The following is a 55,391-nucleotide window of genomic DNA, read 5'->3' as shown; positions in this document are numbered from 1 at the left end:
TTGGATTCCGCTTTGACGAGAGTCAAGCCATAAGTAAAGGTTGCACAAAAGACAGCATGACAGACCAGACAACGATACCCCTGCACGCGCTAAAGCTGTCGTGTTCAAACTGCAGCTTGCGCGAACTCTGCCTGCCCGTCGGGCTCAATCGCGAGGAGCTTTCGCAGCTCGATGCCGTCATCAGGCAGAGCCGGCGCATCAAGCGGGGAGAATACCTGTTCCGCAGCGGGGAAGGCTTCAAATCCTTGTACGCCGTGCGTACCGGCTTCTTCAAGACTTGCGTTTCCAGCCAGGACGGCCGAGAGCAGGTTACCGGCTTCCTGATGTCGGGCGAACTGATGGGGCTGGACGGCATCTCGTCCAACATCCACGGCTGCGACGCGATCGCACTCGAAGACAGTGAAGTCTGCGAACTACCGTTCTCGCGCATGGAAACGCTCGGGCGCGATATTCCCAGCCTGCAGCACCACTTTTTCCGGCTGATGAGCCGCGAAATCGTGCGCGATCAGAACGTCATGTTGCTTCTAGGCAACATGAAGGCGGAAGAGCGCCTGGCCGCTTTCCTGCTCAACCTGTCGCAACGGCTGTCCGTGCGCGGATTTGCCGCCAACGACTTCATCCTCCGGATGAGTCGCGAGGAAATCGGCAGCTTCCTGGGGCTGAAACTGGAAACGGTCAGTCGCACCCTGTCCAAGTTCCAGCAGCACGGTTGGATCAGCGTGGATCACAAGCATATCCAGCTGATCAAGCCCGAACAGCTCAAGGAACTGATTTCGGGCTGCATCCACTCCAACGCCGTCGAATAGACGCCGACACGGCCAGCCGTGCGCCGTACAGGCGGCGCGCGGCTGGCCGCTGCTGTGCCGACACAAGACAGGACAGCGCCCGCCCCGCATCAGGCGGGCTTGTCTTCGTCCCGGTCTGCCGTGCGCAGTACCTGCTTGAAAAAGCCCCGCAAGATATCCACCTCTTCCCGCTGCACTGAGGCGCGATGAAACAGGGTGCGCATGCGCCGTATCAGTCGTTCGCCGTTTCGACCACGGTAATAGCCGATACGTTCCATGGTCTGATCGAGATGCCCGCACAGTCCTTCGACTTCCTGATGCGTGGCCAACTGGGCTTCCGCCTTCAAATGCCCGACTCCGATCCCGCCCTGACTGAAAAGTTCATAGCTCATGACCTGCACGGCCATGGCCAGGTTCAGGGAAAAATAATCCGGGTTTCCGGCGACAGTCACCAGCCGGTTGCACTGCTCGACCTCTTCGATCGACAGACCGAAGGTTTCATTGCCGAATACCAGCGCCACCTCTTCTCCCGACCGCGCACGCATGATCAGCTCGGGCACCGCTTCGCGCGGCGTGGACAGAGGGGCGGTGAGTTCGCGCCGGCGGCTGGTCAGCGCCGCCGCCAGCGTAACGCCGTCCAGCGCTTCGCCCAGCGTGGCGACCACCTGCGCGCGCTGCAACACATCGACCGCTCCCGAGGCCAGCGTATCCGCTTCAGGGCTCGGAAATTCGCGGGGTTCAACCAGGTAGAGCCGGGTCAGACCCATGGTCTTCATGGCGCGGGCAGCCGAACCGATATTGCCCGGATGACTGGGACGCGCCAGCACGACTCGCACGTTTTTAAAAAAATCAGGGACTTCGGGTTTATTCATGGGCTATTTCGCATTAAAATGGCGGGTATATTACAAAACCCTGGCGCGAGCGACCGGTGCCAACCGGCGTGGCGTCGGGTTTTTTTGTTCCTTGAAACCTGATTATTACCAGCGGATGACCGGCACATGACCGTCCATCCGTATTCTATGTAGAGGCCGTCAATGCATCCGATGCTCAATGTCGCGGTAAAAGCCGCACGTCGCGCTGCCAATATCATCCAGCGAGGCTCGCACAACCTCGATGCGCTTCGCGTAGACAAGAAAAAGCCCAACGACTTCGTCTCCGACATGGACCGCGCGTCTGAAGAGGCCATCATCGAGACCATCCTCGACGCCTACCCGAAGCATGCGATTCTAGCAGAAGAGTCCGGTGCCAAAGGCATCGGCGAATCCGAATACGAGTGGATCATCGATCCCATCGACGGCACCACCAACTTCATCCACGGCCACCCGCAATACGCGATTTCGATCGCCATGGCGCACAAGGGCCTGATCCAGCAAGCCGTCGTCTACGATCCGTCGCGCAACGATCTGTTCACCGCCTCCCGCGGCGTAGGCTCGTTCATGAACGACCGCCGCATCCGTGTAGGCAAGCGCGTGTCCCTGCTTGAATGCGTAATCGGCACCGGCTTTCCGGTCACCGACCAGTCCTATCTCGACACCTATCTCGGCATGCTCAAGGACGTCATCACGCGCACGGCCGGCGTTCGTCGCGAAGGCGCCGCCTCGCTCGACCTGTGCAACGTCGCCTGCGGACGGACTGACGGATTCTGGGAATTCAATCTCAAGCCGTGGGATATCGCCGCCGGCAGCCTGATCATCCAGGAGGCGGGCGGGATCGTGACCGACTTCCAGGGAGAGCAAGAGTGGCTCGAAAGCGGCAATATCGTCGCGGCTAGCCCGAAAGTGCTCGCCCAATTGCTGCAGATCCTGGCTCCTCACCTCGCCTGAGCACAGCGGCGGCCTGCGGGGTGCGGCGATCGCCCCCCCGCACAGCCGCCTGCTAGAACTCCAGCGGCGCAACGGCCTGCAAGGCCTTGCGCTTGAGGCGGGACAGTACATCGATACACACCTGCAGTTCCGCCTCGCTCACATCCTGCAGCAACTCGGCGCGCATGCTCTGCGCCACACTCATCAATTGCTGCGACAGCGCGTCCCCCTGCGCCGTCAGCGTCACCCTCTTGGCACGCCGGTCGACCGGATCGGCTTCGCGCTCGATCAGACCATCCTGCTGCAGGGCATCGAGGTGCCGGACCAGCGAAGCGGGTTCGATGCCAACCCTCTGCGCCAGTTCATGTTGCGACAAGGCACGCCCCGAATGCCGCAATTTGAGCAAGACCTGCCAGCGCGCCTGGGACAGGCCGAAAGGCTTGAGCCGTGCGTCCAGCGCTGCGCGCATGACTTTGGGGATACAAAAAGCCAGCTCGTTGAATTGCTCGTATTGCGGAGTCATAGTCGGAGAACAGAAATGAATCAGGTTTCGATGCTAACACGAATCGCGGCCGCTGCCGCGACCGGGGGGCGTTTCCGCGATTGTCGCGGCTCGCGGCATAAGCTACTCTAGCCCTGATGATCCCACCCCTAATCCATCCCGGCCGGCGTGCACTGTTCGCCGGCTTCTTCAAGGTCGGTATCACCGCTTTCGGCGGGGTACTTCCGCTGGTCAGGCGCATGATGGTCGACGAGAGGCGCTGGGTCGATGATCACGACTTCACCGAATTGCTCGGCCTCGGTCAGGCCCTGCCCGGACCCAACGTCATGAACATCGCGATTGCCATCGGCATGCGCTTCCAGGGCATCAGCGGTGCCATCAGCGCCGTCGCCGGGCTGATGCTGGCGCCCATGACCATTATCCTGACGCTGGCCGTGCTCTACGATCGTTTTGCCTACTCGCCCGCGCTCAAAAGCACGCTGGCCGGGCTGGCTTCGGTCGCCGCCGGCCTGATGGTGGCCATGGGCATTCGTCTCGGACTGCGCATGCGCCGTCGACACTGGCGCTATCTCGTCGCCGCGGCCACCTTCATCGCCGTGGCCGTGCTGCGTCTTCCGTTGATCGTCGTCCTGGCGGCAATGGCGCCACTGGCCGTCTTCTGCGCCTGGCGCGAGATGGGGGCCGAAGCATGAGCGGCGCCATCCTGGCCAGTCTGGCCTGGCGCTTCTCCCTGTACTCGCTGATGGCGGTGGGCGGCGTCAATGCGCTGGTTCCGGAAATCCACCGCCAAGTCGTCGAGCTCGACGGCTGGATGAGCAATGCCGAGTTCAGCAGCCTGTTCGCCATCGCCCAGGCAGCCCCCGGCCCCAATATGCTGTTCGTCACGCTGATAGGCTGGAAAGTCGCCGGTCTGCCGGGGGCGCTGGTCGCAACGACGGGAATGTGCTTGCCCTCGTCCTTGCTGACTTACGCCGTCGTCCGTCTGCGTGACCGCTACAGCCAGTCGCGCGCGCGGCTGGCGATAGAGCGCGGGCTCGCGCCGGTCACCATCGGGCTCACGCTGGGCAGCGGCTGGTTGCTCCTGAACGCGGCGAATCCCCATCTGCGCGGCTGGCTGCTGAGCGCGGCAACGGTACCGCTCGCACTCAGACGCGGCATCAACCCCCTGTACTTGCTGGCGGCCGGCGCGCTGGCGGGATGGCTGGCCGCATTCTGATTCAGCGGGACTTGAGCCCGAGCAGCCCCACGCCCATGACGATGAACAGACTGCCGCTGCCCCGGCGAAAGGCGCGCGATTGCAGCGCCGAAATGAAGCCACCGCGCGCGAGATGCCCGGCCACGGCGTAAGTCATCAGTGCGCTGAAGGACAAGCCCATGAACGTCAGCGTCAGCACGACAAACTGCGGCCATAGCGGAAGATCGTGCACGATGAACTGCGGAAACAGTGCCGTGATGAACAGAATGGCCTTCGGATTGGTCAGCGCCAACAGCAGACCTTCGCGGTATAGGCTGGCGCGACTGCGGTGCTGCGCGCTTCCGTGCCCGCAATCCGCCGCAACCGAAGCTGAAAGCCATTGCCGCACGCCAAGATAAATCAGATAGCCCGCGCCTATCAGTTTGAGCCCGAAAAACAGCACGGCCGAGGAGCGCAGCAGCGCGCCCAGGCCGATCGCACTCGCCGTAGACAGCAGCAGCAAGCCCGATACATTCCCCAGCGAGGACAGGGTGGTACGGCGCCAGCCGTACTGGGTGCTATTCTGCAAAGCCAGCATTACGGTCGGCCCCGGGGTGAATACCGCAAACAACGATGACGCGCAGAAGAGCATGAAAAGCGGTGAAGTCATGACGGCCCGAAAGTTGGCAAAAGGGAAACGAGGAGACAAGCCTACACGCAGCTCCCTTCACCCCGCAATACAGCCCTTGACGCTCAACCGGCGACAAGGCCGACCCCCATTCCCAGCATCATGACAGCCACTGCGGAATCGAGCATGCGCCAGGAGCGTTCGCGCGCAAATAGCGGTGTCAGCAAGCGCGCCCCCAGGCCCAGACCGACAAACCAGCACAGACTGGCCAGGCCGGCACCGGCCCCGAACCAGAGCGGCCCCTGTCCCGACCGCTGATTGGCGATCGACCCCAGCAGCACCACCGTATCCAGATAGACATGGGGATTGAGCCAGGTAAAACCGAGGCAGGCGAGCACGGCAGACTTCAGCGAGCCCGCCCCCTCGCCGCCGACCTCCAATCGTTCGTGCGAACAGGCACGCCTCGCCGCCAGCAGCCCGTAGACCAGCAAGAAGGCGGCTCCGCCATAGCGTGCCGCCATCTGCAGCCAGGCCGACTGCTGGACCAATACCCCCAGGCCGAGCACGCCGCTGGCAATCAGCACCATGTCCGACGCGACGCAGATCATGATTGTCGCCGCGACATGTTCGCGCCGCAAACCCTGGCGCAGAACAAAGGCATTTTGCGCCCCGATCGCGATGATGAGGGACAGTCCGGTGATGAACCCGGCCAGAAAGCTGCTCGTCGACATGAAAGACTCCAAAATGGCTTGAGTCCCCAGTCTAGTCGCACGCCCTGCTATCATGAAGTTAAACGTTCTTGGGATCAGTTAGAAATTCTTAATCATGCGAATCGATAGTGCGCAACTTGCCGCTTTTGCCGCCGTACTGCGCGAAGGCAGCTTCGAGGCGGCCTCGCGCCACCTCAACGTCACCCCCTCTGCGGTCAGCCAGCGCATCCGCCTGCTGGAAGAGCGGCTGGGGCAGGTCCTGATCAATCGCAAATCGCCATCGCAACCGACTCGCGCCGGCGAGACGCTGGCGCGGCTCGCGATGCAGGTCGAGATACTCGAGAGCGAGGCGCTGCGCGAACTCGGCGCCTCGCACCCCGATGCCGACGAGGCAGTGCGCCTGCCCATCGTCGTCAATGCCGATTCGCTCGCCTGCTGGTTTTTCTCGACGCTGGACGTGCTGCCGGCACAGCCCGCGATCCGTTTCGATATCCGGGTGGAGGATCAAGACCATTCGGCCAGCCTGCTGCGCGACGGTTCGGTCATGGCGGCGATCACGGCAGAACCGAAACCGGTGCAGGGCTGCCGCGTGGAAACACTGGGCGTGATGCGTTACTTGCCGCTGGCTTCGCCCGGCTTCATCGCGCGCCATTTCGCGGCAGCCGTCGACAGCGCCTCGCTGGCACTGGCGCCGGTGTTGATTTTTAACGACAAAGACGCCCTGCAGCAGCGCTTCATCCACAGCATCGCCCCCGGCGAGATGCCGCCGCGGCGGCACTATATTCCCTCCGCCGCCGGCTTCGCAGAGGCGGCCCGGCGCGGACTCGGCTGGGGCATGATCCCCGAGATGATGGCGCGGGAAGCGCTCGCGACCGGCGAATTGGCCGAGATCATCCCCGGTCGCTGGCTCGACATTCCCCTGTACTGGCAGCACTGGCGCATCGAATCGACGGCGCTGGCCGCGCTGACCCGAGCCGTCAGACACACGGCCGCCCTTCACTTGCGGCCGGGCTAGGCCGCGACCGGGGCGGTGTCGGCATGCATGGGCAACACCTGCGCCAATGGAACAATCTGTACTGCCAGACCGCCGCACGAGGTTTCCCGGTATTTCGGATTCATGTCCTTGCCGGTATCGAACATGGCCGCGATGACTTTGTCGAGCGAAACCCGAGGCTCGCTATTGCGCCGCAAAGCCATGCGCGACGCATTGATGGCTTTGACCGCCGCGATCGCATTGCGCTCGATACACGGGATCTGGACCTGGCCGCCGACCGGGTCGCAGGTCAGTCCAAGGTTGTGCTCCATCGCGATCTCCGCCGCGACGCAGACCTGCTCGGGACTGCCCCCCGCCAGTTCGGTCAATCCCGCTGCGGCCATCGAACAAGCCACGCCCACTTCGCCCTGACATCCGACTTCCGCCCCCGAGATAGAGGCGTTCATCTTGAACAGGCTGCCGACCACCCCCGACGCCAGGAAGAACCGCACGCAGGCATCGGTGTCGAGTGGCTGGATGAACTGGTTGTAATAGGCCAGCACTGCCGGCACGATGCCGCAAGCGCCATTGGTCGGCGCCGTCACCACCCGGCCGCCGGCCGCATTTTCTTCTGACATTGCCATTGCGTACATATTGACCCAGTCGATGACGTTCATCGGGTCGTGCGACAAACGCTCCGAATTCATCAACTGACGACGCAGGGCGGAAGCCCGGCGTGGAACATTCATCGGACCGGGCAAGGCGCCCTCCGCGCGCATGCCGCGTTCCATGCTGTTCTGCATCACCTGCCAGACACGGGCGAAGTGCGCCTCGATCACCTCGCGTTCATGCAACGCCAGTTCGTTGGCCATGACCAGGCCGGATAGGGAAAGGCTGGTTCGTCGGCAATGCGCCAGCAGATCCGCAGCCGAATGGAAGGGATAGGGCAGCTTCAGCTCGCGCACATCGCCGCTTCCGAAGTTTTCCTCATCCACGATGAAGCCGCCGCCCAGCGAGTAATAGGTCTTGCTCATGTTGAGCGACTCACCGCTCCATGCCGAGATACGCATGCCATTTTCATGCAGCGCAAGGAAGGTCTCGGGATGGAAGACCATACTGAATCCGACATCGCGCTGCCCGCCCAGCGGCAGGACTCCGCGGGCTTCGAACTTCGCCACGCGACCGGCGATGCTATCGATTTCGACCGTGTCGGGCATCTCGCCGACCAGTCCGAGCAGGATGGCGTGATCAGTGCAGTGCCCTTTTCCGGTCAGCGCCAGCGAACCGTAGACATCGATCTCGATGCGCGAGATCGAATCCAGCCGCCCCGCCGCGAGCAGGTCGTCAGCAAATTGCTTGCCTGCCTTCATCGGCCCGACGGTATGGGAACTGGAAGGTCCGACTCCGATTTTGTAAAGATCCAACATGCAAAACATGATGCACTCCTTGTGTGCGGGTCTGGATGGCGGCGCCCGCTTCGGGCGCCCCGCGGCTCCGCCCCCCGAGGATGGAACCGCGGCGACGGCCATCAGCCCAGCAGGGTGTAGAAGATCGCCGAGATAGCCACCAGGCCCATCAAGGTAACAAACAGATTGCTCCCCTTGCCGGCATAGCGGCGCATGGCCGGAACTTTACGAATCGCATACATCGGCATCAGGAACAACAGCACCGCAATCACCGGTCCCCCCATGGTTTCGATGATGCCCAGGATGCTCGGGTTGAACGTCGCGACCAGCCAGGTCGTCACAATCATGAACAAGGCGGTAAAGCGATTGAGCACTTTCAGATCGATACTCTTGCCGCGATTGCGCAGGGACTTGATCACCAGACCGTTGAAACCTTCGCTGGCCCCCAGATAGTGGCCAAGGAAGGATTTGGTAATGGCAACAATGGCGATGACCGGAGCGGCATAAGCGATGAAGGGGTTGTTGAACTTGTTGGCCAGGTAAGAAAGGATGGACAGATTCTGATGCTTGGCGGCCATCAGATCGGCCGGCGACAGGCTGAGCACGCAGCTGAACACAAAGAACATGACGGTAAGCACCATCATCAGATGGCTAAACACCATGATGCGGCGGCTCTTGGCATCGGCATGCTCGCCATAGCGGCGTTTCTGGTCGACGGCGAAGGAGGAGATGATGGGCGAATGGTTGAAGGAGAACACCATGACAGGAATCGTCAGCCACAGAGTCATCCAGAAGCCGCTTCCACCGTTGACATGCGTCACCGTTCCGGCCTGCGCGAACAGCGCCAGGTTCCAGTTCGGGACCAGATACAAGGCCAGCGCCATCAGGGCGGCGACAAAGGGGAACACCAGCACGCTCATCGATTTGACGATGATCGATTCGCCGCAGCGAACGATGGCCATCAGCCCCAGGATCAGGCCAAGCGACAGAATCGCACGCGGAGGGGCGCCGACGCCGAGCTGGTGGGTCAGAAACGATTGCACCGTATTGGTGATCGCCACGCTATACACCAGCAGGATGGGGAAGATAGCAAAGAAGTACAGCAGGGTGATCAACTTGCCTGCGGTCTTGCCGAAATGCTCCTCGACGACTTCGGTGATGTCGTCGCCTCCCGCCGAGCCGGAGAGGACGAAACGGCACAGTGCGCGGTGGGCAAAGTGGGTCATGGGCCAGGCGATCAAGGCCATCACGACGAGAGGCAACAAGCCGCCGAGACCGGCGTTGATCGGCAGAAACAGGGTGCCGGCGCCGACAGCCGTGCCATACAGGCCCAGCATCCATACCGTGTCCTGCTTATTCCAGGTCGATGCTCCAGTCTGAGCGCGCGCCCCGACCTGCGGTGAGCCAGTGACAGTTGTTTGAGTCATGATCAGAGTCCTTGTGTAAATTAAGCGTGTGTCTTGTCGGCTGTCGCCGGGCAAAAAAACCCCCGCGCGGCGCTTTTCGGCGCTGCGCCTGATCTCCAAAGGGAAACTGGATCAGTCGTGTCGGTGGCGGCCCCCCGGCAGCCCCGGCCAATCAATCTTTGAGATAGCGATAGAGAGTCGGCTCCGAAATGCCGAGCACCCCGGCCGTTTTTGCGATAAATCCCTTCACCAGGAACAGGCCGTTGCGATCCAGCCTTTGCACCAGTTCGCGCTTCTCGTCCACGCCCAGGCCGTGCGCCGGCAGCTCGAATCGGGACAGTTCCAGGTTGATCATTTCGTCGCCGACCTGTTCGATGGAACCGGACAGCAACTCTTCCTGCGGAGCATCGTCAGCCGTGATCATCGACTGCAGCGATTCGATGACCTGGCGCAGTCTTCTGTCATCGCTGTTCAGACAGATCATGGCGCGCGGCGTCCCGTCCGTATCCCGCACGACCAGGCTGGAGGAGCGGAACTGCCTTCCGTCCAGCGTCTTGCCGTTGTAATTGGTACGGTAAGGCCGGGACGTGCCGTCGCATTCGCGCAGCATGCGCAGAGCCAGATCCGTCGCCGGCGCCCCCACCTCGCGCCGCGAGATGGGGTTGCGGATCAGGCACAGGGAATGCTCGAGGTCGGACAAGTCGTGAATGACGACTTCCGTATGACTTCCCAGGGCCTCGGCCAGAAAACTGGCCAGCACTTCCAGATCGACGGTGGCGCGCATGATTGATATTGAATCAGAGTGATAAGTTTTTATTGGCGCCAAGTCTATGCCCAAAAAAGGGCACTGTCGCCTGCTATTGGTGCTTTTTTCTGACTTAAATCAAAATTACGCACCATTTTGGTGTTCAAACAAGTAAGAGACGCCAACAAAGCACCGTTTTGGTGATTTTTATTCACATAGCGTCGGAATCCGCGCTGCCGATTCGGCCTTAACTTCCGGCTAACGCTCTCCCCACAAACCCGGAGTTACCGATATGATGTGCAAATAGATTGCACACTGCGAAAGAACTCAGATGAAGAACATCATGCGTCCGGCGCCGTTCGTGCTGCTCTCCAGCAACCACGGCAGCATGATCGTCAACCGCAACGATTTTGCCCAGGACAAGTACGGATTTTCTGGTGTCGGCTATCAACTGCTGACGACGTCAAGTTACGAACAGGAGGAGATCGATTTTGTTCTGGCGCTGCTGGGCGCCAGACTCAAGCACTTCGGCAGCGGCGTGATAGGCATCGACTGCGGCGCCAACATCGGCGTGCATACGATAGAGTGGGCGCGGTTCATGCACGGCTGGGGCCATGTCGTCGCTTTCGAGGCGCAGGAAAAGATCTACTACGCCCTGGCCGGCAACATCGCACTGAATAACTGCCTGAACGTAAATGCATTGAATTCCGCTGTCGGCGCCGAGTGCGGTCATATCGACATCCCGCAGCCGGACTATCTGCGGCCGGGTTCTTTCGGAAGTTTCGAATTGCAGGAGAGCGCGCACAACCAGGACATCGGCCAGCCCATCGACTACAGCAACAAGTGCCAGCGCGTCGATCTGCTGACGCTGGACTCGTTGAACCTGGACCGGGTGGACCTGATCAAGATCGACGTGGAAGGGATGGAAGAACAGACACTGCTGGGAGCATGCGACACCCTGCGGCGACATCGCCCGCTATTATTCATCGAGATACTTAAAACCGACCCGCAACGCCTGGAAGCACTGCTAGCGCCACTCGGCTATCGGCTCTACAGCTGCGGCATCAACACCCTGGCCGTACACGCCGACGACCCCATTTGCGCCAGCCTGCGCAGCGAAGGCGGACGCCTGTACCTGGACTAGGCGACACGGTGTTCAACGCCCCTGCGAGAGACCGTCGGCCAGCGCACGGATATCGCGCGATTCCAGGACGCAACGGCTGGCGCCATGTCGAGCCACGGCGAGCATCGCCCTCCCCATCTGCTGCGTAGTCAGAACCGCATCGGGAAACACGCGCCGCAGCAGCGGCAGCAAGGGAGCCATCAAGGAATAAAGCAGACGGTAGACTGGCGTGCGGGAGCGGATAGCATCCAGCGGCTGGATGATGCCGGGTCGGAACATGAAGGCGGACAGAGGCAGGCGCGACAGGCCGTTTTCGGTGCGGCCCTTGATCCGCGCCCACATCGTGCGTCCGCGCTCGCTACTGTCGCAACCCGCACCGGACACGTAAATGAACGTCATGCCGGGATTGAGCCGGGCCAGCACTTGCCCGGCCGCCATCGGTATCGCGTAGTTGACGTCGATGTAGTCCTGCTCGCCCATTCCGGCCGCGGAAGCGCCAAGACAGAAAAAGCACGCGTCATAGCCTGTCAATTCAGGGCAGTCGAGCGGATAAGGGCCAGGATCCGGCAAGGGATAGTGACTGAGCCGGGGATGCTCCTGGGCCAGGGGCGAGCGACCGACAGCCTTCACGCTGCCTACATCGGCGGCATTCAGACATTCACGCAGCACCCCCTGCCCCACCATGCCGCTGGCACCATAGATCACGATATTCATACTGTTTCCTTGTGCCGTTCGCCTCACCGACCGTTCGGGCCGCGGTGCGGCCGGTCGGGCATCAGCGTTGTTCGATACCGTTCCACAGCACCTCGAAGCCCCAGCGGCGGTAATCGGCAGCCGCTTCGGGCTTGCCGGAGACCGCCGCCATGGTCGTCTCGGCCAAAGACTGCATGACGGCCTCGACAAATGGCTCAGGCAGCGGACGCAGGCGGTCCTGCGCAATGGCCGTGCGAATCGAAGCCTGCAGTCTTGCAAAGGGCGCCAGCCCGGCCGACAGACTCTCCGCCGTCAGTACGCCGGATACCTGCAGCTGCGCCATCGCTTTGCGCGTCGCAGGATGAGCGACACCCCAGTCGACATACACATCCCAGACATGGCGCAACTGCTCGCGCACATCCGCTTCGGCGGGAAGGCCGCCCATGCACGTCGCCGCCTGCTCGCGCTTGATCGTGAGGTACAACTCATTGACCAGCACGTCCTTGGTCTTGAAATAAGTAAACAAAGTCCCTTCCGCCACACCAGCCAGGCGCGAAATGGCCGCAGTGGGGGTCGCCGTCAGGCCGCGCTCGGCAATCACCTCGATTGCGGCGCGCAGGATCGCATTGCGCTTATCCTCGCTTTTGGGTCGGGCCATGCCGGTTTACCACTATAAATGAGTGTTTAGTCAAACATAATTCCCTTACCAGCCTCCTGCAAGCTCACGAAACCGCGTCACCGCGAACCGCGATGACCTATGATCGGAAAATCACGATGTCGACAACCCTCCCAGCCACGGAGTAAACACCATGAGTCATAGCGTCAGCGCTTCAAGCAGGGACGTTCCTTATACCGTATCCCTATCAGACGGTTCGCACCACTGGTTGTCGGATGTTGCGCCCGGCCAGGGCGGCGGGGACGCCGGGCCGGGACCGCACGAAATCTTGTTGTCCGCACTCGGCGCCTGCACCGCAATCACTCTCGGCATGTACGCCAGGCGCAAGACGATCGCCCTGAGCGGCATCGACGTCCTTCTCGATATCCTGCAGGAAGACGGCTCCCCCAGGACACAGACCCGCATCGCCCGCACGCTGACCCTGCATGGGGACTTGAGCGACGCGCAACGGCAGCGGCTGCTGGAAATCGCTGACGCCTGCCCCATTCACCGCTTGCTGGCGGGCGATGTCACGATCGAAACCCGTCTGCAGGACTGAACAGGAGGACAGGATATGAATCACGCCCCCATCCAGCGCATACCCGCGCGCGACGCCCCGCTCGGCGACGGCCCTGGCGTGCGGCGCCTGCTCCCGGTACGATCGCGCCGCATGATAGGCGCCTGGTGCTTTCTCGACCATGCGGGACCGCTGACATTTGCCGACGGCAAAGGGCTGCGCGTCGGCCCGCATCCGCATATCGGTCTGCAAACCTTCACCTGGGTCATGTCCGGTGAAATCCGGCACAGCGACAGCCTGGGCAACACGCAATCGGTACGCGCCGGACAGATCAATCTGATGACGGCCGGACATGGGATCAGCCACGCCGAAGTTTCTCCTGCCGAGGGCGGCGTCATTCACGCCGCGCAACTCTGGATCGCCCTGCCGGAAGATCTGACGGATATGGCCCCCGGCTTCGAGCACTATCCGCAGTTGCCCAGCTGGCGACTGGGCGAGGCGACTTGCACGCTGCTGGTCGGTGCACTGCAGGGCTATCAGGCCCCCACCCGGGTCCATTCGCCCCTGCTCGGCCTGGATCTGGAATGCGAGCGGGCCACGACTACTGAATTCCCGCTCGACCCCGACTTCGAGTACGGGCTGTTGCCGCTGGCCGGCGAGGTCGGCGTCGAAGGAGAAACCTTCGCGCGCGATGAGCTGGCCTATCTCGCTCCCGGACGTACCCGACTCGCGCTGGAACTGGCCCCCGGCACCAAGGTTCTGCTCATCGGTGGGCTGCCTTTTGTTCGGGATGTCGTCATGTGGTGGAATTTCGTCGGCCACGATAAAGCGCAGATCGCCGCCGCAAGGCTCGACTGGGAACGAGGCGACGGTCGATTCGGCAGCCTTCCCGGCGAATACGGTCCACGCATGCCTGCCCCTGCCCTGCCCTGGCGCATGGGGAGCTAGTCCGCCCGGCCTTCTCCGCTCCCTGCGCGGCACGGTGGCGTCACCGTGGCCGCATATGCGAAAATCCCACCTTCGTTTCCGGCCTGCGTAGCGCTACTCCGCTGCCAGACGCCGGAATGACGCCTTCGCGTCGCCTCTCCTAATGACCCGATGCAGTACGAGTGAATACTAATGACCGACGCCGCGCCCAAACTGACCCCCGCCATGGCGGCCTATATGGACATCAAACGGGAACACCAGGATAAACTGGTGTTCTACCGGATGGGCGATTTTTACGAGCTGTTTTTCGACGATGCCGAAAAGGCATCACGTCTGCTCGACATCACGCTCACCACGCGCGGCGCGGTGGCCGGCACGCCGATCAAGCTGGCCGGCATTCCTTTTCATGCCCTCGAACAATATCTGGCCCGTCTGATCAAACTCGGCGAATCGGTCGCCATCTGCGAGCAGTTCGGCGACCCGGCCACCACCAAAGGGCCGCTTGAGCGTAAAGTCGCCCGCATCGTCACCCCCGGCACCGTTACCGATGCCGCCCTGCTCGACGACAAGCGCGATGCCGCGGTGATGGCCATGGCAGCGGGCAAGGGCCGCGTCGGCCTGGCCTGGTTGTCGCTGTCCAGCGGCGACTTCAAGATACTGCAGTGCCCGAGCGAAGAATTGGTCAGCGAACTGGAACGCATCCGTCCGGCAGAATTGCTGCTGCCCGAAGATCTCGACCTCAAGGTGCTCGATTCGCTCGCCCTCGCACGCAAGAAACTACCGGCCTGGCAATTCGATGCCGATTCGGGCGAGAAAACGTTGACACGCCATTTCGGTACCCGCGATCTGGCCGGCTTCGGTGCCGAAGGCATGGGGCTGGCCATCGGGGCGGCCGGCGCCCTGCTCGACTATGTCAAAGCGACCCAGGGGATGAATCCCGCACACATCTCGGCGCTGACGGTCGAGGACAATGCCAGCCTGATTCGCATGGATGGCGCCACGCGGCGAAATCTGGAACTGACCGAAACCATACGCGGTGAAAGTTCGCCAACCCTGTTCTCCCTGCTGGATCGCTGTGCCACCAGTATGGGCAGCCGCTTGCTGCGCCAATGGCTGCACCATCCCTTGCGCCAGCATGAGCACATCGCCGCGCGGCTGGAGGCGGTCAAGGCGCTGCAAAGCGGCGGCGCAGGCATCGATGCCGCCTTGGCCGAAGTCGCCGACATCGAGCGTATCAATGCTCGCATCGCACTGCGCTCGGCCCGCCCGCGCGACCTGGCCGCACTGCGCGATTCGCTGTTCGCGCTGGAACGGCTTGCGCCGCTGATCGAAGAGGTCGATAGCGGGCTGGTGCGCCAGCTGGCACACGCCCTGCCGCGACAGTCGCCTCTCGCGCAACAGCTCGCTGCAGCCATCCTGCCCGAGCCCTCGACCTTCCTGCGCGAAGGAGGCGTGATCAATCACGGCTACTCGGCGGAGTTGGACGAATTACGCACGATCGAAACGCGTTGCGGCGAATTCCTGCTGGAGCTGGAAGCGCGCGAGCGCGAGCGCAGCGGCATCGCCACCCTGAAAGTCGAATTCAATCGCGTGCATGGTTTCTATATCGAAGTCTCACGCGCCCAGAGCGACAAGGTGCCCGACGACTACCGCCGCCGCCAGACCTTGAAGAACGCGGAGCGCTACATCACCCCCGAACTGAAGGAATTCGAGGACAAGGCGCTCAGCGCGCAAGACCGTGCGCTGGCCCTGGAGAAATCGCTGTACGAAGACTTGCTCGACCGCCTCGCGCAGCATATCGTCGAACTCAAGCAGATCGCCGAAGCCGTCGCCAGCCTCGACCTGCTGTCCACTTTTGCCGAACGTGCCGCCACGCTGAACTATGTCGAGCCCGAGTTCGTCCCGCAGGTCACGCTGGAAATCAGCGAAGGCCGCCACCCGGTGGTCGAAAACGAAGTCGACCGCTTTATCGCCAACGATGTCTGCCTGGGCGAAAGCCGCAAGCTGTTGCTGATCACCGGTCCGAACATGGGCGGTAAGTCGACCTATATGCGACAAACCGCACTGATCACCCTGATGGCCCATATCGGTTGCTTCGTGCCGGCCACGCGCGCCGTCATCGGCCCGATCGACCGCATCTTTACCCGCATCGGCGCCTCGGACGATCTCGCCGGCGGGCGTTCGACCTTCATGGTCGAGATGACGGAAACCGCCAACATCCTCAATAACTCCACAGCGCAGAGTCTGGTGCTGATGGATGAAGTCGGGCGCGGAACATCGACCTTCGACGGCCTCGCGCTAGCGTGGGCAATCGCGCGCGCGCTGATCGAAAAAAACCGCAGCTACACGCTGTTCGCCACCCATTATTTCGAGCTGACGCGCCTGGCCGGCGATTTCCCCAGCGTGGCCAACGTGCACCTGTCCGCTGTCGAGCACAAGGACAGCATCGTCTTTCTGCACCATGTCGAGGAAGGTCCGGCCAGCCAGAGTTACGGCCTGGCCGTCGCGCAACTGGCCGGCGTTCCGCCGAGGGTGATACGCGAAGCGCGGCGCCACCTGGTCGAGTTGGAAAACCAGTCAGCGGCGATGAACCAGCCCGACCTGTTTTCGCAAGCCCCGCAGCCGGCGGCTGCCGAGCCCCACCCTTTGCTCGGCGAACTTGCCGATCTCGAGATCGACGATTTGACCCCGCGTCAGGCCCTTGATTTTCTGTTCGAGTGCAAAAAAATGCTAAATTAGGGTGGTATTGTTTTGGTATTGGCCTAGACTAAGTTTTTGTTTCAGCAGAGGAGGCGGTAATGCAGCAAGCAAGTCATGCCCTGACACGCTACTTCGGTCCGAGCGATCACGCCGGCACGGTCTCTCTGGAGAGCTTCCGCCGCCGCGCCAAGCGCCATCTGAGCATTTTCGACGAATTGGTTCGTCGACAGCTGAAGGCAAGGGGCATAGGCATTCCACCGGCCATCAACCTGGTCTCCTGCCCGCAGTCCACTCTCACCGTGGAAGGCGAGCATCCGCAACGCGAGGCGATTCTGGACTGGCTGCGTCAGGATGTAAAAATCAACAAGAAGTTCAAGGAAGTGGAAGTTCTATTCGAGATCATCCGCGCGGCGGAAACGCCGGACTCTCCTGTTGCCATGGACTGCTGCTTCCATGTCGGCCTGACCAGCGCGGGCCCGGTAGCGTTTTTCGACATCCTCCCATGTGACTTCAGCGTCGAATGACCCTTTCCGGGGGGAGAAGCCCGCTCTCTCCCCGCCCCTTTCTCATCCGTAGCGCTCGGGATAGCGCAAGCTGAAACGCATCGCTTCGGGGTAGGGATAGAAGTCCTCGATCACCCCCGCGCGTATGCTGAGCTGCTTCTGGCGCCAGAACTCGGCGTGCAGCAGATCGCTGTGATAGCGCATGAAAATCCGCCGCACGTCGGGATCCCCCAGCAGGAAGGTGGCAAACTCCTCAGGGAACACATCGTTGCGCGCAATCGGGTACCAGACTTCCCCCGACATCTCCATCTCCGGTGTCGGCGCGATCGGAATCTGCCGGAACTGGCAGTCGGTCATATATTCGATTTCGTCATAATCGTAAAATATTACTCTGCCATACCTTGTTACACCAAAATTCTTAAATAACATGTCACCGGGGAAAATATTGGCACACGCGAGCTCACGGATCGCATTTCCATAGTCGCGAACCACCGCTTCTTTTTCTTCCGGACTCGCCGTCTGCAGAAATAGATTGAGCGGCTTCATTCGCCTCTCGATGTAGACGTGGCGGATGACGATGCTGTCTTCGCCCTCCTCAATCATCGACGGCGCCAGCCTTCGCAGTTCATCCAGCAATTCGGCAGTGAAGCGCTCGCGCGGAAAGGCGACATTGGAAAACTCCAGCGTATCGGCCATGCGTCCCACGCGATCGTGCCGTTTCACCAGGCGATACTTCGCACGCACGGTGTCGTGATCGACCTCCTTGCTGACTCCGAACACATCCTTGATCAATTTGAACACATAGGGATAGGACGGCAGCGTAAACACCAGCATCACCAGACCGCGAATGCCGGGCGCGACGATGAAACGGTCGTTGGAGTGCTGCAGGTGGTGGATCAGATCGCGGTAGAAGATATTCTTGCCCTGCTTCTGCAAGCCCAGCATGGTGTACAACTCGCCCTTGCTCTTGGTCGGCAGCATGGAGCGCAAGAACTGGACATAGCCGGAAGGAACCTCCATATCGACCAGAAAATAGGCGCGGCTGAACGAAAACAGCACGCCTATCCGCCACGGTTCGAGCAGAATGGTGTCCAGATACAAGCCCCCCTTCGCATCGTGCAGGACCGGGATTGCAAACGGGTATTGCAGCCCGCCATTGATCACTTTGCCAAAGATATAACCGGTCTTGTTGCGATAGAACGCCGAGGCCAGCACCTGAACCTGGAAATTGGCTTCGATGCGCGGCCAGCTGCCGCCGAAATGGTCACGACAGGTGCGCAGCACCAGAGCCAGGTCGCGACGCAGGTTTGCGAACGGCCGACACCAGCCGAAATCGGCGATGATGCGGCCGATGACGTGGCGGACTCCGCCCTGCGGGTAGTAGCTGCGGTAGGACGGCGGATTGGACTCGATATACTCGGTCGAGATCGCGGGACGCAGAAAGATGAAATCGTTGTTGAAATAGTCGCGGTGCAGGATGCGGGTAAAGACCGAATTGAAGAAAGTCTCGGCCAGTTCGGGTTGCTTGTGGTTGGTCAGCAGGCCGATGTAATAGAGCTTCGCCTGCTGCCAGATCTCATCGTCCAGCAACTCGGCGTGGAACTCCTTGAGCAGGCGCCCAACCGTCTCCGCCACCCGGTCGTCGTAGAACTGGATGCGGTCGCGTATCGACTGCTGGATACCCTGCCAGTCGCCGGACTCGAACAGATCCTTCGCGCGCCGATTGCAATCGCGAAACAGGCGATAATGCTTGTCGAAGCCATCTATCAACGCTTGGGCGATGTCGCGCGCCACAGGGTTGTAGTACTCGGGAATCTCCATAGCGCCCCCGCAAGGGCGCCCGACGTGTCAGGAAGATCGGCGGCCTCGGCGCCCAGCCATGCCGTCAGCATGATCGACTCGCGGCAAATCCGCAAGCTCAATACTCAGCCGCCGCCACTGCCCTGGCTCCAGCCCGTCGAGAGACCACGGCCCGATCGCCGCGCGCACGAGCCGCAAGGTCGGCAAGCCGACTTTGGCCGTCATGCGCCGCACCTGCCGGTTTTTTCCTTCGCGTATCGTCAAGGAAAGCCAGCCGTCGGGGACGGTCTTGCGAAAGCGCACCGGCGGCTGCCGCGGCCACACATCGGGAGATGGCATACGCTCCGCCAGCGCCGGACGCGTTATGAAATCGCCAAGGTCAACGCCCTGGCGCAGGCGCTCCAGCTGCTCGTCGCTCGCCAGGCCCTCGACCTGGACCCAGTAGGTCTTGGGCAGCTTCCAGCGCGGGTCGGCGATGCGGTGCTGCAAGCCGCCGTCATCGGTCAGCAGCAGCAGGCCTTCGCTGTCGGTATCGAGCCGCCCGGCTGGATAAAAGCCTTGCGCATCAATATGATCTTTCAGAGTCGGCCGCAATTCGTTGCCTGAGAATTGGCAAATCACCCCGTAGGGTTTGTTGAACAGAATGAGCTCGGGCATTGGTCTGGCGGTTACAGGGGAATTACATGATAATAACAAGGATGTGCAGCCACGGCACGCGCCGCGGCCACACTGGCGGTCTGTCGTCGGGAAGGCCCCGGATCGACAGGGCCGCAGCATCACGGTGCCGCCCGCACCAACCCTCGCGCAGTCCGCCCAGGCACTATGCTTTGCCGATGAGACTCGAAAACCGACTGACAATGATGGAGTAGGCATGAGCGCTAAAACACTGATCAAGCGACCACTGGAAGGCCAGGCAATCATCCCGGGTCAAGCCGTCCCGAATAATCCGATCATCCCGTTCATCGAAGGCGACGGCATCGGCGTGGACATCACTCCGGTCATGATCAAAGTCACCGATGCTGCAGTCGCCAAGGCGTATGGCGGCAGCAAGAAGATCCATTGGATGGAAGTCTACGCCGGCGAGAAATCGACCCGTCTGTACGGACCCGACGAGTGGCTCCCGGCCGAAACCTTTGCTGCGCTCAAGGAGTTTTCCGTGTCGATCAAGGGGCCGATGACGACCCCGGTCGGTGGCGGCATCCGCTCGCTCAACGTCGCCCTGCGCCAGGAACTCGACCTGTACCAGTGCGTGCGCCCGGTACGTTACTTCGAAGGCATCCAGAGTCCGGTCAAGCATCCGGAGCAAGTCGACATGGTGATTTTCCGCGAGAACACGGAAGACATCTACGCCGGGATCGAATGGGCGGCCGAAAGCGAACCGGCCAAGAAGCTCATCCGTTTCCTGCAGGACGAAATGGGCGTCACCAAGATCCGTTTCCCGCTGACCTCGGGCATCGGCATCAAGCCGGTTTCGCGCGAGGGCACCGACCGCCTGGTCCGTGCTGCGTTACAGTACGCGGTAGACAATGATCGCGACAGCGTGACCCTGGTGCACAAGGGCAATATCATGAAGTACACCGAGGGCGGCTTCCGCGACTGGGGGTATGCCCTTGCTCAGGCGGAATTCGGCGCGCAACCCATCGATGGCGGGCCGTGGTGCTCCTTCGTCAATCCGAAGACCGGCCGTACGATCAAGGTCAACGACTGCATCGCCGATGCCTTTTTGCAACAAATCCTGCTGCGCCCGACCGACTACGATGTCATCGCCACGCTTAACCTCAACGGCGACTACATCTCCGACGCGCTGGCCGCGCAGGTTGGCGGCATCGGTATCGCCCCGGGTGCCAACATCTCCGACAACTATGCCGTGTTCGAAGCCACCCATGGCACGGCCCCGCGTTATGCGGGCCAGGACAAGGTGAATCCGGGTTCGCTGATCCTGTCCGCCGAAATGATGCTGCGCCACCTGGGCTGGACCGAAGCCGCCGATCTGGTGATCAAAGGCATGTCCGCCGCCATCGCCGACAAGCAGGTCACCTATGACCTCGCGCGCATGATGGACGGCTCGACCGAAGTCAGCTGCTCCGGCTTCGGCGACGCGATGATCGCCCGCATGTAAGCCTCCCCCCGGGGCCGCGCTCGCGCGCGGCCCCTCTGGCTGCGATCAGCCGGCCATGCACAACGCTATTTCCCCCATGTATTTGGCATCCAGCACCGCTTTTTCCAAAGCAGAGGCATTGGCATAGCCGTGAGCCGCCCTGACTTGATCGCGACAATAGCCGTAGCCGTTGCCGGCGGCCGCGCCGTCTGCCGCCAGCAGGCACAGGGCGGCGATGGTCACACGAGTTCGCAACATGACGAGTCCTCCATTCGAAGCGGCATGGGTACAGCACCCACGCTGCAATCGTTGTACGGGCGGGCCTTGCAGGGGTCAAGCCGGCGCGGTCGCAGGCAATGGCGGCCGCCCTCTTGCGCATGGGGACAATAAAAGCGGATTCTCGCCGCGTAAGCGGGTGGACAATGTGCGATACTGAATCGAAGGCAGGTGCGGCGGAATAAAAAAACCCGCCGATGGCGGGTTCTTTGAATCATCCAGGCTGCCGGTGTGATCGGGTCGCGGAACGGATCCGACGATCAGGCAGCGGACTGGATGTTGGACGCTTGTTTGCCCTTCGGGCCGTTCACGATGTCGAAGTTTACACGTTGCCCTTCTTTCAGGGTCTTGAAGCCCGACATATTGATGGCCGAAAAATGAGCGAACAGATCTTCACCACCTTCATCCGGGGTAATGAAGCCAAAGCCCTTAGCGTCGTTAAACCATTTGACGGTACCAGTTGCCATTTTACATCCTTGCAGTATGCATAAACAGGCGGGTGAGGCCGAACAACTAAAGCTTAACGGATTCGGACGCGTGCCCGAATCCCATGCAAATCAATTAAGCTAAGCACCTTCCTGCATTTCTACGCAACCCTTGTGCAATCGTCAAGCCATAAGGTAAAAGATTTTTAGGCACTTGAAAAAAATCCTGTCGGAACCAAAATTAAAGTAGTGAGCGGTCTCCTGAAAGACGACATGTCAACGCAGCACAAGGATGACGCCCTTCTGGAGGCGTCGCGGGTCAGGCCCACGCTGCCTCCCCTGTATAAAGTCTTGTTATTGAACGACGATTTTACGCCAATGGAATTTGTGGTCGATATTTTGCAACGTTTTTTCCGCAAAGACCGCGAACAGGCGACCCGTATCATGCTTCAGGTACACACGCATGGCCACGGTGTGTGTGGTGTTTATACCAAAGATGTGGCTGCAACAAAGGTTGAGCAGGTGTTGCACTATGCGAAAGCGCACCAGCATCCGCTCCAGTGCGTGATGGAGGAAAACTGATGATTGCCCAAGAGCTTGAAGTAAGCCTGCACATGGCGTTTATGGACGCCAGGCGGAAACGGCACGAGTTCATCAGCGTTGAGCACCTGCTGTTGGCGATGATTGACAACCCGTCCGCAGCCGATGTGCTGCGCGCATGCGGTGCCAATCTGGATCAGCTCAAGAAACAGCTGACGGATTTCATTGACGAACATACGCCGACCGTCCCCGGCGAAGGCGAAGTGGAGACACAGCCTACGCTGGGATTCCAGCGCGTGATACAGCGCGCGATCCTGCACGTGCAGTCCTCGGGCAAGAAAGAAGTCACCGGAGCCAATATTCTGGTTGCTATTTTCGGCGAAAAGGATTCGCACGCGGTTTATTACCTGCATCAGCAGGGAATTTCCCGACTTGATGTGGTGAATTTCATTTCGCACGGAATCACCAAGCAGCGGCAGCCGCAACAACCGAGCGAACCGCGCGAACAGGGCGAGAGCGAAGGTGAAGAGCAAAATGCCACGGCAGGAGGTGCGTTGGAAAACTACACTCAGAACCTCAATGCGCTGGCGCGCGAAGGTAAGATCGATCCATTGATCGGACGCGAGCACGAGCTGGAGCGCACCGTGCAGATCCTGTGCCGTCGACGCAAGAACAACCCGCTGCTCGTGGGTGAGGCCGGCGTCGGCAAGACAGCCATCGCGGAAGGGCTCGCGCGGCGCATCGTCAACAACGAGGTTCCGGAAGTCCTCTCCCAGGCCACGGTCTACGCCCTGGACATGGGAGCCCTGCTCGCCGGCACCAAGTACCGGGGTGATTTCGAACAGCGTCTGAAGGCGGTCATCAAGCAGTTGACCGACGATCCACACGCCATTCTGTTCATCGACGAGATCCACACCTTGATCGGTGCAGGCGCCGCATCGGGCGGCACGCTGGATGCGTCCAATCTGCTCAAGCCTGCGCTCTCCAACGGCAGCCTGCGTTGCATCGGAGCAACCACCTACAACGAATACCGCGGCATCTTCGAAAAGGACAATGCGCTCTCCAGGCGCTTCCAGAAGATCGACATCGCCGAACCGACCGTCGAACAGACGATCGAGATACTCAAGGGTCTGAAGTCGCGCTTCGAATCGCACCACGGTGTACGCTATACGGTCGGAGCGCTGACCACGGCGGCCGAGCTGTCGGCACGTTACATCAACGACCGGCATCTGCCGGACAAGGCGATCGACGTGATCGACGAGGCTGGCGCGGCACAGAAGATCCTGCCCAAGTCACGGCAGAAAAAAGTGATCAACAAGTCCGAGATCGAAGACATCGTCGCCAAGATCGCCCGGATCCCGCCCAAGACGGTTTCCAGCGACGATCGCAATGTGCTGCGCAAGCTTGATCGAGACCTCAAGAGCGTCGTATTCGGCCAGGACAAGGCCATCGACGCGCTGGCGACGGCGATCAAGATGTCGCGCTCGGGTTTGGGCAACCCGCAGAAACCGATCGGTTCCTTCCTGTTCTCCGGTCCGACCGGGGTCGGCAAGACCGAAGTCGCGCGCCAGCTCGCCTATGCCCTCGGAGTCGAGTTGATACGCTTCGACATGTCCGAGTATATGGAACGGCACGCCGTGTCACGCCTGATCGGTGCACCCCCCGGCTATGTCGGCTTCGAACAGGGCGGCCAGATGACCGAGGCCATCACCAAGCACCCGTACGCGGTATTGCTGCTCGATGAAATCGAGAAAGCCCACCCGGACATCTACAATGTGCTGCTGCAGGTGATGGATCATGGAACGCTGACGGACAACAACGGGCGCAAGGCGGACTTCCGCAACGTGGTGATCATCATGACCACCAACGCCGGTGCCGAATCGCTGGCCAAGCCGAGCCTGGGCTTTACCAACAGTCGGCAGAACGGGGACGAGATGGGCGCCATCAAGCGCCAGTTCAGCCCCGAGTTCCGCAACCGCCTGGACGCGATCATTCCCTTCGACATGCTCGACGAAAAAGTCATCATTCAGGTTGTCGACAAATTCCTGATGCAGCTCGAGCAGCAGCTGTCGGAAAAACGGGTTGAAACGCACTTTACCGACGAGCTGCGCGCGTTCCTGGCGAAGAATGGCTTCGACCCCCTGATGGGCGCCCGCCCGATGGCACGTCTGATTCAGGACACCATCCGCAAAGCCCTCGCGGACGAGTTGCTGTTCGGTCGTCTGAGCGATGGCGGCGAAGTGACGGTCACCGTCGTCGACGGCAAGGTGACACTCGAGTTCGCCGAGAAGGAAATCGCCACCGCAGCCCTCTGAAACACGCCGCAAACCGCCCGCCAGCGATCACCTGGCGGGCTTTTTATTGCCGGGCGCCCCAGAAAAAACGCCGCTCGGGCCGAAGGCCGGAGCGGCGGAGCCGTCGCGGGACGATTTCAGACGGCGGCTGCCACTCTGCGGCGCCGGGCCAGCAGAACACCGGTCAATCCCAGCCCCAGCAAAGCATAACTTTCGGGTTCGGGAACCGCCGAAACCGAGATATCGGTCAGTTGGTAGTAGCTTGGATCGTTGCGGTAGTTGAACTGGAGCACGGTGGAAGGTGCGGTGGCAACTCCGCTCACCGTCGCCAGCGTCCAGCCCTGATTGGTGCTCGTCGTACTGAATACGCTGTTATTGCCGAACAGCGCTCGCAGGTAGGAGCTTCCGTCCCCGCCATCCGCCTTCCATTCAAAGCTGATGGAATAGGCCTGCCCGACGGTCGTCGCCAGAACCTGCGACAGCGTTCCGCTGTCGCCGACCGGGCCTAACGCAGCACTGTGCACCAACGTTCCATTCAGAAGGTCGCTGCTTATGTAGTCGTAGCTGGTATCGCCGGTGTGGCTCCAGCCGGAGAAGGTGCCGTTGGAGAAATTACCGTTCACGACTAGATTGGTCGCCATGGCAATCGAGGAAGATGCCATCGCCACGAATGCCAGTACTGCCGTTAATTTTTTCATGGAATTTCCTCATGCCGATTTGACTGTATGCCGTGCTCACAAAACGTGCTCACATGCTATGCAATTATATTTAATAACAACAACAAGCGACATAAGGAAAAAGTAGTAAATCGTCGGCTCACCCGGCCATGATGCGTCCTTTACGACGACGGGCCAGCAAGGCGCCGGCCAGCCCGAGGCCGAGCAGTACCGCCGCTTCGGGTTCCGGTACCGGCGTGACGCTGATATTGGCCAAATGGAAAAACCCGGGGTCGTCGCGGTAGGTGAAGCTGAGCAGACTCTGTGCCCCCATGGACTCGACATCGAAACTGAAATGCTCCCAGCCGAAGGCCGCATCATGACGTTGAAACACGGTCTGACCACCGAAGCTTGCGCTCAGAAATTCCGTCGGCGCCGCCAGTAGCGACTTCAGATCGAAGCTCAGCCGGTAATGCTGCCCCGGAATGGTATTCAGCTGCTGAGCCAGGGTGCCGGTGCCGCCACTCGGGCCGAGCAAGGCCAGGTATTGCTTGTGACCAAACACTCTTCCCGGCGACACTGCGCTGTAACTCGTATTCCCGGACAGCGTCCAGCCGCTGAAACTGCCGCTTGCAAAATCACCATTCACGACCATCGATGCCGCCAGTGTCCATCCGGGCATCGCCATCATCAGCACTGCCATCCATTCACGCATTCTCACACCTTTCCGCAAGGGTCGTCGCGGTGGGGAGCCCTCCCCGGCCATTGGCTTCTTGCCGACGGATCAACGACAACGGTATTATTTTAACGAAATGGAAATTATAATGAATACGCAGAAAGGACAGGCACTCAACCGCGCGGATGATGCGAACGGTGCAAGTTTTTAAGGCGCTCGCGCGCGACATGGGTATAGATCTGGGTCGTGGAAATATCGGCGTGGCCGAGCAGCAGCTGCACGACACGCAAATCGGCGCCGTGATTGACGAGATGGGTGGCAAAGGCATGCCGCAGAGTGTGCGGGCTGACCGCGCTCAGCCCGATGCGGCGCGCATAGCCCGATATCAGATACCAGGCCATCTGCCGCGTCATCGCACCTTTCTGCTGCGTGACAAACAGGGCGTCGCTGGTTGCTCCGGCCAACAGCAGCGGGCGGGCCATGCGCAGATAGCGCTGCACCCAGTCGAGCGCAACTTCTCCCAGCGGCACCAGACGTTCCTTGTTGCCCTTGCCCACGGTGGCCACCCAGGCTTCGACCAGATTCACCTGCCCAAGACTGAGGCCGACCAACTCGGACACCCGCAGGCCGGTCGCATACAGGACTTCAAACATCGCACGATCGCGCAGGCCCAGTGGTGTCGAGCAATCGGGGGCCGCCAGCAAAGCCTCGACATGCGCTTCGGACAAGGACTTCGGCAAGCGCGCGGCACCGCGCGGCGCAGCCAGCCGCAGGCAAGGGTCGTCCGCACGCTCGCCGCGCTGCAACAACGATTGATAATACCGGCGAGCTGCGCTCAGCAAGCGCGCGCGCGTCGCCGGCTTCTCATCCTCACGGCTGGCAAGCGCGACGGCCAGTGTGCTGGCATCGGCCCCGGACAGCGAGCTGCCCATCTGTTCAAGGCGCTGCGCGAGCTTGTTCAAATCGCGGCGGTAGGCTGCCAGCGTATTGGCGGAAAGACCGTCGACCAGCCAGAGCTGATCGAGGAAAGAATCGATATCATCCCGCGTATTCATGCCGCAGCAACCCCAGTTTGATGCCCATCATCAGCCGATCCTGACCGCGATTGAACCCTCCGGGGCCGGCGGCGGCAACCACCCGGTGGCAGGGCACGATAATGGGCAAGGGGTTGCGGCCGCAGGCTCCGCCTACCGCGCGCGCGATACTGCCAACCTCGCTGGCCACTTCCCGATAGCACCGTGTCTCCCCCACTGGAATCCGGGCGATCGCCCTCCACACCCGCAGCTGGAAGTCCGTACCGACAGGATGCAGTGGCAGGTTGAAAACATAGCGCGGATCGGCAAAATAACAGGCGATCTGGCGTGCAACCTCCGCCTCAAGCCCACCGGCCACAGGTTCATGCAAGGCCGTCCCGGCATCGACAAACGACAAGGACAACAGGGCGTCGGCCCGGGTCAGGATTCCCAGGCGGCACAACGGCGTAGCGATGACGGCGCTGTACTGCATCGCGGTCTCCACAAATGAAAAAAGCGCAAGGCGGAGCCTTGCGCTTGATGATAGCAAAATACGCTATCGGTAAAGCCGCTGTTGCAAGATTACTTCTTGAACGACAGCTTTTCCTTGATACGTGCGGACTTGCCGGTACGGCCACGCAGATAGTACAGCTTGGCGCGACGTACGTCGCCGCGGCGCTTCACTTCGATGGTGGCCAGCAGCGGGGAGTAGGTCTGGAACGTACGTTCCACGCCTTCGCCAGCGGACATCTTGCGTACGATGAAGGCGCTGTTCAGGCCGCGGTTACGCTTGGCGATCACCACACCTTCGTAAGCCTGCAGACGCTCGCGGTTGCCTTCCTTCACCTTTACCTGAACGATAACGGTATCGCCCGGCGCGAATTCGGGAATGGTTTTGCCCAGACGGGCAATTTCTTCTTGCTCAAGTTTCTGGATCAGATCCATGTTTAAAGCTCCTGATGTTTTGCGGAGTCTTGTTCCTGCTGGTACTCAGCCAGCAGCCGAGACTCCTGTTTTGTCAAACTGCGCCCCGCCAGCAGATCGGGGCGTCGCTGCCACGTCCTGCCGAGGGACTGCTTGAGTCGCCATTTGGCGATCAGGGCATGATTGCCGGACAACAACACATCCGGCACCCGCATGCCCTTGTATTCTTCGGGTCGGGTGTAATGCGGGCAATCGAGAAGGCCGTCGACAAACGAATCCTCTACCGCCGACAGCGCATCGTTCAGCGCGCCGGGGAGGAGTCGGACAATGGCGTCGATCACAGTCATCGCCGGCAATTCCCCGCCCGAGAGCACGAAATCGCCAATCGAGATTTCCTCGTCGACGTGGCTCGCCACCAGCCGCTCGTCTATGCCCTCGTATCGTCCGCACAGCAGAACGAGTCCCGGGCGCTGCGACAGCTCCACCACTTTGGCATGGTCGAGCGGGCGGCCTTGCGGCGACAGATACACCACATGACTGGCAACAACGCCTGCGGCTTGCTGTCGTAGCCGCGCCGCCGCGATGGACTTCTCCAGCGGCTCGCTCAACATCACCATTCCCGGACCGCCCCCGTAAGGCCGGTCGTCGACGGTGCGATGGTTGTCCTCGGTGAAATCACGCGGATTCCACGCTGCAAACCCCCACAGCCCCAGTTCCAGGGCCCGCCGACTTACGCCCGCACGCGTTACCGCGTCGAACATGTCGGGGAAAAGCGAAATCGCATCGATCTGCATCAGTAGTCGACACCCCAGTCCACCTCAATGCGGCGGGCTTCGAGATCGACGCTACCGACGACGGCATCGACGAAGGGGATCAGCCGGCGGCTATCGCCATCGTCGACCACCAATACATCGTTGGCGCCGGTCTCCATCAGTTCACTGACACTACCGAGGCGTACGCCGTCGGCATTGAACACTTCAAGACCGATCAGATCGGCCCAGTAGTATTCGTCTTCGTCAGGAGGAGGCAGTTCGCTGCGCGGAACGGCAATCTGCATGCCGCGCATCGCTTCGGCCGCTTCGCGGCCCTCGACACCTTTCAACCGGGCCGCAAGGCCTTTGGTATGAACGGCGCCTTCTTCAAATGCATATGGCCGCCAGTCTTCGCCCTTACCCAGCCACCAGACCGGATAGTCGAAAAGGCTGTCGGCATATTCGGTGTCGGCCTGGACCTTGACCCAGCCGCGGACACCAAAAGCGCCACGCACAAACCCCATTACCACGAGCTCGTCGTTGCGCATGTGCCCTGCTTCCGGCGACGGAATCAGGCTGCGACGGCCGGCTGCTCTTTGAGCAGACGAGCGACGGTATCGGACAGTTGGGCGCCGACGTTAACCCAGTGGTTAACACGATCCAGGGCAACGCGAACGCGTTCTTCCTTGTCGTTGGCAACCGGATTGTAGAAGCCAAGGCGTTCGATGAAGCGGCCGTCACGACGGTTGCGCGAATCGGTCACCACGATATTGTAGAACGGACGGTTCTTGGAGCCGCCGCGTGCCAGACGAATCACTACCATTGTCGATTGTCCTTGATAAAAACGGGATCGTAGAAAAGCCCACGATTTTAGGGCAGTTTTCCCTTATCTGGCAAGCGCTTATTGCGAGATTCCCCCGATATACGGTCAAAGAGGCTTGGTGACGATAGTGAGCGAGCGGTCTTCGGGGTGAACCTCTACGCTGAAGCCCAGCTTGCGCATCAGTTTCAGCATGCCCTTGTTGCCGGCCAGTACCTCGCCCCGCATCACTTTCAGCCCCTGCTCCCGCGCGGCATTGAACAGGGCTTCCATCAAAACGTTGCCGATGCCGTGACCTTGCCAGCGATCGGCCACCTCCAGGGCGAATTCGCAGCCTTCGTTGTCTGGATCGGTGATAAAGCGCGCCACCGCCATCTGTTCTTCGACACCATCCGCCTCGTGAATCATGGCCAGTGCCATCTCGCGGTCATAATCCAGCTGCGTGAAACGCACCAACATGCTTTGCGACAGCTGCTTGATGCTCGACATATAGCGGTTGTAGCGGCTTTCTTCCGACAATTCGCGCACGAAAGCCTGCTGCATCTGCGCGTCCTCGGGCCGTACAGGACGGATGGTGACCGGCGTACCGTCATCCAGCGCCAGCGTTTTTGCCATATGCGAGGGATACGGCATGATGGCCATGTGCCCATAGCGTTTCCTGTCCGGCCGAGCCGGCTCGACGATGATGCGCGCATCAAGCGCGATCACTCCGTGCTCATCGGCCAGCAGTGGATTGATATCCATCTCGCGTATTTCAGGCAACTCACACACCATCTCGGAGACATGCAGCAGGACGGCCTCCAGAGCCGGGCGATCCGCCGGGGGCATATTCTTGAACGGACCGAGCAGCCGGCTCACACGGGTGCGGCTGATCATGTAGTTGACCAGATAATCGTTCAGCGGCGGCAAGGCCAGAGCGCGGTCCTGCATCACTTCGACCGCGATGCCGCCAGCCCCGAAGGTTATGACCGGACCGAACACTCTGTCATGCGACACACCGACCATGATCTCACGCGCAAAACGGCGCCGGTGCATAGGCTGCACCGACACCCCTTCGATCCGGGCATCGGGACGCGCCTGTCGCGTGCGCTCGATGATGTCGGCGAACGCCGTACGCAACGTCGCTTCGTTGCTGATGTTCAGTTCCACCCCGCCGACATCCGACTTGTAAAAGATATCCGGCGAATCGATCTTGAGCACCACCGGGTAGGAAATTGAGGCCGCCTGCACGGCGGCTTCGTCGGCAGTGTGCGCGAGCACGGTAGGATTCACCGGAATATTGAACGTTGCCAGCAGTTGCTTCGATTCACGCTCGGAGAGAATGTTGCGCCCCTCGGCCAGCGCCCGCGAAATGAGCGCGCGCGCGCGCTCGATATCGGGTTGCTCACGCTTGCTGTCCAACGGCCCCGGGGTCTGCAACAGCAGTTGCTGATTATGATGGTAGGCGGCCAAATTACGGAACACTTCGATCGCGAGTTCGGGCGCGTTGAAATGGGCCGAGTGCGCCTTGGCGAACAGTTCCCGACTGGATGACACCTTGGAATCGCCGAGCCAGGACAACAGCAGCGGCTTGCTCGACTCGCGCTGCAGACCGACCATCAATTGAGCGGTGGTCTGATGATCGGTACCGGCTTGCGGTGTGAAAATCACCAGCACCCCATCGACCTGCGGGTCATCCAGACAGGCTTTGGCGGCAGTACGAAAACGCATCGGGCTCGCATCTCCGATGATGTCGAGCGGATTCTTTCCCGACCAGTTGCGCGGGAGCACCTGGTTCAGCAATTCGAGGGTGGGCGCGCTCAAGCGCGCAAGTTCCAGTCCGTAGCTGACAACGCTGTCGGCCGCCAGCACGCCGGGACCGGCACCATTGGTCACGATGGCGAGCCTTCGCCCCTGGACGCGGTAGTTGGCTGCCAGTACGCGCGCGGCGGTGAACAACTGCGCGAAGGTACTGACGCGCAGTACCCCGGCGCGCGCCAGCGCGGAGTCAAAAACATCGCCGCTGGCGACCAGATTGCTGGCGTGGGTGAGGCCGGTTATGTCGTCCTCATAGCGCCCTGACTTGATTACGACAACCGGCTTGGTGCGTGCCGCCGAGCGCAAGGCGCTCATGAAGCGCCGTGCATCGTGAATGTGGTGGATATGCAACAAAATACCCTGGGTAAAGCTGTCAGCTACCAGATAATCGAGGATTTCACCGAAATCGACATCGAGCGCCTCCCCCACCGACACCACGCTGGAAAACCCGATATCCTGGCTTTCCGCCCAGTCCAGCATGGCGGTACACAGCGCGCTTGACTGCGATACCAGCGCCAGATTGCCCGGGCGGACCGGGCTGACATAGTTGCTGGCGTTGAAGCCGGCCACCGGGCGGATCAATCCGAAGACATTCGGTCCCAGCACCCGGATGCCGTACTGGCGCGCAATTCGCAACGACTCGTCGAGATACTCGCGCTCAAGTCGCAAGCTGTCGGCGAACTCCTTGGCCAGCAGCACCGCCGCCACCCCTTTCTTCCCGCAGTCCTTCATGATCGAAGGCAGGGTGCGCAACGCGGTGGTTATCACCACCATATCCAGCGGCCCCTCGATGGCGCGCACCGAGGACTGGGCCAGCATGCCGCCGACCACCTTGTGGTTCAGGTTGACCGGGTACAGATGGCCCTGGAAATTGCCTGCCAGCAAATTGGCGAACACGGCCTGCCCTATCGAACCGGGCGTATCGCTGGCGCCAACGACGGCTACATTGCGCGGGGAGAACAGCGGGGTCAGATAATGCGGTTTCATGGCACTCATCCCAATGCTGGAAAGCGAAACGGCTGGCGAAGCCGCGCCCGGAACACGCCGCTAACCGAGCGGCGCCGCCCGGCCCGCGCGATCGCGGCAGACGATTATCCTGTAGCGCAATGTCGGCATTATTGTTACTCTTTCATGTTCGGCAACAATCATTTATAGCTGCCGCGCCATGCCGCGACAGGAGCAAACCGACCATGACGAAACGTGTCGTCACACTCGCACACTATTACACCCAACCGGAAATCCAGCAAATGGCCGACAAGGTCGGCGACAGCCTGGAGCTATCCCTGTTCGCTCGCGAAGCGGACGCCGATGTCATCGTTTTTGCCGGGGTGCGCTTCATGGCGGAAACCGCCAAGATACTGAATCCAGCGGCGAAGGTCATTCTACCGGATGCCGGTTCGACCTGTTCGCTGGTCACGCAGACGGATGTTGCGGCCCTGAAGAAGTGGCGCAACAGTTATCCCGACCACGTTCACGTCTCCTATATAAACTCCAGCGCCGAGCACAAGGCGCTGTCGGACTGGATCGTCACCAGCCGCAATGTCGATGACATCATTGCGCACCTCTACGCAGAGGGCAAGCAAGTCATCTTCTCCCCTGACCGGAATATGGGCGCATACCTGAACTTCCAATACGGTTACGACATGCCCCTGTGGTCTGCCGTATGCGAAGTCCACGACCGCTTCAATGAAGCCGCTCTGGACGAGGCGCTCGGTGCTGTCTCAGGAGCCGCGCACCTGATCGCGCACCCGGAAAGCCCGCTCCCCGTACTCAAGCGCGCCGGCTATGTCGGCTCGACCTCGGGCATGCTCAACTGGGTGCGCGAGTATCAGGGCAGCACGACCGACGTCATTTTCGTCGCCACCGAAGACGGCATCCTGTACAACATGGGCCTGGCCCGGCCCGACCTCGACCTGCGCCAGGCACCGATCTATGCCGGCTGCCAGTGCAATTCCTGTCCTTATATGAAGATGAATACGGTCGAGGCGGTCAAACGCGCGCAGCAGGGCGATGGCTTGCTCATCGACTATCTGGGCGAGTCCGAAATGGCGAGCGCGCGCGCGCCGATCGAACGCATGCTCGAATTCAGCGCCCGCTACTATGCCTGAGACCAGCCTGCCCCCCCAAAAACCCGCCTGAGACCTGGCGGGTTTTTTTTGGTTCCGCGTTTCACGGTTTCGCCGCCTCACACCCGGAGCTACAATCTCGCAATACATCAGGATAAGAACGCATGAAATTTTTGATCAGCAACGATGATGGCTATTTTGCTCCCGGGCTGGCCATGCTGGCTCAGACCCTCTCCTCCCATGGCGAGATCATCGTTGTGGCCCCGGAACAGGACCGCAGCGGCGCCAGTAACTCGCTGACCCTGGATCGCCCCTTGCGCCTGCGTCAATCCGCCTCCGGCTTTAACTATGTCAACGGCACCCCGACGGATTGCGTGCACCTGGCGGTCACCGGCCTGCTCGACGAAAGACCCGATATGGTTTTCGCCGGAATCAACCACGGCGCCAATGCCGGCGAAGACACCTTGTACTCGGGTACGGTGGCCGCAGCCACCGAGGGCTTCCTGCTCGGCATTCCTTCGATCGCGGTATCGCTGGCAGGGCATAGCGGCGAACACTTCGCGACCGCGGGCCGGGTGGTGGAAGACCTGCTCGCCCATATCCGGCGCAAACCGCTGACCACCCCGGTTCTGCTCAACGTCAACGTGCCCGACATACCCTATGAGATGATCAGGGGCATGAGCGTGACCCGACTCGGTCGTCGCCATCAGGCGGAACCCGTGATCAAAGCAATGAATCCGCGCGGCGAAACGGTATACTGGGTGGGCCCGGTGGGTGCGGCGCAAGATTCCAGAGAAGGGACCGACTTCTGGGCGCTCGCCAACAACACGGTCTCGATCACGCCGCTGTCGCTGGACCTGACAGCATATGGCCAACTGGATGGAATCAATACATGGCTGCACGGCTGACTCCTCAGCGTCAGGATTACGGCATGCTTTCCGATCGTACGCGCATGCGTATGGTCGACCGCCTGCGTCAGGCGGGCATCAAGGACGAGCGTGTCCTGGCAGCCATGTACGAGGTGCCGCGTCATCTGTTTGTCGATCAGGCCCTGGCGACCCGGGCCTATGACGATGTATCGCTGCCCATCGGGCATGCCCAGACCATCTCGCAACCGTTGACCGTGGCTCGCATGTCCGAATTGCTGCTTGCGGGCAAGCATGGCGGCAAGATTCTTGAAATAGGAACCGGCTGCGGCTATCAGACCGCGGTGCTGCTTAAATTGGGAGTCGATGTGTTTTCGATTGAACGTCTCGGCGCTTTACTGGACAAAGCAAGACAGAACCTGCGTGCGGCGCGGCTGGTCCACGCGCGGCTCGTGCATGGCGACGGCCACTTCGGCCTGCCGGAAGCCGCGCCATTCGACGGCATCATCATGACGGCGGCGGCCCGCGCCGTACCGGAGGCCCTCATCGCGCAACTAGCCGCCGGCGGCCGCCTGATCATGCCGATGGGCGATGCAGAGCAGCACCTGTGGCATATCGAGAATACCCCGCAGGGACTGCAGAAAACCCGGCTCGATCCGGTCAAATTCGTGCCGTTGTTGCCGGGCCGCAACTAAAACACACTGATCTATAAGATTTACCGTCTAAACGACAGGATCTTATTGTCTGACAATTTACAAATCGAACCAACTGGCTTATAAAATTCTACAAATGGGTAAAAGACTCCATTGGAACATTTGCATTGCTGCGGGTATCGCTCTCCCCTTGCTGAGCGGCTGCAGCAGCTTCGTGCAACAGGCGGCCCCCGTGGAATCGGGTGCCGCGGTCAGCACCAGGACCGCGCCGCCTGCGGTGCGTACGCAGGCCGACGGCAACGCGCAGACGGCACCGTATCAGGCCGTCGCTCCGGTCAGGGCCAGCCCGCTGGCGGCGTCCGCGACCGACAGGCACGAAAAGACGCATGTAGTGCAACCGGGCGAGAATCTGTTCCGCATCTCGCTCAACCACGGCCTCAAATACCAACAGGTCGCGGCCTGGAACAATATGAGCGACACCACCATCAAGGTGGGACAAGTATTGCGGCTGACGCCGCCGGATGGCGAAGGCCAGGCACCCGTTGCGCCAGCTGCGCCCGCTCAGACGGCTCCGGCTGCCGCCGCGGCGGCAACGACGACGGTAGCGCCGGCATCATCGGCAGATGCTAACGTCAAGAATTACCCGAAGGCACTGAAGTTGCCTTACTCTGAAGAGGCGCGGCGCAGCCTGGCCGCCCAGAGCGAAGGACGCAGCAGCGAGCGGACGACGACCGCGCACGCCACGACGATCCCGGCGACAGCCAGTTCGCCGGCGCGCACGACCATCGTCCTGCCTTCACCCAAGAGCAAAAACGATAGCAGCGCGCCGCAAAGCGGCAGCGACGACAAGCTGAACTGGTTGTGGCCGACCGATGGCAAGGTTCTACGCGGCTACTCGGACAGCAATAAAGGTATCGACATTGGTGGCACCCCAGGCCAGGCCGTCGTGGCTGCGGGTGATGGCACGGTGGTATACAGCGGCAACGGTTTACGAGGGTATGGCAAGCTTATCATTATCAAACACAACAAAACCTACCTCTCGGCATATGCACATAACAGTCAGCTTCTGGTAAAGGAGGGTCAAACAGTCAAAAAAGGGCAGAAGATCGCCAAGATGGGCAATACCGACGCCGACCAGGTCAAGCTGCACTTCGAGGTCCGTCGTTTCGGTATCCCGGTCGATCCAATGCAATACCTGGAGAGCAGGCCTTAGCGGGAACTCACCCCGCGGGCTAAACAGGCGGGGGAAGATGAAATGAGCAACGATCTCGAAATCCTTGAAGAAGAGGAAGTCGCTGAAGAAGAGGCTGTCGAAGAAGCCCACAGCGAGAGCGAAAGCGAAGAAAGCACCGAGACTTTCGCGCAGCACGACGAGGTAGCCGATGTCACCCAGATTTACCTCAACGACATCGGCAGCAATGCGCTTTTGACGCCGCCGGAAGAACTGGCGTTGGCGAGGCGCGTGGTCGCCGGGGAATTCGCCGCCCGGCAAAAAATGATCGAGCACAATCTGCGACTGGTGGTGAATATCGCCAAGCATTACATCAATCGCGGCCTGGCCCTGCTCGATCTGATCGAAGAAGGCAACATCGGCCTGATGCACGCGCTGGAGAAGTTCGATCCGGAACGCGGATTCCGTTTTTCCACCTATGCAACCTGGTGGATACGGCAAAGCATCGAACGCGCCATCATGAACCAGTCGCGTACCATACGGCTGCCGGTTCACGTCATCAAGGAACTGAACGTATACCTGCGCGCATCGCGCCATCTCGAGAGCCAGATGGGCCGCGAGCCGACGCTCGATGAAATCGCCCACCAGGTCGGAAGGCCGGTCGAGGACGTGCGCAGGGTCATGAACCTCAACGAACGCATGGCTTCGCTGGATGCCCCCCTCGATATCGACCCGATGCTGTCGATCGGCGAATCGATTCCGGACGATCAGCACGACGAACCGGAAATCCAGCTCCACAACAATCAGCTTGAGCACTTTGTCCAGGAATGGATGGGGCAGCTCAACGAGAAACAACGCCTGGTCATCGAACGGCGCTACGGCCTCAACGGGCATGAAATCAGCACCCTCGAAGAACTGGCTTCGGCCCTGAACCTGACGCGCGAACGCGTGCGGCAGATTCAGATAGAAGGCCTCGAACAACTGCGCCGGATCCTGCGGCGCAAGGGCATCTCCAAGGACTTTCTGTTGTAGTTCGCAGCACACGCGGGGGGCTCAGGCCCTCCGCCCCATCACTCCCTGGCGAGCGCCTGCACCGGGTCCATCCGTGCCGCCTTGCGCGCGGGCAGATAACCGAAGCCAAGCCCGATCAGGCTCGCGCAGACGAAAGCAAGCGCCACGACCTGCCAGTTGTAGATCATTCGCCATTTACTGACGAAGAGCGAAAATGCCTGGCCGGCCGCAAAGGCCAGAGCGATCCCGATCACGCCGCCGATCAGGCAGACCAGCACCGCTTCGATCAAGAACTGTCTGCGCACATCGCTTTGGCGCGCGCCAACGGCCATGCGGATGCCGATCTCATGTGTCCGTTCGCTGACAGACACCAGCATGATGTTCATTACGCCGATGCCGCCAACGACCAAGGCGATCAGCGCAAGCAGCGACAGCAGCAAGGTCAGCGTGCGCGTGGTGTTTTCCATCTGCTTCACGACACGGTCCATATTGAAGATGAAGAAGTCCTTGCGTCCGTGCAGGCGGGTCAGCAGCTGCTCCAGCCTGCGCTCGGCCAGAGCGGCAGGAACATCCGCCGCGACGCGTACAGTCAAGCTGTCGAAGAAGTCCTGCCCGAACAGACGCGCAGCCGCCGTAGTATACGGCAGCCAGACCTGAAGCTCGGGACGGTACTCGTCGCGCGTGCGCACAACCCCCACGACCGTGGCCGGCATGCCGCCGACCATCACGGCTTGCCCCAGCACCGCCCTGCCCTCGCCAAACACGCGGCGGCGCGTGTTGTCGTCGATGACGGCAACCTGTGCCAGGCGGGAAACATCCTCATGGACAAGCCCCCTCCCGGCAACGAGCGCCATTCCGGACGAGAGAAAGCCGTCGGCCGCAACGGCGTAGACCTGCCCATTGAAATCCCGCTCGCGATAGCGCAGACGCAGTGTCCGCATCGTCACGGGCGTCGCACTGGCAGCCCAGGGCTCACCCGCCAGCGCCTTGAGGTCGCCGGGAAGAAAGGTGCGCACGCCAGCGGCCCTGTCATCGCCGAAATCCCCTCCCCGGTTGACGTACAGGGTATTGCTGCCTATCGAACGGATATCGTCGAGCACGTATTTGCGTGCTCCAGCGCCCAGCGCCACGATGGCGACGACCGCGGCAATGCCGATGCTGATGCCCAGCGTCGCCAGCGCGGAGCGCAGGCGATGGGCAGCCAGCGCGGCGACGGCCCCGCGCACGGCCTCTCCCCAGTACCCGCGGTCGGCCTCCGGCGGCACGTCCGCGCAGGCCGACCGCGCGGGCGACACCCGCGTGCCGCTGTCGGATACGATGCGCCCGTCGCGCATCTCGATCACGCGCTGAGCCTGTGCCGCCAGACCTGGATCATGCGTGACCAGAATAACGGTATGCCCGGCGCCGTGCAGTTCATGCAATATCGCCATCACCTGCCGCCCGCTGCGACTGTCCAGTGCGCCGGTCGGCTCATCGGCCAGAATCACCCGGCCGCCGTTCATCAGCGCGCGCGCGATGCTGACGCGCTGCTGCTGTCCCCCCGACAACTCGCTCGGCCGTCTGTTGCCGAGGCCGCCCAGCCCAAAGCGCTGGAGCAGCCCGTGCGCGCGCTCCTGCCGCAGCCGCCGCGCCCCGCCCGCATAGCTCGCCGGCAACGCGATATTCTCGAGAGCGGAGAGCCGTGTCAGAAGGTGATAGCGCTGAAAGACAAACCCGAAATGCTCGCGGCGCAGACGCGCGAGCCCGTCCGCATCGAGGGCTCCGACATCGCAGCCATCGACGAGATAGCGGCCGCGGCTCGGGCGATCAAGGCAGCCGAGAATATTCATCAAGGTCGACTTGCCGGAGCCGGAAGCGCCGACGATGGCCACCATCTCGCCACGGGCTATCGCGAGATCGATTCCGGCAAGCGCATCCGGGCCGGCCTCGTCGTAACGGCGGCCGACCGCCTGCAGCTGCATCAGCGGCACCGTCATGCGCCCGCCCCCATGCTTACGCTGATGCCAACCCCCTGTTCAGCAGGCTCGGGCACGACCACATGCTCGCCTTCAGCCACGCCGGCGAGGATCTGGGTCCGCATCGGCGCCCGGATGCCGGGCTTGACCTTGCGACTTTCTATCCGCCCGTCTGCCCCCTTCACCCTGACCCGGTAATCGCCCGCCCCTCCCTCCAGCGCCGAAGTCGGGACGAGCAATGCTCCGGCAGCTTCGGCCAGAACGATGCCGACCTGTACCGACATCTCGCTGCGAAAACGGCCGTCCGGATTGGCGACATGGAACACGGCGTGGTAGAACATCGCGTTATTGATCTTCTCCGGAGCCGGCAGGATCTGCTGCAGGACCGCGTACTGCCGCTGCTCAGGCGTCCCGAGCATACTGAAATACACTTTGAGGCCGGGACGGATGCGCATGATATCGGCCTCCGAGACCAGTGCCCGCACCTTCATCCGGCTGAGGTCGGCCAGGCGCAGGATGGTAGGCGCCTGCTGCGCGGCGATCACGGTCTGCCCTTGCTGGGTCGAAACGGTGAGCACTTCGCCGTCGATTGGCGCCACAATCCGGGTATAGGCCAGCGAGGTGCGATTCGAATCGATACGGACCCGGGTCTGCGCGATGGCGGCATCGAGTGCCGCGATCTCGGCATGCAGCGCAGCCGCAGCCGCCTGCGCGCTTTCAGCTTCGCGATGTGAAGTATGGTCCCCGGCCAGCAGGCGGCTCTGCCGCGCAGCCTCGGCCGCCGCCTGCTGCCACTGGGCCAGTTTGCCTGCGCGCTGCGCCCGCTGCCCGGTCAGCACGCTGGCCGACACTTTTAGTTCGTTGGCCGCCAGCACGGGATCGATCTCGGCCAGCAGTTCTCCACGCCGCACCTTCTGCCCGGGTTCGACATTGAGCCTCCTGAGCTGGCCACTGACCTGGGCGCCGACATCGAGCTGGCTCCATGGCCACATGACGGCGCTGGCAAGCACGACGTCCTCGATGTGGCCGCGCCCGACAACTTCCGTTCTGACAACGGCAGGCGGCGTTTGCGCCAGGCGCCATCCGGCAAGCGCAACGGCCGCCAGAACCGGAATGAGGACCGGAACGAGGATTTTCGGCCGCCCCCACCCCCGATAAAGCACACGCATCGTTCGGACTCTCCCTGCACAGCCTTCCCGCCGGTTGAGCGGGCTGTCACTGCACTCACCTATGACTTTGCAAAATTTATTTCGTTCTCCCTTATTAATTATATTTAATACAAATGGCATATAATTGGAACATGCTTGCAAGCCCTATATTTATTGCAGTGCAGCATCGAAATACCCATGCTTGGACAGGGCGGCAGTTGGAATTTATGCCTGGATCGGCTACTGTTTATTAAAAGGTCATAAATTTCGCTCGTACTAAGGAAGCGCACGTGTTCACCTGGCTGAAAACCCGCTGGCATCGCACCGGCCTGACCGCCTACATTAGCCACCCCGACTGCTTGCAACACAATATGGGCACCGGCCACCCCGAGTGCCCGGAGCGCTTGACCGCCATTCGCGACCAGTTGATGGCATCCCAGATTTTCGACGGACTCCAGGAAATCGAAGCGCCGGAAGTCACCGATCAACAGTTGGCGCGCGTTCATCCGCCTAGCTATGTCGAGTATCTGGAAGCCTGTGCGCCGCATGTAGGCACCTACCGTATCGACCCCGATACCGCCATGTCGCCCGGCACGCTGAAGGCGGCACGCCGGGCAGCAGGCGCCGTGGTCCATGGAGTCGATCTCGTATGCGAGGGCAAGGTACCCAATGCCTTCTGCGCAATCCGCCCGCCCGGACATCACGCGGAAAGCGGCAAGGCCATGGGCTTCTGCTTCTACAACAATCTGGCGATCGGTGTTGCACACGCCCTGACCGAGCACAAACTGGAACGGGTCGCGATCGTCGACTTCGACGTGCATCACGGCAACGGCACCGAGGAGATTTTTCACGACGATCCGCGCGTGATGATGGTTTCGATTTTCCAGCACCCGTTCTACCCCTACTGTGGCGACAAGCCCCTGGGGACGAATATGCGCAACGTGCCGCTACGCGCGGGCAGCGGCGGACGAGAAGTGCGGGAAGTGGTGGAAAACGTCTGGCTGCCTGCTCTGCACGAATTTCAGCCGCAGATGCTGTTCGTGTCGGCCGGTTTCGATGGACATCGCGAAGACGATATGGGGTCTATGGGACTGGTGGAAGCGGATTACGAGTGGATAACCCGCCACCTGCTCCAGATAGCGGATCTGTACTGCCACGGGCGCCTGCTATCGGTACTCGAAGGCGGATACGAGCTGTCGTCGCTGGGACGCAGCGTGACAGCCCATATCCGGGTACTGTCCGACGGGTGACCGTCCTGTCAGGGACGATCGGCCTTTTCGCCGATGCGCCCTTCCTGGCCGCTGAGCAGTTTCACCAGATTGGACTTGTGCCGCTGCAGAACCAGCAATGCGATGACCAGGCAGGCGCCGAAACGCGGATCGTGCGGCCCGACGATGAAATAGGCGTACACCGGAACCAGCACCGCCGCGGTCAGGGCTGACAGCGAAGAGATCCTCACCACCACGGCCATGAACAGCCAGGTGCCGGCCGCGGCAAGCGCCAGCAAAAGATTGAAACCGAACAGCACCCCCACCGCGGTGGCGACCCCCTTGCCCCCCTTGAAGCCGAAGAAAACCGGCCACATATGGCCGATCAGAACGGCCAGCGCCACCAGCGCCACCGTCTGGGCGCCGAGACCGTACCGCGGCCCGAGCCAGCCGGCAACCGCCACGGCCAGCCAGCCCTTGACCCCGTCGCCGAGCAAGGTCAGCACCGCCGCGAGTTTGCGCCCGCTGCGCAGAACATTGGTCGCGCCGGGATTTCCCGAGCCGTAGCTGCGTGGATCGGCCATGCCCATCGCCTTGCTGACGATCACGGCAAAAGACAGCGAGCCGATCAGATACGCGGCAAGGATGAACGCAAATGCTGTCGTGGTCATGCTATATCCACTAGAATGGGTAACTTCTGATTTTACGATATCGGGCGGCAAACCCCAACTGCCGCAGACGGATGGACATTATTTTCTTGCGCGAGATGCGCGCCGAAACCATTATCGGCGTGTACGAATGGGAGCGGATCAACCCGCAGACCATAGAACTGGACCTCGACATCGGGATTCCCAGCGAAACCGCCTGCCACAGCGACAATATCGGCGACACCATCCACTACGCCCAGGTTGCCGAATGCGTGCGCACCGCGCTGGCGGAGCAGCACTTCCTGCTGATCGAGGCGCTGGCCGAATTCATCGCCCAGTTGATCCGCGACACCTTCGGCGCACCCTGGGTGCGCGTTTCCGTCAGCAAGCCCGGCATACTGCCGGGCGTCAGACAGGTCGGCGTCCTGATCGAACGCGGCCACCGACCCAAGTGAGCCTCACGAGGACGCGTCGCCCGCCACCGGCTTGACGCAAGCCGCCGCCTCTCTCGCACGCGAACGCGCTTCCTCGACCGAGTCGCCGCTCGCTACGGCAACCCCCATGCGGCGGCGAACATAGCTTTCCGGTTTGCCGAACAGGCGCAGGTCCGATTGCGGCACCGCCAGCGCCTCGGCCACGCCATCGTAAGCGATGCCTTTTGCATCCAGGCCGCCATAGATCACGGCAGAGGCACCGCATTCGCGCAGCCGGGTATCGACAGGCAGGCCGAGAATCGCGCGGGCGTGCAATTCGAACTCGGACAATCGCTGCGTCGCCAAAGTCACGAGTCCGGTATCATGCGGGCGCGGACTGACTTCAGAGAACCAGACCTGATCCCCCTTGACGAACAGTTCGACCCCGAACAGGCCCAAACCGCCCAAGGCGCCCGTCACTGCCGCTGCGACGGCCTGGGCGCGCTCCAGGGCGATCGCGCTCATGGGCTGGGGCTGCCAGCTCTCGACATAGTCGCCATGCCGCTGCAGGTGCCCTACCGGCTCGCAGAAGTGGGTTGCCACGCTGCCATCCGCCGCCCGGGCGCGCACCGTCAGCAAGGTGATCTCGTAATCGAAGTCGACAAAGCCTTCGACAATGACACGCCCCTTGGCCACGCGCCCCCCGCTGGCCGCGTAATCCCAGGCCGCATCCAGATCGGCGGCGCCTTTCAAGACCGACTGCCCCTTGCCGCTGGAGGACATGACCGGCTTGATCAGACAGGGGTAGCCGATACCGGCGTCGATAGCCGCCGCAACCTCATCGCGGCTGCCGGCGAATGCGTAAGGTGAAGTCGGCAGCGCCAACTCCTCGGCCGCCAGGCGGCGTATCCCCTCGCGGTTCATGGTCAGGCTGGTCGCGCGCGCGGTGGGAATCACTTGCGCAAGCCCTTCGCCTTCGATTGCCAGCAACATATCGGTGGCAATGGCTTCGATTTCGGGAACAATCAGATGGGGGCGCCATTCGACGACCAGCGCGCGCAGGGCCTCGCCATCCGTCATATCGATCACACGCGCATGATGCGCTACCTGCATGGCAGGTGCATCGGCATAGCGATCGACAGCGATGACTTCGACGCCGAGTCGCTGCAAGGCGATAGCGACTTCCTTGCCCAGCTCGCCGCTGCCGAGCAGCATGACGCGAACGGCATGGGGGGATAGCGGTGTTGCGAGACGCATGAAACTCTCCTGAGGATCGGTGGCAGGCATCTTACCATTGACGGCGCCCGCCCCGCATCCCGCCCCTGCCCGCCTCAGGGGCGCGTCGCCCGCTCGTAGACGGTCTTGCCGCGCAGGCGGAAATACTCGGCCGCAAAATAGAAATTCTCGGAGTGGCCGACAAACAACAGCCCGTCCGGCTTCAGCAAGGGCGAGAATTTCTTCAAAACGGCGAACTGGGTGTCCCGGTCGAAGTAGATCATCACGTTACGGCAGAAAATGGCGTCGAAGGTCTTGCGTACCGCCCAGTTGCCATCGATCAGGTTCAGCCGTGAAAACGTGATCATATCGCGCAATACGGCGCGCGCCTGAAAATCGCCGTCAGGCAGTTTGTCGAAGTACTTTGCAGCCAGGGCAGGCGGCAGCCGCGCGACCTTCTCGGCCGAATAGATCCCTTTGCGCCCGGTTTCCAGCACCATGGTATCAAGATCGGTTGCCAGGATGGAGATGCGCGGGCGGTTACCGTTCGGGAACGACTCCAGTGCCGTCATCGCCAGCGAATACGGTTCTTCGCCGGTCGAGGCCGCGGCGCACCAGATGTTCAACTCGCCGCTGGCCTGCGCCTTCTGTTTCAGGTGCTCGGCCAGGATGGGAAAGTGGTGCTCTTCGCGGAAAAAAAACGTCAGATTGGTCGTCAGTGCATTGACGAACACTTCGAACTCGCGCTGACCCGAGCTTCTCTCCAGCAAGTCGACGTAAGCGCCGAAATTCGCCAGCTTGAGATCGCGGATCCGGCGCACCAGGCGTCCGTAGACCATGTCCTTCTTGGAAGGATTGAGCGAGATCCCGGCTTCTTTATGGATGAGCTTGCGGATACGATCGAAGTCGGCGTCGCTGAACGGAAATTCGCGCGTGTACTCGATCTTGGGCAGCACAACCGGTGGCGGCTTATTCATAGGGCTCCATAAAAAAGCCTGGAACGCGGGCTCCAGGCTTCATGCCATTGCCGAAACGCTTACACCGAGAACGACGAGCCGCAGCCGCAGGTCGTGGTGGCGTTCGGATTGCGGATCACGAACTGCGACCCTTCCAGGCTTTCCTGATAATCGATCTCGGCGCCGACCAGATACTGGTAGCTCATCGGATCGACCAGGAAGGTGACGCCCTCGCGATCGATCGCGGTATCGTCTTCGTTGGCTATTTCATCGAAGGTGAAACCGTACTGGAAGCCGGAGCAGCCGCCGCCGGTGACGAAGACACGCAGTTTCAACTCGGGGTTGCCTTCTTCGGCGATCAGATCGCGTACCTTGTCGCAAGCGCTATCGGTAAATTTGATCGGGGACGGCATTTCAGTAGTGACAGTCATGGTTAACCTCGTAAACGCTAGGGACTGAAGCGGCATTCATCGTACTATTTTAGTCGTAGTTCGGGGCCGCTGGCGAATTTTCAAGTCATGGCAGCAAAGGCACGACCTCGAGCCCCGCCCCTTCGGCCAGCCCGAACATCAGGTTCATGTTCTGCACCGCCTGCCCTGCCGCGCCCTTGACCAGATTATCGATGACGGACAGAACCACGACCGTGTCGCCTCCCTGCGGCCGGTGCACCGCAATGCGGCACGTATTGGCGCCGCGCACCGAGCGCGTCTCCGGATGGCTGCCGGCCGGCATCACGTCGACGAAGGCCTCATCGGCATACCGCTGCTCGTACAGCGCCTGCAGATCGGCCTCGTCCTTGAGGCGCGCATACAGTGTCGCATGAATGCCGCGTATCATCGGCGTCAAATGCGGAACGAACGTCAAACCGCACTCGCCGCCGGCAAAGCGGGACAGCCCCTGGCGGATTTCCGGCAAGTGGCGATGACCGCCGACGCCGTAAGCCTTGAATGAATCGCCGGCCTCAGCCATGAGCGCTCCGATTTCAGCCTTGCGCCCCGCACCTGACACCCCCGACTTGCAGTCGGCGATCAGGGCAGAGTCATCGACGAGGCCGTTTTCGATCAGAGGCAGGAAGCCGAGCTGCACCGCCGTCGGATAGCACCCCGGATTGGCCACGAGCCGCGCCCCGGCAATTGCCGCACGATTGACTTCCGGCAAGCCGTACACCGCCTCGGCAATCAAGTCCGGGGCGGCATGTTTCATGCCGTACCACTTTTCCCATTCGGCAACGTCCTTGATGCGGAAGTCGGCCGCCAGGTCGATGACGCGCACGCCGGCGGCCAGCAGCTCCCCGGCCTCCTGCATCGCAATACCGTTGGGCGTGGCAAAAAAGACCAGATCGCAGGAGGCGAGTCGCGCCGCTTCCGGCGTGGAAAACTCGATATCCACCCGGCCACGCAGACTCTGGAACATGTCGGACACCTTGCTGCCGGCATCCTTGCGCGAGGTGACGCTGGTCACGCGCGCCTCAGGATGGCGCGCCAGCAGACGCAGCAGTTCCACGCCGGTATAACCGGTCCCCCCCACAATCCCGACCTTGATCATTCCGCTTCCTTCTGTAAGCTGATGTCGCAAAAATGACAGTCTACCGTGTTGCCATCGCTATCGCCAAGGCGAAATGCCGTGCCGCTCGGCGGGAAAGCCCACCCCCGCACCGGGTACGGGCGAGCGGGCGCATAAAAACAAAAAGCCGCCCGAAGGCGGCCTTTCGACAATGCAGGGCGACAAGCGGATTAGCGCTTGGAGAACTGCTTGGCGCGGCGAGCTTTACGCAGGCCGACTTTCTTACGTTCAACTTCACGAGCATCGCGAGTCACATAACCGGCGGTAGACAGAGCCGGTTTCAGTTCGGCGCTGAAGTCGATCAGGGCACGGGTGATGCCATGACGAATCGCACCCGCCTGGCCGGTTTCACCGCCACCAACAACATTCACGTTGATGTCGAAGGACTCGAGGTGTTCGGTCAGAGCCAGAGGCTGACGAATGACCATGCGACCGGTTTCGCGTGCAAAGTATTCATCAACCGGCTTGCCGTTGACGATGATCTGGCCGCTGCCCTTTTGCATGAATACACGTGCCACGGAGCTCTTGCGACGGCCGGTACCGTAGTAATATTTACCGTTCATCTATATGCCTCGAATCAGATTTCCAGCACAGAAGGCTGTTGGGCTGTGTGCGGATGCTCGCCACCAGCGTACACCTTGAGCTTTTTGATCATGGCGTAGCCCAGCGGGCCTTTCGGCAGCATACCCTTGACGGCTTTTTCCAGAACGCGCTCAGGGAACTGTTGTTGCAGTTCGGTGAAGTTGCGTTCCTTGATTCCGCCCGGATAGCCGGTGTGGCGATAGTACTTCTTGTCTTGTGCCTTGGCACCGGTAACGCGCAACTTCTCGGCGTTGACAACGACGATGTAATCGCCGGTATCAACGTGCGGGGTGTATTCCGGCTTGTGCTTACCGCGCAGATGATGCGCGATAGTTGCAGCCAGGCGACCCAGCACCTTGTCGGAGGCGTCGACCACATACCACTCGCGCTTTACTTCATGCGGCTTGGCAGAAAAGGTCTTCATGGAACTCTTCCATCGTAATTCTTGAAAGTTACGGATTCTATTACAACGGGGTTAAGGCTGTCAAACCCTTGTGCAATAAAAGAAAATAGCGCGGCACGGCCGGGGGGATAAACGCCACACCGACCGTAAAAAAAATGCGCAGCCAGCTTCGGTTGCGCCAAGTTCCACCTTGATTTAAGGAGGATGGAGGAGACAACACCAGAGCGCGGCAAATACAATGCAACGCCCTGATGCAGCTACGATTATCCGCAGCCCCCTCCGCTTTGGCAAGATTTATTGTGCACTGCACTATAAAATTTGTAGTTCAGGCACAACACCAAAAAAACACGGCTAGAATCAACGGCTTGTAAAAAAGCAAAACCCGACGCTACAGCTTGTGCGCGGTTTCCAGCGCAATTTGCATCATATCGTGGAAGGTTGTCTGCCTTTCCTCCGCGCTGGCCGCCTCGCCGGTCGGGATCACATCGGAAACGGTCAGAATCCCCATCGCGCGCGCGCCGTATTCGGCGGCCACCCCGTAAATCCCGGCCAGTTCCATCTCGATGGCCAGCACTTTCATGCGTGCGAGAACATCCAGCATCTGCGGCTGCGGCGAATAAAACAGATCGGCTGAGAACACATTCCCGACCACGACCTTCTTGCCCAGCTCGGCCGCCGTATCGACCGTGGTGCGCAGCAGGTCGTAATCCGCGATCGCGGCATAGTCGTGATCGAGAAAACGCATGCGATTGACCTTGCTGTCGGTCGACGCGCCCATGGCGATCAGGACATCGCCCAGCTTGAGCCGGGCGGTGACCGCGCCGCAGGAACCGATGCGGATGACGTTCTTGACGCCGTAGTCCTTGATCAACTCGGTCGCATAGATGCTGCACGAAGGAATGCCCATCCCGTGCGCCATGATGGAGACCGGGCGGCCCTTGTACAAGCCGGTATAGCCGTACATATTGCGCACGGCCGTCACGCGCTGCGCATCCTGCAAATAGGTTTCTGCAATGACTTGCGCACGCAGCGGATCGCCGGGCATCAATACGGTTTCGGCAAAATCGCCGAATTCGGCGCTGATATGTGGAGTCGACATACACAAATTCCTAGAAAGTCGTCACGCAAGAAAAGAAGTGCCGTAGTCCATCGGCGCCAGATCCAGATAGCTCGCGACAGTCTGCCCTATATCGGCGAATGTGACGCGCTCGCCTATCGGCCCCGCCTTGACCCCATGCCCGTAGCACAGGACAGGGATGTGTTCGCGTGTGTGGTCCGAACCCGGCCAGGTCGGATCGCAGCCGTGGTCGGCCGACAGCAGCAGGATATCGCCCTCGCGCAGGATGGCCAGCAGCTCGGGCAAGCGTTTGTCGAAGGCTTCCAGTGCAGCGGCGTAACCAGCCACATCACGGCGATGACCGTAGCTTGAATCGAAATCGACGAAGTTTGTCATGACGATGCTGCGATCGGCGGCCGCGTCGACTTCAGCCAGCGTCGCATCCCATAGCTCGTCCAATCCGGTCGCCTTGACCTTGCGGGTGATACCGACATGGGCGTAGATATCCGCGATCTTGCCGACAGAAACCACCTGCCCCCCTGCGTCTGCCAACTTTTTCAAGACCGTCGGCGCCGGCGGTTCCAGCGCCAGATCCTTGCGATTGCCGGTGCGGCGAAAATCGCCGCGGCCGCTGCCGACAAAGGGACGGGCAATGACACGCCCGATATTGTAGGGTTCCAGCAGCTCGCGCACGGCATGCGACAGCTGATACAGCCGTTCCAGCCCGAAGCTCTCTTCATGGCAGGCGATCTGGAACACCGAATCGGCCGAGGTATAGAAAATCGGCTTGCCGCTGCGCATATGTTCTTCGCCCAGGCTCTCGATGATATCGGTGCCCGAGGCGTGGCAGTTGCCGAGATAACCCGGCAGTCCGCAGCGCGCGACGATGGCGTCGAGCAATTCGGCTGGGAAACAATGGTCATGCGAAGGGAAATAGCCCCACTCGAACAGCACCGGCACACCGGCGATTTCCCAATGCCCGGACGGCGTGTCCTTGCCGGAGGAGAGCTCGCGCGCATAGCCGTAGGCGGCAACCGGTTCGATGCGCGCCATGCCGTCGGGAAAAGCGCCGCACGACAGCTCGCAGGCGTGGGCAAGCCCCATCCGCGTCAGATTGGGCAGCTGCAAGGGGCCGTGCCGCCCGCGCTCGGCGCGGCCCGCTGCCGCCTCTTGCGCGATATGGCCGAAGGTATTGCTGCCGACATCGCCAAAAACGGCAGCATCGGCGCTGGCTCCGATACCGAGCGAATCCAGTATCAGGATGATGACCCTTTTCATGATGCCTCCAGGATATCGTCGCGGCGCAGGGTACGGCACACCAGCGGCAAAACCTCCGGCGCGGCATCGGCCACGACGATGGCCTGCCGCACGCGCCGCGCCGCGTCCTGCCACGACGCCTCGTCGGCGGCATGGATCACGGCCAGGGGCGTTGCGGCGTCGACCGGCTGCCCCCGTTCGACCAGATCGGTCAGCCCGACCCTGAAATCGAGTACATCACTCGCCAGGCGACGCCCCCCGCCTAGCGCGCAAACCGCCATGCCCATACCGCGGCAATCCATCTCGCCGACGATGCCCGCACGCTCGGCCAGCACCGGGCGCACCAGTGGCGCAGCCTCGAAATGACGTGCGTAGTTTTCGACGAAGTCGACCGGCCCGCCCATCGCGGCGACCATACGGCCAAAGATCTCGGCCGCGCGGCCGCTGTCGAGCGCCGCCTGCAGGCGGGTGCGCGCATCGGTTTCGTCTGGGCTCAGGCCGCCGGCGATCAGCATCTCGGCACAGAGCGCCATCGTGATTTCATGCAAGCGGGGCGTACGCGCCGCGCCGGTCAGGTAGCGCACGGCTTCAGCCGTCTCGATCGCGTTGCCGGCGCAGCATGCGAGTGGCTGGCTCATATCGGTGATCAACGCACTGGTCGCCATGCCGGCGCCATTTCCGACTTCGACGATACGCTGCGCGAGGGCCAGCGATTTTTCGTAGCTGGGCATAAAAGCGCCGCTGCCAGTCTTCACATCCATGACCAGCGAATCGAGTCCTGCCGCAAGTTTCTTGGACAAAATCGAAGCGGTAATCAGCGGAATGGATTCTACCGTAGCGGTGATATCGCGCGTGGCGTAAAAACGCCGGTCGGCCGGAGCCAGGTCGTTGGTCTGACCGATGATGGCCACGCCAATTGTCCGAACCAGTTCGCGAAACCTGGCGGCGTCGGGGAACGGATCGTAACCGGGAATGGCCGACAACTTATCGAGCGTCCCGCCGGTGTGCCCGAGGCCGCGGCCGGATATCATCGGCACGAAGCCGCCGCAAGCGGCGATCATCGGGCCTAGCATCAAGGATACGACATCGCCGACACCGCCGGTCGAATGCTTGTCGACCACAGGGCCGGGCAGATCCAGATCGCGCCACTCCATACGCCGGCCGGAGTCGCGCATGGCCAGCGTCAGATTGACGTTTTCTTCCATACTCAGGCCGTTGAAGAACACCGCCATGCCGAATGCGGCGATCTGGCTGTCGGCGACACTGGAGTCGGTGATACCGGCGACGAAGCGTTCGATATCGGCACGTTCCAGAGGCAGGCCATCCCGCTTTCTGGCAATGAATTCCTGGGGCAAAAACATGTTACGCATCCTCTCTCGGGCGGGCGGCGTGCAGCCTGTCCCCACCGCGCGCTATTTCAGTAACTTCCGCTGGCGCTTTCGCCATGAGCGAAACCCAGGCTCGCCTCAAGGCTGTTCAGCAGACTGGAAGCGCCGAACCGAAAGTGCTCTGCCGTTGCCCAGTCGGCCCCCATGATGCGATCGGCCAGTTCCAGATAGGGCACGGCCTCTTGCGCGCTACGCACGCCGCCAGCCGCCTTGAAACCGCATGCCTGACCGCTGTCGGCAATGGCCTGCAGCATGATGGCGGCCGCTTCCGGCGTGGCATTGACCTCGACCTTGCCGGTCGAGGTTTTGATGAAATCGGCGCCTGCGGCGATCGCAATCGCGCTGGCCCGGCGAATCAGCTCCGGTTCACGCAGCACGCCGCTCTCGATGATCACCTTGAGCAGAACCGGACCGCAGGCCTCCTTGCAGGCACGTACCAGCCGTTCGCCCGTGGCGGCATCCCCTTTCATCAGTGCCCGGAACGGAAAGACCACATCCACTTCGTCGGCGCCATAGGCCACGGCGGCCCTTGTCTCTGCGACGGCGATATCCACATCGTCGTTGCCATGAGGAAAATTGGTCACGGTCGCGACGCGGATCTCGCCTGCGCCTAGCTCGCGCAGCGTCTTTTTTGCGATAGGGACGAAGCGCGGAAATACGCATACCGCAGCAACGCGCCCGGCAGGGCCGACGGCGCGCCGGCACAGTTCCGCGACGCGCTCGTCGCTGTCATCGTCGTTCAAAGTGGTGAGATCCATCAAAGCGAGGGCGCGCCGGGCGGCGCTGATCAGGTCGGACATGACAATGTACTCTCTAAGGAGCTTGCACGAAGGGCAAGAAAGTAAGGAATTATGATCATTATCTTCACGTGAAAGCAACTATGTTTCACGCCGCCCTCCGCGCCGGGAGGGCGGTGTTGCACGCATGGCGCAGAAGACATCAGATGCGGCGCACTTCCTGCACGGCTGCCAGGTCCAGTACATGAGAGAGCACACGACTGATGTCGTTCACCTGCCGGACTTCCACGGTAAATCGCATCCGGGCGCGGTGGTCGCGCGACTGGGTATTGACCCCGATGACATTGAGCTTCTCGCGCGTCAGGACATCGGAGATGTCGCGCAACAAGCCCGGGCGATCCTGGGCGATGACCTCGATATCGATGGGGAACACGCTGTTTTTCTGCTCCCCCCAATCTGCGGCAATCAGCCGTTCCGGCACATCCGCCGACAGGCGTTTGAGCGTCACGCAATTGCTGCGGTGAATCGAAATGCCGCGGCCCTTGGTGACGAAACCGACCACGCTATCCGGGGGCGCCGGCTTGCAGCAGCGAGCGAGCACCGTCATCAGATTGTCCACACCCTCGATCAGAATCCCGCGCGAATCGTGTCCGCCGCGGCTGGCCTTGACCACATCCTCAGGTGCGACATCCTTGGCCGGGGCTGGCGGCGCAAAGCTTTCCAGCCCCTGCGCCACGCTGCGCAGGCTCAGTTCGCCATGTCCGAGCGCCGCGTACAGCTCGTCCATCCGGTTGTAGCCGAGCTTCTCCGCCAGCGCCCCCAGATTGGGATGCGCGTGCGAATGGCGGGTCAACTCGCGCTCGAACAGCTGCCGTCCGGTCTCGCGCACAGAATCGGCGTTCTGCATGCGGATATACTGGCGAATCTTGGAAATGGCCCGATGGCTCTTGACCCATCCCTCATGCAGCCAGTTGACGCTGGGACCGCCCTCCTTGGCCGCCAGTATCTCGATACGCTGCCCGTTTCCAAGCGGGGTCGACAGCGGCACGATCTGTCCATCGACCTTGGCGCCACGGCAGCGATTACCGAGATCGGTGTGCACGGCATAGGCAAAATCGATCGCTGTCGCGCCTTGCGGCAAAGCCAGTACCCGACCGGCCGGCGTCAGCACATAGATGGTATCGGCAAACAGCTCGGTCTTGAACGCTTCGGCCAGGCCCGAGCGATCGGACACTTCCTCGCGCCAATCCAGCAACTGGCGCAACCACGAGATTTTTTCTTCGTATTGCGCATCGCCCTTGCCGCCTTCTTTGTAACGCCAGTGAGCAGCGACACCGAATTCGGCATGCTCGTGCATTTCGAAGGTTCGAATCTGAACCTCGATGCCACGATCCTCAGGCCCGATGACCGCCGTATGCAGGCTGCGATAGTCATTGGCTTTAGGGTTGGAAATATAGTCGTCGAACTCGCCGGGAATCGGCTGCCACATGCTATGGATCAGACCAAGTACGGTATAGCAGTCCGACAGTTTCTCCACCAGGATGCGCACCGCGCGAATGTCGTACAACTCGGCGAAATCGAGGTTCTTTTTGCGCATCTTGCGCCAGATGCTGTAGATATGCTTCGGTCGCCCGGCGACCTCGCCCTTGATTCCAGCCTTTTTCAGCTCGTCGCGCAGTTGCCCCAGCACGCGCTCGATATAGTCGATGCGTTCCAGTCGCCGCTCGTCCAGCAGCTTGGCAATTTTCTTGTAATCGTCGGGTTCCATATGGCGGAAACCGAGATCCTCCAACTCCCACTTGATCTGCCAGACCCCGAGGCGGTTGGCCAGCGGTGCGAACACGTCCATCGTTTCCTGTGCGATGGAGCGCCGGATACCTTCGTCGCAGTGCGGCAGATAGTGCATGGTCTGAGTACGCCAGGCCAGCTTGATCAACACCACCCGGATATCGGCGACCATGGCCAACAGCATCTTGCGCATCGTCTCGGCCTGACGCGCGCGCTCTTCCGGCGTATCGAGCTGATCGATGCGCGCGAGTTCGGTCAGGCGCCGCACCCGGTTGACCCCGTCGACCAGCACCGCCACCGTGCGGTTGAAGGACGCGGTCAGCCATTCTTGCCAGTCGGGGCGAAAATCCGGCGTCGAAAACAGCAGCGTCGCCACGATGGCGTCCGGCAGAAGGTTCAGATCGGCCACGATGGCGGCGGAAGACACGGCGTGACTGAACAGGTTTTCCCCTGTGAGCGACAGAGTCTTGCCCTGATACATCTCATGCGCAGCGGAAAAGGCCCGCGACAACATCTCGCGATCGCCTTCGGAAAGCGAAGCGGAAAGCTGGGCCAGCCAACGATTGGGGTCGGCGGCATCAGCCAGCGTATCGGCAACGGAACGTACGACGGAGACCATATGCAATCACTACGAAACAGTTAATTTTCCGGGCCCGCTCCTGCGGAACGAGCCAGCTTGAGCAACAATTTTCGCACCGGAGCCGGTACGCCGGCATCGGGTGCAACATCCAACGCGACCCATTCGCCCGTCTCCTCGCGCACGGCATCGGCAAACAAGCTGTCCAGCCGCACCGGCAACGGGGTGATGATCAAGCGGTAGTGCGAAAACACATGCTCGAATTCAGCCCAGGCAGGGAGAACATCGCCCTTGCCCTGCCGCGCCAGCCAGTCGCCGACGGCAAACGAATCGGCGAATTCCGGCAGCGACAGCAATCCGCCCCATATTCCACTTGGCGGACGGCGCTCCAACCAGACAGATCGCCCCGATTGGGCCAGCAGCATGACGGTATGACGCGTCGGAATACTCTTGCGCGGACGCGGCGTCGGCAATTCGCCGACGCGCCCCTCGCGGGACGCAACGCAGTCCGCCTGCAAAGGACAGTGTTCGCAGGTCGGTCGGCCACGCGTGCAAATCGTTGCACCAAGATCCATCAGCCCTTGCGTATAGGCGACGATCCCCTCGTCCGGCAGCAGGCTTTCCGCGAGCAACCATAGTCGCTGTTCGACTTTCTTCTCGCCAGGGAAACCTTCGATACCGAAGCAGCGCGTCAGTACACGCTTCACATTGCCGTCAAGTATCGCCTCGCGGCGGCCAAATGCAAAGGCGGCAATCGCCGCCGCCGTCGAACGTCCGACCCCGGGCAGCGCCTCGATATCCTGCCGCTGGTCGGGAAAGGCACCGCCACACTCTTCCATCACCCACTGCGCTGCTTTGTGCAAATTGCGTGCCCGGCTGTAATAGCCAAGACCGCTCCAACAGGCGAGCACCGCCGACTGGGGCGCAGCGGCCAGGTCGGCCAGAGTCGGAAATGACTCCAGAAAGCGCCGATAATAATCCAGCACCGTTGCCACTTGAGTCTGCTGCAGCATGATTTCCGACAGCCAGACCCGGTACGGGTCCGAGACCTGCCAGGGCAGATCGTTGCGGCCATGGCATTTTTGCCAGGCCACCAGATGGGAGGCAAACGGTTTTTCGGCCATAGGCTGAACTCGGATCAATTCGAAAAGAGCAACAGGATATGTTACCGAATTGCCGGAAAGGCGGGAAGCCGGGAAAGAAATCCGCTAAAATGCCAGATTAGATCTGCGAAAGAAAAAAAATGGCCACCTTCCGTTCCCGCCAGCGTGCGACCTTGCGCCGCGACCCGAACAGCCCGTCAGCAAGAGTGGCCAATAAACCGCCGCTGGAAACCCCGGCCGATGGCCGCCCCCGCAAAGACGAATCCGCTCCGAAAAAGCCGTTCGCCCGCCGCGACGACAGCAAGGC

At 61.3% G+C, this 55,391-nt stretch carries 57 protein-coding genes; 20 read left to right on the top strand and 37 right to left on the bottom strand.

The genetic code is table 11. The features are described from left to right. The first annotated feature begins 56 nt into the window (after positions 1-56). Positions 57-806 (top strand): fumarate/nitrate reduction transcriptional regulator Fnr, encoded by a 750-nt coding sequence (gene fnr / locus G520_RS0120380; RefSeq protein ID WP_028537273.1) that lies wholly within the window; start codon positions 57-59, stop codon positions 804-806. Positions 807-895: 89 nt separating this feature from the next. Here the strand turns inward: fnr and G520_RS0120375 are convergent, their stop codons facing one another. Continuing rightward, positions 896-1,657, bottom strand: a complete 762-nt coding sequence (locus G520_RS0120375) for an RNA methyltransferase (protein ID WP_028537272.1) — start codon at positions 1,655-1,657, stop codon at positions 896-898. Positions 1,658-1,819: 162 nt separating this feature from the next. On the opposite strand from G520_RS0120375, the gene G520_RS0120370 reads away from it, so the two are divergent. Then, positions 1,820-2,608 carry an inositol monophosphatase family protein gene (locus tag G520_RS0120370; protein ID WP_028537271.1) on the top strand — a complete coding sequence of 263 codons (789 nt, stop codon included), beginning with the start codon at positions 1,820-1,822 and terminating at the stop codon, positions 2,606-2,608. Positions 2,609-2,660: 52 nt separating this feature from the next. On the opposite strand, the gene G520_RS23645 is transcribed toward G520_RS0120370, so the two are convergent. Next, complete coding sequence (locus G520_RS23645; protein WP_036666687.1) at positions 2,661-3,110, bottom strand: MarR family winged helix-turn-helix transcriptional regulator; 450 nt, start codon at positions 3,108-3,110, stop codon at positions 2,661-2,663. Positions 3,111-3,226: 116 nt separating this feature from the next. Here G520_RS23645 and G520_RS0120360 point away from each other — a divergent pair, with 116 nt between their 5' ends. Together G520_RS0120360 and G520_RS0120355 are read left to right on the top strand one after the other, a co-directional pair. Then, positions 3,227-3,781, top strand: a complete 555-nt coding sequence (locus G520_RS0120360) for a chromate transporter (protein ID WP_036666686.1) — start codon at positions 3,227-3,229, stop codon at positions 3,779-3,781. Next, complete coding sequence (locus tag G520_RS0120355) at positions 3,778-4,305, top strand: chromate transporter (protein ID WP_028537269.1); 528 nt, start codon at positions 3,778-3,780, stop codon at positions 4,303-4,305. The genes G520_RS0120360 and G520_RS0120355 overlap by 4 nt, the downstream gene beginning before the upstream one ends. Before the next feature lies 1 nt (position 4,306). Here the strand turns inward: G520_RS0120355 and G520_RS0120350 are convergent, their stop codons facing one another. Together G520_RS0120350 and G520_RS0120345 are read right to left on the bottom strand one after the other, a co-directional pair. Next, the gene (locus G520_RS0120350) at positions 4,307-4,933 is read right to left on the bottom strand and encodes a LysE family translocator (protein WP_028537268.1); all 627 of its coding nucleotides are present in this window, start codon (positions 4,931-4,933) and stop codon (positions 4,307-4,309) included. 83 nt (positions 4,934-5,016) lie between these two features. Beyond that, positions 5,017-5,622 (bottom strand): LysE/ArgO family amino acid transporter, encoded by a 606-nt coding sequence (locus tag G520_RS0120345; RefSeq protein WP_028537267.1) that lies wholly within the window; start codon positions 5,620-5,622, stop codon positions 5,017-5,019. 94 nt (positions 5,623-5,716) lie between these two features. Between G520_RS0120345 and G520_RS0120340 the strand changes: the two genes are divergently transcribed. Beyond that, positions 5,717-6,616, top strand: coding sequence for a LysR family transcriptional regulator ArgP (locus G520_RS0120340; RefSeq protein WP_028537266.1), 900 nt, complete (start codon positions 5,717-5,719; stop codon positions 6,614-6,616). Here the strand turns inward: G520_RS0120340 and G520_RS23640 are convergent. From G520_RS23640 to G520_RS0120325, 3 genes are all read right to left on the bottom strand, one after another. After that, a complete protein-coding gene (locus G520_RS23640; RefSeq protein ID WP_051229555.1) occupies positions 6,613-8,010 on the bottom strand; it encodes an L-serine ammonia-lyase in 1,398 nt (465 codons plus the stop codon). The genes G520_RS0120340 and G520_RS23640 overlap by 4 nt on opposite strands. 92 nt (positions 8,011-8,102) lie before the next feature. Next, positions 8,103-9,407: an HAAAP family serine/threonine permease gene (locus tag G520_RS0120330; RefSeq protein WP_036666683.1), complete on the bottom strand. Its 1,305-nt coding sequence runs from the start codon at positions 9,405-9,407 to the stop codon at positions 8,103-8,105. Between the two features lie 151 nt (positions 9,408-9,558). Next, the gene (locus G520_RS0120325) at positions 9,559-10,170 is read right to left on the bottom strand and encodes a helix-turn-helix transcriptional regulator (RefSeq protein WP_028537264.1); all 612 of its coding nucleotides are present in this window, start codon (positions 10,168-10,170) and stop codon (positions 9,559-9,561) included. Between the two features lie 292 nt (positions 10,171-10,462). Here G520_RS0120325 and G520_RS0120320 point away from each other — a divergent pair, with 292 nt between their 5' ends. Beyond that, entirely contained in the window at positions 10,463-11,275 is an 813-nt protein-coding gene (locus G520_RS0120320) for an FkbM family methyltransferase (protein WP_028537263.1), read from the top strand. A 12-nt stretch (positions 11,276-11,287) separates the two neighbouring features. On the opposite strand, the gene G520_RS0120315 is transcribed toward G520_RS0120320, so the two are convergent. Together G520_RS0120315 and G520_RS0120310 are read right to left on the bottom strand one after the other, a co-directional pair. Further along, entirely contained in the window at positions 11,288-11,968 is a 681-nt protein-coding gene (locus G520_RS0120315) for a Rossmann-fold NAD(P)-binding domain-containing protein (RefSeq protein ID WP_028537262.1), read from the bottom strand. Between the two features lie 61 nt (positions 11,969-12,029). Next, a complete protein-coding gene (locus G520_RS0120310; RefSeq protein WP_028537261.1) occupies positions 12,030-12,605 on the bottom strand; it encodes a TetR/AcrR family transcriptional regulator in 576 nt (191 codons plus the stop codon). A 151-nt stretch (positions 12,606-12,756) separates the two neighbouring features. Here G520_RS0120310 and G520_RS0120305 point away from each other — a divergent pair, with 151 nt between their 5' ends. The 4 genes from G520_RS0120305 to G520_RS0120290 all read left to right on the top strand — a co-directional run bounded on the left by G520_RS0120305 (position 12,757) and on the right by G520_RS0120290 (position 17,270). After that, positions 12,757-13,161, top strand: a complete 405-nt coding sequence (locus G520_RS0120305; RefSeq protein ID WP_028537260.1) for an OsmC family protein — start codon at positions 12,757-12,759, stop codon at positions 13,159-13,161. Between the two features lie 15 nt (positions 13,162-13,176). Beyond that, positions 13,177-14,067 (top strand): pirin family protein, encoded by an 891-nt coding sequence (locus G520_RS0120300; protein ID WP_028537259.1) that lies wholly within the window; start codon positions 13,177-13,179, stop codon positions 14,065-14,067. Positions 14,068-14,238: 171 nt separating this feature from the next. Next, positions 14,239-16,785: a DNA mismatch repair protein MutS gene (gene mutS, locus G520_RS0120295; protein WP_028537258.1), complete on the top strand. Its 2,547-nt coding sequence runs from the start codon at positions 14,239-14,241 to the stop codon at positions 16,783-16,785. Between the two features lie 59 nt (positions 16,786-16,844). Further along, on the top strand, positions 16,845-17,270 hold the full coding sequence (locus G520_RS0120290) for a hypothetical protein (RefSeq protein WP_028537257.1): 426 nt from the start codon (positions 16,845-16,847) through the stop codon (positions 17,268-17,270). A gap of 42 nt (positions 17,271-17,312) precedes the next feature. Here G520_RS0120290 and aceK read toward each other — a convergent pair whose 3' ends face one another. Both aceK and G520_RS23635 read right to left on the bottom strand, forming a co-directional pair. Then, positions 17,313-19,070 carry a bifunctional isocitrate dehydrogenase kinase/phosphatase gene (gene aceK, locus G520_RS0120285; RefSeq protein ID WP_028537256.1) on the bottom strand — a complete coding sequence of 586 codons (1,758 nt, stop codon included), beginning with the start codon at positions 19,068-19,070 and terminating at the stop codon, positions 17,313-17,315. A gap of 27 nt (positions 19,071-19,097) precedes the next feature. Then, positions 19,098-19,706 carry a pseudouridine synthase gene (locus G520_RS23635; RefSeq protein WP_051229554.1) on the bottom strand — a complete coding sequence of 203 codons (609 nt, stop codon included), beginning with the start codon at positions 19,704-19,706 and terminating at the stop codon, positions 19,098-19,100. Positions 19,707-19,920: 214 nt separating this feature from the next. Here G520_RS23635 and icd point away from each other — a divergent pair, with 214 nt between their 5' ends. Beyond that, positions 19,921-21,168 carry an NADP-dependent isocitrate dehydrogenase gene (gene icd / locus G520_RS0120275; RefSeq protein WP_028537255.1) on the top strand — a complete coding sequence of 416 codons (1,248 nt, stop codon included), beginning with the start codon at positions 19,921-19,923 and terminating at the stop codon, positions 21,166-21,168. 45 nt (positions 21,169-21,213) lie between these two features. On the opposite strand, the gene G520_RS0120270 is transcribed toward icd, so the two are convergent. Together G520_RS0120270 and G520_RS0120265 are read right to left on the bottom strand one after the other, a co-directional pair. Continuing rightward, on the bottom strand, positions 21,214-21,405 hold the full coding sequence (locus tag G520_RS0120270; RefSeq protein ID WP_028537254.1) for a hypothetical protein: 192 nt from the start codon (positions 21,403-21,405) through the stop codon (positions 21,214-21,216). Positions 21,406-21,683: 278 nt separating this feature from the next. Then, positions 21,684-21,890, bottom strand: coding sequence for a cold-shock protein (locus G520_RS0120265; RefSeq protein ID WP_028537253.1), 207 nt, complete (start codon positions 21,888-21,890; stop codon positions 21,684-21,686). Positions 21,891-22,121: 231 nt separating this feature from the next. Between G520_RS0120265 and clpS the strand changes: the two genes are divergently transcribed. Together clpS and clpA are read left to right on the top strand one after the other, a co-directional pair. Further along, a complete protein-coding gene (clpS, locus tag G520_RS0120260; RefSeq protein ID WP_028537252.1) occupies positions 22,122-22,430 on the top strand; it encodes an ATP-dependent Clp protease adapter ClpS in 309 nt (102 codons plus the stop codon). Further along, positions 22,430-24,703, top strand: coding sequence for an ATP-dependent Clp protease ATP-binding subunit ClpA (gene clpA, locus G520_RS0120255; RefSeq protein ID WP_028537251.1), 2,274 nt, complete (start codon positions 22,430-22,432; stop codon positions 24,701-24,703). Before clpS ends, clpA begins: the two co-directional genes overlap by 1 nt. 116 nt (positions 24,704-24,819) lie before the next feature. On the opposite strand, the gene G520_RS0120250 is transcribed toward clpA, so the two are convergent. The 9 genes from G520_RS0120250 to G520_RS0120210 form a co-directional block, all read right to left on the bottom strand. Then, positions 24,820-25,380, bottom strand: a complete 561-nt coding sequence (locus G520_RS0120250) for a PEP-CTERM sorting domain-containing protein (protein WP_028537250.1) — start codon at positions 25,378-25,380, stop codon at positions 24,820-24,822. A 118-nt stretch (positions 25,381-25,498) separates the two neighbouring features. Then, positions 25,499-26,053: a PEP-CTERM sorting domain-containing protein gene (locus G520_RS0120245; RefSeq protein ID WP_211222890.1), complete on the bottom strand. Its 555-nt coding sequence runs from the start codon at positions 26,051-26,053 to the stop codon at positions 25,499-25,501. A 134-nt stretch (positions 26,054-26,187) separates the two neighbouring features. Next, positions 26,188-27,069, bottom strand: a complete 882-nt coding sequence (xerD, locus tag G520_RS0120240; RefSeq protein ID WP_028537248.1) for a site-specific tyrosine recombinase XerD — start codon at positions 27,067-27,069, stop codon at positions 26,188-26,190. Beyond that, the gene (locus G520_RS0120235) at positions 27,053-27,520 is read right to left on the bottom strand and encodes a methylated-DNA--[protein]-cysteine S-methyltransferase (protein WP_028537247.1); all 468 of its coding nucleotides are present in this window, start codon (positions 27,518-27,520) and stop codon (positions 27,053-27,055) included. The genes xerD and G520_RS0120235 overlap by 17 nt, the downstream gene beginning before the upstream one ends. 89 nt (positions 27,521-27,609) lie before the next feature. Beyond that, positions 27,610-27,972 carry a 50S ribosomal protein L19 gene (rplS, locus tag G520_RS0120230; protein ID WP_028537246.1) on the bottom strand — a complete coding sequence of 121 codons (363 nt, stop codon included), beginning with the start codon at positions 27,970-27,972 and terminating at the stop codon, positions 27,610-27,612. A 2-nt stretch (positions 27,973-27,974) separates the two neighbouring features. Further along, positions 27,975-28,745, bottom strand: coding sequence for a tRNA (guanosine(37)-N1)-methyltransferase TrmD (gene trmD, locus G520_RS0120225; RefSeq protein ID WP_028537245.1), 771 nt, complete (start codon positions 28,743-28,745; stop codon positions 27,975-27,977). Then, positions 28,745-29,251 (bottom strand): ribosome maturation factor RimM, encoded by a 507-nt coding sequence (gene rimM / locus G520_RS0120220; RefSeq protein WP_028537244.1) that lies wholly within the window; start codon positions 29,249-29,251, stop codon positions 28,745-28,747. Before rimM ends, trmD begins: the two co-directional genes overlap by 1 nt. Before the next feature lie 23 nt (positions 29,252-29,274). After that, the gene (gene rpsP, locus G520_RS0120215) at positions 29,275-29,526 is read right to left on the bottom strand and encodes a 30S ribosomal protein S16 (protein ID WP_028537243.1); all 252 of its coding nucleotides are present in this window, start codon (positions 29,524-29,526) and stop codon (positions 29,275-29,277) included. 105 nt (positions 29,527-29,631) lie between these two features. Then, a complete protein-coding gene (locus tag G520_RS0120210) occupies positions 29,632-32,307 on the bottom strand; it encodes a bifunctional acetate--CoA ligase family protein/GNAT family N-acetyltransferase (protein WP_028537242.1) in 2,676 nt (891 codons plus the stop codon). A gap of 203 nt (positions 32,308-32,510) precedes the next feature. On the opposite strand from G520_RS0120210, the gene nadA reads away from it, so the two are divergent. The 5 genes from nadA to rpoS all read left to right on the top strand — a co-directional run bounded on the left by nadA (position 32,511) and on the right by rpoS (position 37,108). Beyond that, the gene (gene nadA, locus G520_RS0120205) at positions 32,511-33,428 is read left to right on the top strand and encodes a quinolinate synthase NadA (RefSeq protein WP_028537241.1); all 918 of its coding nucleotides are present in this window, start codon (positions 32,511-32,513) and stop codon (positions 33,426-33,428) included. 122 nt (positions 33,429-33,550) lie between these two features. Then, positions 33,551-34,294 carry a 5'/3'-nucleotidase SurE gene (surE, locus tag G520_RS0120200; protein WP_028537240.1) on the top strand — a complete coding sequence of 248 codons (744 nt, stop codon included), beginning with the start codon at positions 33,551-33,553 and terminating at the stop codon, positions 34,292-34,294. Further along, positions 34,279-34,947, top strand: coding sequence for a protein-L-isoaspartate(D-aspartate) O-methyltransferase (locus G520_RS0120195; protein ID WP_028537239.1), 669 nt, complete (start codon positions 34,279-34,281; stop codon positions 34,945-34,947). The genes surE and G520_RS0120195 overlap by 16 nt, the downstream gene beginning before the upstream one ends. Positions 34,948-35,137: 190 nt before the next feature. Beyond that, positions 35,138-36,118: a peptidoglycan DD-metalloendopeptidase family protein gene (locus G520_RS0120190; RefSeq protein ID WP_246542686.1), complete on the top strand. Its 981-nt coding sequence runs from the start codon at positions 35,138-35,140 to the stop codon at positions 36,116-36,118. Positions 36,119-36,160: 42 nt separating this feature from the next. Beyond that, positions 36,161-37,108 carry an RNA polymerase sigma factor RpoS gene (gene rpoS, locus G520_RS0120185; RefSeq protein WP_028537237.1) on the top strand — a complete coding sequence of 316 codons (948 nt, stop codon included), beginning with the start codon at positions 36,161-36,163 and terminating at the stop codon, positions 37,106-37,108. Positions 37,109-37,146: 38 nt separating this feature from the next. Here the strand turns inward: rpoS and G520_RS0120180 are convergent, their stop codons facing one another. Both G520_RS0120180 and G520_RS23630 read right to left on the bottom strand, forming a co-directional pair. Then, positions 37,147-39,063 carry a MacB family efflux pump subunit gene (locus G520_RS0120180; protein ID WP_028537236.1) on the bottom strand — a complete coding sequence of 639 codons (1,917 nt, stop codon included), beginning with the start codon at positions 39,061-39,063 and terminating at the stop codon, positions 37,147-37,149. Beyond that, positions 39,060-40,211, bottom strand: a complete 1,152-nt coding sequence (locus tag G520_RS23630) for an efflux RND transporter periplasmic adaptor subunit (protein WP_051229553.1) — start codon at positions 40,209-40,211, stop codon at positions 39,060-39,062. The genes G520_RS0120180 and G520_RS23630 overlap by 4 nt, the downstream gene beginning before the upstream one ends. A gap of 269 nt (positions 40,212-40,480) precedes the next feature. On the opposite strand from G520_RS23630, the gene G520_RS0120170 reads away from it, so the two are divergent. Continuing rightward, positions 40,481-41,440: a histone deacetylase family protein gene (locus G520_RS0120170; protein WP_084637729.1), complete on the top strand. Its 960-nt coding sequence runs from the start codon at positions 40,481-40,483 to the stop codon at positions 41,438-41,440. Positions 41,441-41,448: 8 nt separating this feature from the next. Here G520_RS0120170 and plsY read toward each other — a convergent pair whose 3' ends face one another. Continuing rightward, a complete protein-coding gene (gene plsY / locus G520_RS0120165) occupies positions 41,449-42,069 on the bottom strand; it encodes a glycerol-3-phosphate 1-O-acyltransferase PlsY (RefSeq protein ID WP_028537234.1) in 621 nt (206 codons plus the stop codon). A 71-nt stretch (positions 42,070-42,140) separates the two neighbouring features. Between plsY and folB the strand changes: the two genes are divergently transcribed. After that, a complete protein-coding gene (gene folB, locus G520_RS0120160) occupies positions 42,141-42,500 on the top strand; it encodes a dihydroneopterin aldolase (RefSeq protein ID WP_028537233.1) in 360 nt (119 codons plus the stop codon). 3 nt (positions 42,501-42,503) lie between these two features. Here the strand turns inward: folB and purT are convergent, their stop codons facing one another. The 12 genes from purT to mutY form a co-directional block, all read right to left on the bottom strand. Beyond that, entirely contained in the window at positions 42,504-43,715 is a 1,212-nt protein-coding gene (purT, locus tag G520_RS0120155; protein WP_028537232.1) for a formate-dependent phosphoribosylglycinamide formyltransferase, read from the bottom strand. A gap of 74 nt (positions 43,716-43,789) precedes the next feature. Beyond that, entirely contained in the window at positions 43,790-44,650 is an 861-nt protein-coding gene (locus G520_RS0120150) for a CheR family methyltransferase (RefSeq protein ID WP_028537231.1), read from the bottom strand. 59 nt (positions 44,651-44,709) lie between these two features. Further along, positions 44,710-45,060 carry an iron-sulfur cluster insertion protein ErpA gene (erpA, locus tag G520_RS0120145; RefSeq protein ID WP_028537230.1) on the bottom strand — a complete coding sequence of 117 codons (351 nt, stop codon included), beginning with the start codon at positions 45,058-45,060 and terminating at the stop codon, positions 44,710-44,712. Between the two features lie 85 nt (positions 45,061-45,145). Continuing rightward, positions 45,146-46,174 (bottom strand): N-acetyl-gamma-glutamyl-phosphate reductase, encoded by a 1,029-nt coding sequence (gene argC, locus G520_RS0120140; RefSeq protein ID WP_028537229.1) that lies wholly within the window; start codon positions 46,172-46,174, stop codon positions 45,146-45,148. Positions 46,175-46,362: 188 nt separating this feature from the next. Next, positions 46,363-46,755 carry a 30S ribosomal protein S9 gene (rpsI, locus tag G520_RS0120135; RefSeq protein ID WP_028537228.1) on the bottom strand — a complete coding sequence of 131 codons (393 nt, stop codon included), beginning with the start codon at positions 46,753-46,755 and terminating at the stop codon, positions 46,363-46,365. 14 nt (positions 46,756-46,769) lie between these two features. After that, complete coding sequence (gene rplM, locus G520_RS0120130) at positions 46,770-47,198, bottom strand: 50S ribosomal protein L13 (RefSeq protein ID WP_028537227.1); 429 nt, start codon at positions 47,196-47,198, stop codon at positions 46,770-46,772. A gap of 367 nt (positions 47,199-47,565) precedes the next feature. Continuing rightward, positions 47,566-48,276 (bottom strand): purine-nucleoside phosphorylase, encoded by a 711-nt coding sequence (gene deoD / locus G520_RS0120125; RefSeq protein ID WP_028537226.1) that lies wholly within the window; start codon positions 48,274-48,276, stop codon positions 47,566-47,568. A 21-nt stretch (positions 48,277-48,297) separates the two neighbouring features. After that, a complete protein-coding gene (locus G520_RS0120120) occupies positions 48,298-49,512 on the bottom strand; it encodes a phosphopentomutase (protein WP_028537225.1) in 1,215 nt (404 codons plus the stop codon). Continuing rightward, complete coding sequence (gene deoA / locus G520_RS0120115; protein WP_028537224.1) at positions 49,509-50,852, bottom strand: thymidine phosphorylase; 1,344 nt, start codon at positions 50,850-50,852, stop codon at positions 49,509-49,511. The genes G520_RS0120120 and deoA overlap by 4 nt, the downstream gene beginning before the upstream one ends. Before the next feature lie 56 nt (positions 50,853-50,908). Continuing rightward, positions 50,909-51,679, bottom strand: coding sequence for a deoxyribose-phosphate aldolase (gene deoC, locus G520_RS0120110; RefSeq protein WP_028537223.1), 771 nt, complete (start codon positions 51,677-51,679; stop codon positions 50,909-50,911). A 139-nt stretch (positions 51,680-51,818) separates the two neighbouring features. Continuing rightward, a complete protein-coding gene (locus G520_RS0120105; RefSeq protein WP_028537222.1) occupies positions 51,819-54,023 on the bottom strand; it encodes a RelA/SpoT family protein in 2,205 nt (734 codons plus the stop codon). 20 nt (positions 54,024-54,043) lie between these two features. Continuing rightward, positions 54,044-55,105, bottom strand: coding sequence for an A/G-specific adenine glycosylase (gene mutY / locus G520_RS0120100; RefSeq protein ID WP_036666673.1), 1,062 nt, complete (start codon positions 55,103-55,105; stop codon positions 54,044-54,046). Positions 55,106-55,391 lie beyond the last annotated feature (286 nt).

This window comes from Paludibacterium yongneupense DSM 18731 (assembly GCF_000422925.1).
GTDB classification, from domain to species: Bacteria; Pseudomonadota; Gammaproteobacteria; order Burkholderiales; family Chromobacteriaceae; genus Paludibacterium; species Paludibacterium yongneupense.
Note: the sequence above shows the minus strand (reverse complement) of the source record. Positions and strands in the feature narration are given on the sequence as shown.

What these genes read in the sequence shown, in the direction of transcription:
- fnr (WP_028537273.1), top strand. Translation starts at nt 57, where the DNA reads ATGACAGACCAGACAACGATACCCCTGCACGCGCTAAAGCTGTCGTGT.
- G520_RS0120375 (WP_028537272.1), bottom strand. Translation starts at nt 1,657, where the DNA reads ATGAATAAACCCGAAGTCCCTGATTTTTTTAAAAACGTGCGAGTCGTG.
- G520_RS0120370 (WP_028537271.1), top strand. Translation starts at nt 1,820, where the DNA reads ATGCATCCGATGCTCAATGTCGCGGTAAAAGCCGCACGTCGCGCTGCC.
- G520_RS23645 (WP_036666687.1), bottom strand. Translation starts at nt 3,110, where the DNA reads ATGACTCCGCAATACGAGCAATTCAACGAGCTGGCTTTTTGTATCCCC.
- G520_RS0120360 (WP_036666686.1), top strand. Translation starts at nt 3,227, where the DNA reads ATGATCCCACCCCTAATCCATCCCGGCCGGCGTGCACTGTTCGCCGGC.
- G520_RS0120355 (WP_028537269.1), top strand. Translation starts at nt 3,778, where the DNA reads ATGAGCGGCGCCATCCTGGCCAGTCTGGCCTGGCGCTTCTCCCTGTAC.
- G520_RS0120350 (WP_028537268.1), bottom strand. Translation starts at nt 4,933, where the DNA reads ATGACTTCACCGCTTTTCATGCTCTTCTGCGCGTCATCGTTGTTTGCG.
- G520_RS0120345 (WP_028537267.1), bottom strand. Translation starts at nt 5,622, where the DNA reads ATGTCGACGAGCAGCTTTCTGGCCGGGTTCATCACCGGACTGTCCCTC.
- G520_RS0120340 (WP_028537266.1), top strand. Translation starts at nt 5,717, where the DNA reads ATGCGAATCGATAGTGCGCAACTTGCCGCTTTTGCCGCCGTACTGCGC.
- G520_RS23640 (WP_051229555.1), bottom strand. Translation starts at nt 8,010, where the DNA reads ATGTTTTGCATGTTGGATCTTTACAAAATCGGAGTCGGACCTTCCAGT.
- G520_RS0120330 (WP_036666683.1), bottom strand. Translation starts at nt 9,407, where the DNA reads ATGACTCAAACAACTGTCACTGGCTCACCGCAGGTCGGGGCGCGCGCT.
- G520_RS0120325 (WP_028537264.1), bottom strand. Translation starts at nt 10,170, where the DNA reads ATGCGCGCCACCGTCGATCTGGAAGTGCTGGCCAGTTTTCTGGCCGAG.
- G520_RS0120320 (WP_028537263.1), top strand. Translation starts at nt 10,463, where the DNA reads ATGAAGAACATCATGCGTCCGGCGCCGTTCGTGCTGCTCTCCAGCAAC.
- G520_RS0120315 (WP_028537262.1), bottom strand. Translation starts at nt 11,968, where the DNA reads ATGAATATCGTGATCTATGGTGCCAGCGGCATGGTGGGGCAGGGGGTG.
- G520_RS0120310 (WP_028537261.1), bottom strand. Translation starts at nt 12,605, where the DNA reads ATGGCCCGACCCAAAAGCGAGGATAAGCGCAATGCGATCCTGCGCGCC.
- G520_RS0120305 (WP_028537260.1), top strand. Translation starts at nt 12,757, where the DNA reads ATGAGTCATAGCGTCAGCGCTTCAAGCAGGGACGTTCCTTATACCGTA.
- G520_RS0120300 (WP_028537259.1), top strand. Translation starts at nt 13,177, where the DNA reads ATGAATCACGCCCCCATCCAGCGCATACCCGCGCGCGACGCCCCGCTC.
- mutS (WP_028537258.1), top strand. Translation starts at nt 14,239, where the DNA reads ATGACCGACGCCGCGCCCAAACTGACCCCCGCCATGGCGGCCTATATG.
- G520_RS0120290 (WP_028537257.1), top strand. Translation starts at nt 16,845, where the DNA reads ATGCAGCAAGCAAGTCATGCCCTGACACGCTACTTCGGTCCGAGCGAT.
- aceK (WP_028537256.1), bottom strand. Translation starts at nt 19,070, where the DNA reads ATGGAGATTCCCGAGTACTACAACCCTGTGGCGCGCGACATCGCCCAA.
- G520_RS23635 (WP_051229554.1), bottom strand. Translation starts at nt 19,706, where the DNA reads ATGCCCGAGCTCATTCTGTTCAACAAACCCTACGGGGTGATTTGCCAA.
- icd (WP_028537255.1), top strand. Translation starts at nt 19,921, where the DNA reads ATGAGCGCTAAAACACTGATCAAGCGACCACTGGAAGGCCAGGCAATC.
- G520_RS0120270 (WP_028537254.1), bottom strand. Translation starts at nt 21,405, where the DNA reads ATGTTGCGAACTCGTGTGACCATCGCCGCCCTGTGCCTGCTGGCGGCA.
- G520_RS0120265 (WP_028537253.1), bottom strand. Translation starts at nt 21,890, where the DNA reads ATGGCAACTGGTACCGTCAAATGGTTTAACGACGCTAAGGGCTTTGGC.
- clpS (WP_028537252.1), top strand. Translation starts at nt 22,122, where the DNA reads ATGTCAACGCAGCACAAGGATGACGCCCTTCTGGAGGCGTCGCGGGTC.
- clpA (WP_028537251.1), top strand. Translation starts at nt 22,430, where the DNA reads ATGATTGCCCAAGAGCTTGAAGTAAGCCTGCACATGGCGTTTATGGAC.
- G520_RS0120250 (WP_028537250.1), bottom strand. Translation starts at nt 25,380, where the DNA reads ATGAAAAAATTAACGGCAGTACTGGCATTCGTGGCGATGGCATCTTCC.
- G520_RS0120245 (WP_211222890.1), bottom strand. Translation starts at nt 26,053, where the DNA reads ATGCGTGAATGGATGGCAGTGCTGATGATGGCGATGCCCGGATGGACA.
- xerD (WP_028537248.1), bottom strand. Translation starts at nt 27,069, where the DNA reads ATGAATACGCGGGATGATATCGATTCTTTCCTCGATCAGCTCTGGCTG.
- G520_RS0120235 (WP_028537247.1), bottom strand. Translation starts at nt 27,520, where the DNA reads ATGCAGTACAGCGCCGTCATCGCTACGCCGTTGTGCCGCCTGGGAATC.
- rplS (WP_028537246.1), bottom strand. Translation starts at nt 27,972, where the DNA reads ATGGATCTGATCCAGAAACTTGAGCAAGAAGAAATTGCCCGTCTGGGC.
- trmD (WP_028537245.1), bottom strand. Translation starts at nt 28,745, where the DNA reads ATGCAGATCGATGCGATTTCGCTTTTCCCCGACATGTTCGACGCGGTA.
- rimM (WP_028537244.1), bottom strand. Translation starts at nt 29,251, where the DNA reads ATGCGCAACGACGAGCTCGTGGTAATGGGGTTTGTGCGTGGCGCTTTT.
- rpsP (WP_028537243.1), bottom strand. Translation starts at nt 29,526, where the DNA reads ATGGTAGTGATTCGTCTGGCACGCGGCGGCTCCAAGAACCGTCCGTTC.
- G520_RS0120210 (WP_028537242.1), bottom strand. Translation starts at nt 32,307, where the DNA reads ATGAAACCGCATTATCTGACCCCGCTGTTCTCCCCGCGCAATGTAGCC.
- nadA (WP_028537241.1), top strand. Translation starts at nt 32,511, where the DNA reads ATGACGAAACGTGTCGTCACACTCGCACACTATTACACCCAACCGGAA.
- surE (WP_028537240.1), top strand. Translation starts at nt 33,551, where the DNA reads ATGAAATTTTTGATCAGCAACGATGATGGCTATTTTGCTCCCGGGCTG.
- G520_RS0120195 (WP_028537239.1), top strand. Translation starts at nt 34,279, where the DNA reads ATGGCTGCACGGCTGACTCCTCAGCGTCAGGATTACGGCATGCTTTCC.
- rpoS (WP_028537237.1), top strand. Translation starts at nt 36,161, where the DNA reads ATGAGCAACGATCTCGAAATCCTTGAAGAAGAGGAAGTCGCTGAAGAA.
- G520_RS0120180 (WP_028537236.1), bottom strand. Translation starts at nt 39,063, where the DNA reads ATGACGGTGCCGCTGATGCAGCTGCAGGCGGTCGGCCGCCGTTACGAC.
- G520_RS23630 (WP_051229553.1), bottom strand. Translation starts at nt 40,211, where the DNA reads ATGCGTGTGCTTTATCGGGGGTGGGGGCGGCCGAAAATCCTCGTTCCG.
- plsY (WP_028537234.1), bottom strand. Translation starts at nt 42,069, where the DNA reads ATGACCACGACAGCATTTGCGTTCATCCTTGCCGCGTATCTGATCGGC.
- folB (WP_028537233.1), top strand. Translation starts at nt 42,141, where the DNA reads ATGGACATTATTTTCTTGCGCGAGATGCGCGCCGAAACCATTATCGGC.
- purT (WP_028537232.1), bottom strand. Translation starts at nt 43,715, where the DNA reads ATGCGTCTCGCAACACCGCTATCCCCCCATGCCGTTCGCGTCATGCTG.
- G520_RS0120150 (WP_028537231.1), bottom strand. Translation starts at nt 44,650, where the DNA reads ATGAATAAGCCGCCACCGGTTGTGCTGCCCAAGATCGAGTACACGCGC.
- erpA (WP_028537230.1), bottom strand. Translation starts at nt 45,060, where the DNA reads ATGACTGTCACTACTGAAATGCCGTCCCCGATCAAATTTACCGATAGC.
- argC (WP_028537229.1), bottom strand. Translation starts at nt 46,174, where the DNA reads ATGATCAAGGTCGGGATTGTGGGGGGGACCGGTTATACCGGCGTGGAA.
- rpsI (WP_028537228.1), bottom strand. Translation starts at nt 46,755, where the DNA reads ATGAACGGTAAATATTACTACGGTACCGGCCGTCGCAAGAGCTCCGTG.
- rplM (WP_028537227.1), bottom strand. Translation starts at nt 47,198, where the DNA reads ATGAAGACCTTTTCTGCCAAGCCGCATGAAGTAAAGCGCGAGTGGTAT.
- deoD (WP_028537226.1), bottom strand. Translation starts at nt 48,276, where the DNA reads ATGTCGACTCCACATATCAGCGCCGAATTCGGCGATTTTGCCGAAACC.
- G520_RS0120120 (WP_028537225.1), bottom strand. Translation starts at nt 49,512, where the DNA reads ATGAAAAGGGTCATCATCCTGATACTGGATTCGCTCGGTATCGGAGCC.
- deoA (WP_028537224.1), bottom strand. Translation starts at nt 50,852, where the DNA reads ATGTTTTTGCCCCAGGAATTCATTGCCAGAAAGCGGGATGGCCTGCCT.
- deoC (WP_028537223.1), bottom strand. Translation starts at nt 51,679, where the DNA reads ATGTCCGACCTGATCAGCGCCGCCCGGCGCGCCCTCGCTTTGATGGAT.
- G520_RS0120105 (WP_028537222.1), bottom strand. Translation starts at nt 54,023, where the DNA reads ATGGTCTCCGTCGTACGTTCCGTTGCCGATACGCTGGCTGATGCCGCC.
- mutY (WP_036666673.1), bottom strand. Translation starts at nt 55,105, where the DNA reads ATGGCCGAAAAACCGTTTGCCTCCCATCTGGTGGCCTGGCAAAAATGC.